The 57,671-nt window shown below is 48.0% G+C and carries 59 protein-coding genes and 1 tRNA gene (1 of these 60 only partly in view); 22 read left to right on the forward strand and 38 right to left on the reverse strand.

Annotated elements, in window-relative coordinates; genetic code table 11:
* The 4 genes from tenA to thiE form a co-directional block, all read left to right on the forward strand.
* Nucleotides 1-116, forward strand: partial view of a thiaminase II gene (gene tenA / locus KAI36_RS20715; protein ID WP_220025889.1) — the 3' end only. 574 nt of this gene lie to the left of the window's left edge; only the last 116 of its 690 coding nucleotides appear in the window; the start codon falls outside the window, past its left edge; the stop codon is at nt 114-116.
* A gap of 74 nt (nt 117-190) precedes the next feature.
* A complete protein-coding gene (gene thiM / locus KAI36_RS20720) occupies nt 191-1,033 on the forward strand; it encodes a hydroxyethylthiazole kinase (protein ID WP_220025890.1) in 843 nt (280 codons plus the stop codon).
* Nucleotides 1,030-1,860 (forward strand): bifunctional hydroxymethylpyrimidine kinase/phosphomethylpyrimidine kinase, encoded by an 831-nt coding sequence (gene thiD, locus KAI36_RS20725; protein WP_220025891.1) that lies wholly within the window; start codon nt 1,030-1,032, stop codon nt 1,858-1,860. The genes thiM and thiD overlap by 4 nt, the downstream gene beginning before the upstream one ends.
* A complete protein-coding gene (gene thiE, locus KAI36_RS20730) occupies nt 1,857-2,570 on the forward strand; it encodes a thiamine phosphate synthase (RefSeq protein ID WP_220025892.1) in 714 nt (237 codons plus the stop codon). Before thiD ends, thiE begins: the two co-directional genes overlap by 4 nt.
* On the opposite strand, the gene KAI36_RS20735 is transcribed toward thiE, so the two are convergent.
* The 3 genes from KAI36_RS20735 to KAI36_RS20745 form a co-directional block, all read right to left on the reverse strand.
* Entirely contained in the window at nt 2,515-2,682 is a 168-nt protein-coding gene (locus tag KAI36_RS20735) for an aspartyl-phosphate phosphatase Spo0E family protein (RefSeq protein ID WP_071558335.1), read from the reverse strand. The two genes, thiE and KAI36_RS20735, sit on opposite strands and share 56 nt — an antisense overlap.
* Before the next feature lie 393 nt (nt 2,683-3,075).
* Nucleotides 3,076-4,494 carry a helix-turn-helix domain-containing protein gene (locus KAI36_RS20740; RefSeq protein WP_220025893.1) on the reverse strand — a complete coding sequence of 473 codons (1,419 nt, stop codon included), beginning with the start codon at nt 4,492-4,494 and terminating at the stop codon, nt 3,076-3,078.
* 158 nt (nt 4,495-4,652) lie between these two features.
* Nucleotides 4,653-5,627 carry a LacI family DNA-binding transcriptional regulator gene (locus KAI36_RS20745; protein ID WP_220025894.1) on the reverse strand — a complete coding sequence of 325 codons (975 nt, stop codon included), beginning with the start codon at nt 5,625-5,627 and terminating at the stop codon, nt 4,653-4,655.
* Between the two features lie 185 nt (nt 5,628-5,812).
* On the opposite strand from KAI36_RS20745, the gene KAI36_RS20750 reads away from it, so the two are divergent.
* Nucleotides 5,813-7,156: a 6-phospho-beta-glucosidase gene (locus tag KAI36_RS20750; RefSeq protein WP_220025895.1), complete on the forward strand. Its 1,344-nt coding sequence runs from the start codon at nt 5,813-5,815 to the stop codon at nt 7,154-7,156.
* Between the two features lie 95 nt (nt 7,157-7,251).
* On the opposite strand, the gene KAI36_RS20755 is transcribed toward KAI36_RS20750, so the two are convergent.
* Nucleotides 7,252-8,226, reverse strand: coding sequence for a nitronate monooxygenase (locus KAI36_RS20755; RefSeq protein ID WP_023990023.1), 975 nt, complete (start codon nt 8,224-8,226; stop codon nt 7,252-7,254).
* A 191-nt stretch (nt 8,227-8,417) separates the two neighbouring features.
* Here KAI36_RS20755 and KAI36_RS20760 point away from each other — a divergent pair, with 191 nt between their 5' ends.
* On the forward strand, nt 8,418-9,026 hold the full coding sequence (locus KAI36_RS20760) for a TetR/AcrR family transcriptional regulator (protein WP_053325995.1): 609 nt from the start codon (nt 8,418-8,420) through the stop codon (nt 9,024-9,026).
* A 127-nt stretch (nt 9,027-9,153) separates the two neighbouring features.
* Here the strand turns inward: KAI36_RS20760 and KAI36_RS20765 are convergent.
* A tRNA-Arg gene (locus KAI36_RS20765) sits at nt 9,154-9,227 on the reverse strand.
* Nucleotides 9,228-9,401: 174 nt separating this feature from the next.
* Here KAI36_RS20765 and KAI36_RS20770 point away from each other — a divergent pair.
* On the forward strand, nt 9,402-9,695 hold the full coding sequence (locus KAI36_RS20770; protein WP_016324668.1) for a magnetosome magnetite crystal formation protein family: 294 nt from the start codon (nt 9,402-9,404) through the stop codon (nt 9,693-9,695).
* Nucleotides 9,696-10,014: 319 nt separating this feature from the next.
* On the opposite strand, the gene KAI36_RS20775 is transcribed toward KAI36_RS20770, so the two are convergent.
* Nucleotides 10,015-10,374 (reverse strand): hypothetical protein, encoded by a 360-nt coding sequence (locus tag KAI36_RS20775; protein ID WP_013311672.1) that lies wholly within the window; start codon nt 10,372-10,374, stop codon nt 10,015-10,017.
* Between the two features lie 163 nt (nt 10,375-10,537).
* Between KAI36_RS20775 and asnB the strand changes: the two genes are divergently transcribed.
* A complete protein-coding gene (gene asnB / locus KAI36_RS20780; protein WP_220025896.1) occupies nt 10,538-12,382 on the forward strand; it encodes an asparagine synthase (glutamine-hydrolyzing) in 1,845 nt (614 codons plus the stop codon).
* Nucleotides 12,383-12,552: 170 nt separating this feature from the next.
* Here asnB and KAI36_RS20785 read toward each other — a convergent pair whose 3' ends face one another.
* The 3 genes from KAI36_RS20785 to KAI36_RS20795 form a co-directional block, all read right to left on the reverse strand.
* Nucleotides 12,553-13,185: an XTP/dITP diphosphatase gene (locus tag KAI36_RS20785; protein WP_013311674.1), complete on the reverse strand. Its 633-nt coding sequence runs from the start codon at nt 13,183-13,185 to the stop codon at nt 12,553-12,555.
* Nucleotides 13,185-13,946 (reverse strand): ribonuclease PH, encoded by a 762-nt coding sequence (rph, locus tag KAI36_RS20790; RefSeq protein WP_013311675.1) that lies wholly within the window; start codon nt 13,944-13,946, stop codon nt 13,185-13,187. The genes KAI36_RS20785 and rph overlap by 1 nt, the downstream gene beginning before the upstream one ends.
* Nucleotides 13,947-14,039: 93 nt before the next feature.
* Complete coding sequence (locus tag KAI36_RS20795; RefSeq protein ID WP_220025897.1) at nt 14,040-15,098, reverse strand: GerMN domain-containing protein; 1,059 nt, start codon at nt 15,096-15,098, stop codon at nt 14,040-14,042.
* A gap of 152 nt (nt 15,099-15,250) precedes the next feature.
* Here KAI36_RS20795 and KAI36_RS20800 point away from each other — a divergent pair, with 152 nt between their 5' ends.
* The gene (locus tag KAI36_RS20800; protein ID WP_069080429.1) at nt 15,251-15,808 is read left to right on the forward strand and encodes a phosphatidylglycerophosphatase A family protein; all 558 of its coding nucleotides are present in this window, start codon (nt 15,251-15,253) and stop codon (nt 15,806-15,808) included.
* 57 nt (nt 15,809-15,865) lie between these two features.
* Nucleotides 15,866-16,303: a GNAT family N-acetyltransferase gene (locus tag KAI36_RS20805; protein WP_220025898.1), complete on the forward strand. Its 438-nt coding sequence runs from the start codon at nt 15,866-15,868 to the stop codon at nt 16,301-16,303.
* 143 nt (nt 16,304-16,446) lie between these two features.
* Here the strand turns inward: KAI36_RS20805 and KAI36_RS20810 are convergent, their stop codons facing one another.
* The 5 genes from KAI36_RS20810 to KAI36_RS20830 form a co-directional block, all read right to left on the reverse strand.
* Nucleotides 16,447-17,238 (reverse strand): SDR family NAD(P)-dependent oxidoreductase, encoded by a 792-nt coding sequence (locus KAI36_RS20810; RefSeq protein WP_220025899.1) that lies wholly within the window; start codon nt 17,236-17,238, stop codon nt 16,447-16,449.
* A 105-nt stretch (nt 17,239-17,343) separates the two neighbouring features.
* Nucleotides 17,344-17,982 (reverse strand): TetR/AcrR family transcriptional regulator, encoded by a 639-nt coding sequence (locus KAI36_RS20815; protein ID WP_076294436.1) that lies wholly within the window; start codon nt 17,980-17,982, stop codon nt 17,344-17,346.
* A 218-nt stretch (nt 17,983-18,200) separates the two neighbouring features.
* A complete protein-coding gene (locus tag KAI36_RS20820; protein ID WP_220028177.1) occupies nt 18,201-18,836 on the reverse strand; it encodes an NAD(P)-dependent oxidoreductase in 636 nt (211 codons plus the stop codon).
* Nucleotides 18,837-18,911: 75 nt separating this feature from the next.
* The gene (locus KAI36_RS20825) at nt 18,912-19,922 is read right to left on the reverse strand and encodes an MBL fold metallo-hydrolase (RefSeq protein WP_220025900.1); all 1,011 of its coding nucleotides are present in this window, start codon (nt 19,920-19,922) and stop codon (nt 18,912-18,914) included.
* Between the two features lie 23 nt (nt 19,923-19,945).
* The gene (locus tag KAI36_RS20830; RefSeq protein ID WP_220025901.1) at nt 19,946-20,731 is read right to left on the reverse strand and encodes a class I SAM-dependent methyltransferase; all 786 of its coding nucleotides are present in this window, start codon (nt 20,729-20,731) and stop codon (nt 19,946-19,948) included.
* 259 nt (nt 20,732-20,990) lie between these two features.
* On the opposite strand from KAI36_RS20830, the gene KAI36_RS20835 reads away from it, so the two are divergent.
* Nucleotides 20,991-21,869, forward strand: a complete 879-nt coding sequence (locus tag KAI36_RS20835) for a DUF72 domain-containing protein (RefSeq protein WP_220025902.1) — start codon at nt 20,991-20,993, stop codon at nt 21,867-21,869.
* On the opposite strand, the gene KAI36_RS20840 is transcribed toward KAI36_RS20835, so the two are convergent.
* The 5 genes from KAI36_RS20840 to KAI36_RS20860 are packed head-to-tail and all read right to left on the reverse strand — an operon-like array spanning nt 21,861 to nt 26,901.
* Nucleotides 21,861-22,976, reverse strand: a complete 1,116-nt coding sequence (locus KAI36_RS20840; RefSeq protein WP_220025903.1) for a glycosyltransferase family 2 protein — start codon at nt 22,974-22,976, stop codon at nt 21,861-21,863. The two genes, KAI36_RS20835 and KAI36_RS20840, sit on opposite strands and share 9 nt — an antisense overlap.
* A 9-nt stretch (nt 22,977-22,985) precedes the next feature.
* Nucleotides 22,986-23,849, reverse strand: a complete 864-nt coding sequence (locus KAI36_RS20845) for a class I SAM-dependent methyltransferase (protein ID WP_220025904.1) — start codon at nt 23,847-23,849, stop codon at nt 22,986-22,988.
* Nucleotides 23,842-25,191, reverse strand: a complete 1,350-nt coding sequence (locus tag KAI36_RS20850; RefSeq protein ID WP_076294439.1) for a nucleotide sugar dehydrogenase — start codon at nt 25,189-25,191, stop codon at nt 23,842-23,844. Before KAI36_RS20850 ends, KAI36_RS20845 begins: the two co-directional genes overlap by 8 nt.
* Nucleotides 25,192-25,193: 2 nt before the next feature.
* Nucleotides 25,194-26,174, reverse strand: coding sequence for a polysaccharide biosynthesis protein (locus KAI36_RS20855; protein ID WP_220025905.1), 981 nt, complete (start codon nt 26,172-26,174; stop codon nt 25,194-25,196).
* Between the two features lie 19 nt (nt 26,175-26,193).
* Nucleotides 26,194-26,901 (reverse strand): glycosyltransferase family A protein, encoded by a 708-nt coding sequence (locus KAI36_RS20860; protein WP_076294441.1) that lies wholly within the window; start codon nt 26,899-26,901, stop codon nt 26,194-26,196.
* Nucleotides 26,902-27,116: 215 nt separating this feature from the next.
* Here KAI36_RS20860 and KAI36_RS20865 point away from each other — a divergent pair, with 215 nt between their 5' ends.
* Together KAI36_RS20865 and KAI36_RS20870 are read left to right on the forward strand one after the other, a co-directional pair.
* Entirely contained in the window at nt 27,117-27,830 is a 714-nt protein-coding gene (locus KAI36_RS20865) for a GT-D fold domain-containing glycosyltransferase (protein ID WP_220025906.1), read from the forward strand.
* 257 nt (nt 27,831-28,087) lie between these two features.
* Nucleotides 28,088-29,215 carry an SGNH/GDSL hydrolase family protein gene (locus KAI36_RS20870; protein WP_220025907.1) on the forward strand — a complete coding sequence of 376 codons (1,128 nt, stop codon included), beginning with the start codon at nt 28,088-28,090 and terminating at the stop codon, nt 29,213-29,215.
* A 221-nt stretch (nt 29,216-29,436) separates the two neighbouring features.
* Here KAI36_RS20870 and KAI36_RS20875 read toward each other — a convergent pair whose 3' ends face one another.
* Nucleotides 29,437-29,853 (reverse strand): hypothetical protein, encoded by a 417-nt coding sequence (locus KAI36_RS20875; RefSeq protein ID WP_220025908.1) that lies wholly within the window; start codon nt 29,851-29,853, stop codon nt 29,437-29,439.
* A 164-nt stretch (nt 29,854-30,017) separates the two neighbouring features.
* On the opposite strand from KAI36_RS20875, the gene KAI36_RS20880 reads away from it, so the two are divergent.
* From KAI36_RS20880 to KAI36_RS20890, 3 genes are all read left to right on the forward strand, one after another.
* A complete protein-coding gene (locus tag KAI36_RS20880) occupies nt 30,018-31,997 on the forward strand; it encodes a methyl-accepting chemotaxis protein (protein ID WP_220025909.1) in 1,980 nt (659 codons plus the stop codon).
* Nucleotides 31,998-32,053: 56 nt separating this feature from the next.
* Entirely contained in the window at nt 32,054-32,230 is a 177-nt protein-coding gene (locus KAI36_RS20885; protein ID WP_013372767.1) for a YjfB family protein, read from the forward strand.
* A gap of 190 nt (nt 32,231-32,420) precedes the next feature.
* Nucleotides 32,421-33,776, forward strand: a complete 1,356-nt coding sequence (locus KAI36_RS20890) for a dipeptidase (protein ID WP_220025910.1) — start codon at nt 32,421-32,423, stop codon at nt 33,774-33,776.
* Nucleotides 33,777-33,850: 74 nt separating this feature from the next.
* Here the strand turns inward: KAI36_RS20890 and KAI36_RS20895 are convergent, their stop codons facing one another.
* The 5 genes from KAI36_RS20895 to KAI36_RS20915 form a co-directional block, all read right to left on the reverse strand.
* Nucleotides 33,851-34,237, reverse strand: a complete 387-nt coding sequence (locus tag KAI36_RS20895) for a hypothetical protein (RefSeq protein ID WP_220028178.1) — start codon at nt 34,235-34,237, stop codon at nt 33,851-33,853.
* Between the two features lie 63 nt (nt 34,238-34,300).
* Nucleotides 34,301-34,564: a hypothetical protein gene (locus tag KAI36_RS20900; RefSeq protein WP_025721873.1), complete on the reverse strand. Its 264-nt coding sequence runs from the start codon at nt 34,562-34,564 to the stop codon at nt 34,301-34,303.
* Nucleotides 34,565-34,651: 87 nt separating this feature from the next.
* Nucleotides 34,652-35,143: a hypothetical protein gene (locus KAI36_RS20905; RefSeq protein ID WP_013311697.1), complete on the reverse strand. Its 492-nt coding sequence runs from the start codon at nt 35,141-35,143 to the stop codon at nt 34,652-34,654.
* A gap of 141 nt (nt 35,144-35,284) precedes the next feature.
* Nucleotides 35,285-35,767, reverse strand: a complete 483-nt coding sequence (locus KAI36_RS20910) for a hypothetical protein (RefSeq protein WP_023990049.1) — start codon at nt 35,765-35,767, stop codon at nt 35,285-35,287.
* A 462-nt stretch (nt 35,768-36,229) separates the two neighbouring features.
* Nucleotides 36,230-36,457 (reverse strand): helix-turn-helix domain-containing protein, encoded by a 228-nt coding sequence (locus tag KAI36_RS20915; RefSeq protein ID WP_007431813.1) that lies wholly within the window; start codon nt 36,455-36,457, stop codon nt 36,230-36,232.
* Between the two features lie 305 nt (nt 36,458-36,762).
* Between KAI36_RS20915 and efeO the strand changes: the two genes are divergently transcribed.
* From efeO to KAI36_RS20930, 3 genes are read left to right on the forward strand one after another with little or no spacing between them, the layout of a single operon-like run.
* Complete coding sequence (efeO, locus tag KAI36_RS20920; RefSeq protein WP_220025911.1) at nt 36,763-37,641, forward strand: iron uptake system protein EfeO; 879 nt, start codon at nt 36,763-36,765, stop codon at nt 37,639-37,641.
* 4 nt (nt 37,642-37,645) lie between these two features.
* The gene (gene efeB / locus KAI36_RS20925) at nt 37,646-39,010 is read left to right on the forward strand and encodes an iron uptake transporter deferrochelatase/peroxidase subunit (RefSeq protein ID WP_220025912.1); all 1,365 of its coding nucleotides are present in this window, start codon (nt 37,646-37,648) and stop codon (nt 39,008-39,010) included.
* A 24-nt stretch (nt 39,011-39,034) separates the two neighbouring features.
* A complete protein-coding gene (locus KAI36_RS20930; RefSeq protein ID WP_220025913.1) occupies nt 39,035-40,864 on the forward strand; it encodes an FTR1 family iron permease in 1,830 nt (609 codons plus the stop codon).
* Between the two features lie 89 nt (nt 40,865-40,953).
* Here the strand turns inward: KAI36_RS20930 and KAI36_RS20935 are convergent, their stop codons facing one another.
* The 12 genes from KAI36_RS20935 to KAI36_RS20990 form a co-directional block, all read right to left on the reverse strand.
* Nucleotides 40,954-42,366, reverse strand: a complete 1,413-nt coding sequence (locus tag KAI36_RS20935; protein ID WP_220025914.1) for a type III PLP-dependent enzyme domain-containing protein — start codon at nt 42,364-42,366, stop codon at nt 40,954-40,956.
* Nucleotides 42,367-42,450: 84 nt separating this feature from the next.
* Complete coding sequence (locus KAI36_RS20940; RefSeq protein WP_220025915.1) at nt 42,451-43,539, reverse strand: Gfo/Idh/MocA family protein; 1,089 nt, start codon at nt 43,537-43,539, stop codon at nt 42,451-42,453.
* Nucleotides 43,536-44,696: a UDP-glucuronosyltransferase gene (locus tag KAI36_RS20945; protein ID WP_071558331.1), complete on the reverse strand. Its 1,161-nt coding sequence runs from the start codon at nt 44,694-44,696 to the stop codon at nt 43,536-43,538. The genes KAI36_RS20940 and KAI36_RS20945 overlap by 4 nt, the downstream gene beginning before the upstream one ends.
* Before the next feature lie 17 nt (nt 44,697-44,713).
* Entirely contained in the window at nt 44,714-46,246 is a 1,533-nt protein-coding gene (locus tag KAI36_RS20950) for a hypothetical protein (protein WP_220025916.1), read from the reverse strand.
* 49 nt (nt 46,247-46,295) lie between these two features.
* Nucleotides 46,296-47,108 carry an ABC transporter permease gene (locus KAI36_RS20955; protein WP_071558329.1) on the reverse strand — a complete coding sequence of 271 codons (813 nt, stop codon included), beginning with the start codon at nt 47,106-47,108 and terminating at the stop codon, nt 46,296-46,298.
* Between the two features lies 1 nt (nt 47,109).
* Nucleotides 47,110-47,916, reverse strand: a complete 807-nt coding sequence (locus KAI36_RS20960) for an ABC transporter permease (RefSeq protein WP_071558328.1) — start codon at nt 47,914-47,916, stop codon at nt 47,110-47,112.
* Nucleotides 47,906-48,898: an ABC transporter ATP-binding protein gene (locus KAI36_RS20965; RefSeq protein WP_071558327.1), complete on the reverse strand. Its 993-nt coding sequence runs from the start codon at nt 48,896-48,898 to the stop codon at nt 47,906-47,908. Before KAI36_RS20965 ends, KAI36_RS20960 begins: the two co-directional genes overlap by 11 nt.
* 69 nt (nt 48,899-48,967) lie before the next feature.
* Complete coding sequence (locus tag KAI36_RS20970; protein WP_071558326.1) at nt 48,968-50,098, reverse strand: hypothetical protein; 1,131 nt, start codon at nt 50,096-50,098, stop codon at nt 48,968-48,970.
* On the reverse strand, nt 50,091-50,339 hold the full coding sequence (locus KAI36_RS20975) for an acyl carrier protein (RefSeq protein ID WP_025719468.1): 249 nt from the start codon (nt 50,337-50,339) through the stop codon (nt 50,091-50,093). Before KAI36_RS20975 ends, KAI36_RS20970 begins: the two co-directional genes overlap by 8 nt.
* Before the next feature lie 17 nt (nt 50,340-50,356).
* Entirely contained in the window at nt 50,357-51,733 is a 1,377-nt protein-coding gene (locus KAI36_RS20980; protein ID WP_220025917.1) for a preATP grasp domain-containing protein, read from the reverse strand.
* A gap of 55 nt (nt 51,734-51,788) precedes the next feature.
* Entirely contained in the window at nt 51,789-52,982 is a 1,194-nt protein-coding gene (locus KAI36_RS20985) for a radical SAM/SPASM domain-containing protein (RefSeq protein ID WP_023990063.1), read from the reverse strand.
* 49 nt (nt 52,983-53,031) lie between these two features.
* On the reverse strand, nt 53,032-53,310 hold the full coding sequence (locus KAI36_RS20990; RefSeq protein WP_013311713.1) for an acyl carrier protein: 279 nt from the start codon (nt 53,308-53,310) through the stop codon (nt 53,032-53,034).
* A 353-nt stretch (nt 53,311-53,663) separates the two neighbouring features.
* On the opposite strand from KAI36_RS20990, the gene KAI36_RS20995 reads away from it, so the two are divergent.
* Genes KAI36_RS20995 through nagA form a run of 3 tightly spaced genes read left to right on the forward strand, consistent with a single transcriptional unit; the run spans nt 53,664 to nt 56,477 of the window.
* Entirely contained in the window at nt 53,664-54,530 is an 867-nt protein-coding gene (locus tag KAI36_RS20995; RefSeq protein ID WP_071642672.1) for a MurR/RpiR family transcriptional regulator, read from the forward strand.
* A gap of 1 nt (nt 54,531) precedes the next feature.
* Nucleotides 54,532-55,260, forward strand: a complete 729-nt coding sequence (nagB, locus tag KAI36_RS21000) for a glucosamine-6-phosphate deaminase (RefSeq protein ID WP_220025918.1) — start codon at nt 54,532-54,534, stop codon at nt 55,258-55,260.
* Nucleotides 55,257-56,477 (forward strand): N-acetylglucosamine-6-phosphate deacetylase, encoded by a 1,221-nt coding sequence (nagA, locus tag KAI36_RS21005; protein ID WP_220025919.1) that lies wholly within the window; start codon nt 55,257-55,259, stop codon nt 56,475-56,477. Before nagB ends, nagA begins: the two co-directional genes overlap by 4 nt.
* A gap of 105 nt (nt 56,478-56,582) precedes the next feature.
* Here the strand turns inward: nagA and KAI36_RS21010 are convergent, their stop codons facing one another.
* A complete protein-coding gene (locus KAI36_RS21010; RefSeq protein ID WP_220025920.1) occupies nt 56,583-57,545 on the reverse strand; it encodes a YhcN/YlaJ family sporulation lipoprotein in 963 nt (320 codons plus the stop codon).
* Between the last annotated feature and the right edge of the window lie 126 nt (nt 57,546-57,671).

Below are 57,671 nucleotides of genomic sequence, written 5' to 3' on the forward strand. Positions count from 1 at the left end.
GAGAGCAGATGATTGAGCATTTTATACTGAGCTGCCAGCTGGAATATAAGTTCTGGGACATGGCTTATAACCAGGAAGAATGGCCGGTCCAGATGCAGGCAGCGGTCTTGGAATAGTCAGCCTGGCGATTCGATGCGTGAAGTACGGTTAATGCCCTGTTGAACCACCAACTATAGAGAGGATAATCATTATGAGTACATGGGAAAAAAGTTATTCAGATCTCCTGACGAAGGTACAAAACAGCAAACCCCTCGTTCACAATATGACCAATGTGGTAGTCACTAACTTTACGGCCAACGGCCTGTATGCATTGGGCGCCTCCCCAGTGATGGCCTATGCACCCGAGGAAGTAGCAGACATGGCAAAAATAGCGGGAGCCGTCGTGTTAAACATCGGTACGCTGAACCGCGAACTGGTGGATGCCATGATCATTGCTGGACAATCGGCGAATGCACACGGTGTTCCGGTCCTGCTAGATCCGGTCGGTGCGGGAGCAACGAGCTTTAGAACTGAGTCGGCACTGCGAATCCTGAGAGAAGTCAAAATCTCATTGGTGCGAGGCAATGCAGCCGAAGTCGCGCATCTTGTTGGAGAAGCGCGTGAGATTAAAGGCGTAGATGCAGGTGACAGTGCTGACAGCGGCCATGTCGATCTGGCAATTCGGGCTGCTCAAACGCTCAATTCAATGGTTGTCATCACTGGAAAAGAGGACGTCATCACCGATGGGGCCGAAGCACGAATGATTAGCGGCGGAGACGCGCTGCTCACGAAGGTAACCGGAGCAGGCTGCCTACTGACCTCTGTGTTAGGTGCCTTTGCGGCTGTTGAACCCAACCTGCTGCTCGCAGGTACAGCAGGCTTGGCATTTTACGGTGCAGCAGCTTCCCGAGCCGCAGCACGTACCGCAGAGCTGGGGCCCGGTAGCTTCCAGATTGCCTTTCTCGACGAGCTCGCCAAACTACATACAGGTTCGCTGGAGGGGCATGTCACTGTCCGTGAAGCCGGAACAACCACAGCAGGTGGTGCGCGATGACAGACGTTCGTGTACCCAGAGCACTGACGATTGCCGGTTCGGACAGTGGCGGCGGGGCCGGAATTCAAGCCGATCTCAAAACCTTTCAGGAGCTTGGCGTTTACGGCATGTCGGCTATTACGGCCGTTACCGTACAGAATACCTTAGGGGTTCACGGCGTATATCCGCTGCCACAGGAAGCAACAGCGGAACAGATCGAAGCTGTAGGATTAGACCTTGGAGTGGATGCCCTAAAGACTGGCATGCTGTTTAATGCGGGTATCATCCGTCTTGTGAGCGAGCAGATCCGAAAGTTCGACTGGAAAAAGGTCGTCGTCGATCCCGTGATGATTGCCAAGGGAGGTGCTGAACTGCTGCAACTGGAAGCGGTGCAGGCTTTGAAGGACGACCTGCTTCCCTTGGCCCTAGTCGTTACACCGAATATCCCGGAGGCGGAAGCCCTGACAGGGATCAGCATCCGTACAATGGAGGATCGCCGCGAGGCTGCGAGACATATTAGCAGTATGGGACCAAAATTCGTTGTGATCAAGGGCGGCCACGCTGACGAGAGTGAGAACAGCAGACAAATTATTGACCTGCTCTTTGACGGAACCGCCTTTACAGAGCTGAGCGGCAAACGAGTACGGACTGTTCATACACACGGAACAGGATGTACCTTCTCGGCAGCGATAACTGCTGAATTAGGGAAAGGAATGTCTGTGCTGGAGGCTATCTCGAATGGTAGAGCCTTCATTCAGGCAGCGATTGAGGAACCTTTACATCTTGGACAGGGACATGGCCCAACCAATCATTGGGCCTACCGCCGTCGTCAGGAGATGCTGCTATGAGCGGCAGAATGTTGTCAGAGGTGGTGCGCCGCCAGCTACAGATGTACCTGGTGCTTGGAAGCGTGAATTGCCTCGCGGAACCACGCTGGGTCGTGCAGGAGGCTCTGGCTGGCGGGGCAACCATGGTCCAGTTCCGGGAAAAGGGTCTTGGCGCGTTAACGGGCGTCCCTATGTTCGAACTTGCGCGCCAGCTACAAGACCTGTGCCGCCACGCTGGTGTTCCCTTCATCATCAATGACGATGTGGAGCTGGCTCTTGAACTCGACGCCGACGGCGTTCACATCGGTCAGGACGATGAATCGGCCGATTCCGTCCGCGAGCGAATCGGAAATCGAATTCTCGGCGTCTCCGCCCATACTATTGAGGAAGCACGTCGAGCCATCCTGCAAGGTGCGGATTATCTCGGTGTCGGGCCAATCTATCCCACCATCTCGAAGGATGATGCCCATGCCGTACAGGGACCGGCAATTTTATATGAGATGCGTAAAGCGGGAATTGATGTGCCGATTGTTGGGATCGGAGGTATTACAGTGGACCGTGTTGGGGAAGTCGCACGTGCAGGTGCAGATGGTGTGGCGGTGATTTCAGCCGTGACACAGTCAGAACAGGTTAGAGGTGTGGTCAAGGAATTAAAGAAAAATATGGTCTCATTTCTCAATGATCCGATCTACATGTTTGATAATGATTCAACAGATCATCCAGCTTTTTAGATTGTTCTATTACTTTGGGATGTGTTAAAAATCCATACTTTTTCTGGACCTGGTACAGTTTCTTCCTAGCTCGTTCGACACAAAGTAAAGTCACACCTTGGTTCATTAGCATGATCCCTCCTATATGTCATATTTTATGACAAAAAGACGTTTTTTGGATTTTCAAATAATGCGCCTAACAAAAAAAGAACATCCCAAAAGTTTGCATAAACAAAGATGCCCCTAAATCCACGTAAAAAAGCCTCCGTCTCCACTAATAAAAGTGGGACCGAGGCTCTTTTTCATAAAAAGATCCAATGAATATAGAGCATACCAATCAAATCTGACTTAGAGATTTACCTTATGTTGTTTGATCTCTAATAGCCGCTGAACTCCCCAAACTTGAACTAGTCGGTGAGAATTGTCTTTGTTTCTAGCCGTTTAAGCACCTCCAATTTGTACGTGAGGCGTTATTCTTTGATTTTGGTTATGCGACTGTACAGGCATTGCTAAAATAAACAAGAAGCTAGCTGCGATGACCAGCAGAATCATTTTTTTCAACATTGTCTAACCACACCTTTTCTAATAGTTTGAAATACGCTTCCCTTGTTTCGGGAAGCGCATGTGCTTGGAAATGTGCAAAAAGCCCTGTACAGTTTATAAAATAAGTCTCATTGTTTAGTAGGTGGGCTTTTACCAATGCATATATTAAGTGTTTAAAGCCATCATTGTACATTCCCCGCCTTAAATAGTAATAAGCCAGTTCGTAACCAAACCATGCAAAATAATCCGGCATCACTTGTTGGGTGTACATATCAGTAGATTGTGATAGCAGAGCAAAAGAATTAATCTCCACTTCAAAACGTGAAAGGACATCATTGATATCTATTGCATATCGGTTAGCAGCAATCATAACGTTCAGCAACTTGGATAGCTTTTCATTCTCGGTAGTGATTGATGTGGATGCAATATATTCAACATAATGAGGAAGCACATTGGTATCTCCAGATAGGAGTCTATTTACAAAAGTATTACCTTCTGCCCAATGCTTGAACAAGTTGACCCAGTGTTGGGTTTCCTGGTCTGTCTCGATCACCCAATCTAAATCAGAGTAGGCATTTGTAAATTGTAGTGCTTGCTGATAATCGCCTTGCGCTTCACAGACACTCGCACACAGTAAATCAGCATAGGTAATGTACACAAACATCGGGCGACTCAGCCTCTGTTCAGACTCCTCCCACTCTCGCTTTTTCTGTTGATGTTTCAAAGAATATTGGATCTCCGCTTTGGCTCTCATTTTTCGAGCAGTTGCATCAAGCTTGTCCCATTCACGCAGAGAACGATACACATTCGCCAAATCTTTTAACGCATCAAGTTGATCTATTTCATTCAGACGTTCGACAAAGGGTTCAAATCGTGTAGCCGCCTTGAGATTTCGGATCTGATTGTTCCCCACCTGAATGGTAAACAGACGATACTGACAGATAGCCAAGCGTTCAGAGTGCTGGTACTTCTCGCCTTCCGCAATCCCTTCGTAGAGCAACAATGCAGCATTGTGCTGACCTTGTGCGAATAATTTTTCTGCTGCATCAAATAACTTTGGGGAATATAGAAGATTGTCCATAATATGTCCCACTACAAGCTGGATAGCATCCAACTTGTCCAGTTCCGCACAGCGAAACAACAACGGCTCAATTCGCCTCCAATCCGGGGAGCGCTCAATGATGTAGTTATCTATGTATAGTTCGTAAAAAAAACCCTCTGGTAGTCCCATAGCCCAAGTGATTCGATCTAGCTGATGTATCGCAACAGGACGATGCTTGGCAATCCAATTATTAAGTGTTCTTTGATGAACACCTGAATGTTCGGCAAATTGTGCCAGCGTCAAATTATTTTCCCCTAAATAATCCTCTAACTTCGCCAAAATCGTAGGTGTATGTCCCAAGTCATAACCACCCTTCATACAAAAAATCCAAATTTTATACTTTCACCTCAAATTATTCACCAATTATTAACATGTGTCAACATTTTTCTTCCATTATTCCTACTATATAAACTTGAATATGGTAATTAATAACCGCTAACATGAAGTCCCTTTTGGAATTAGGTGGTCGCTCGCTCTACTAATTTGAATTCCAGATGATGTATCGTTTCATCCAGCCCTTCAAGGGCATTGCAAATCATAATGAACGCATTCTCGGCTTGCTTGTCTATCGGGTAATGAATCGTTGTTAAATCAAGCAAATGCGAGATTTCAGTATTATCAAAGCCTACTACTGCAAAATCGCTTGGTACAGAAACACCGAGTCTCCGTGCTTCAGTCAAAAGACCTGCTGCCAAATAATCGGTAGAACAGGCAAAGGCTTCCGGTCTATCTGTTTGTTCTCGTTCTGCCCACCAATGAGCTATTTGTTCACCAGCTTCTATTGAATTTAAATCATAAAAATGCGGGAAGGCCTCAGCATCCAAATCATATTTTTCGCAAAAGTCATGATAAGCTCGAATGCGTTCTTTTGTATTCAACCCCCGCATGCTGCCGTACACATTCACAATTTTCCGATATCCTCGGGCGTACAAATGTTCCAACGCCAATGTATAGCCCTGATACTGATCCATAAATACAGACGGGATTGCCTCAATGTTTACACGCTGCCAGGTCACAATCGGACCATATTTTGTATAATGCTCAATCACACTCCACTCATTAACACGAATCATACAGACCAAGGCGTCCAGTTGCTTTCTCCGCAACATTTCCAGCGCCTCAAGTTCTCGCCCCTTCTCCCCATTCGTAATAAACAGCGCTATATTAAAGCCATGCTCCTGGGCATACATTGTAAATCCACGCACAAATAAACCCAATGAGTCATTAAAAGAAAGTGAAATAATCCCTATGAGCTTAGTCATGCCTTTTTTTAAAGATACCGCATTTAGATTAGGAACATAATCCAGTCGGTCTATGACCTCCTGCACACGCTGTCTTGTCGGTTCACTTACATACGGATGATTGTTAATGACACGGGACACCGTAGCCGAGGATACGCCTGCCAGCTTTGCAATTTCATGAATATTCGCCATTTTTCTCACCTCGTTCTTTCTATTTTAGCATGTTCGTGTTTAGCATGTTCGTAGTACCTGCCCTATAATTGTCACCTTCCCAAAATAAGTTTTTTAAAAGCGCTTGACCTGTAATGCATTACAGGGATTACAGTGAATTTGTGCTTAAGAAAGCGGTTAAAAAACATACTTAGGAGGCACTAACCATGAAAAAAGGCATAAAGATTGCAACCATTGGCGGAGGTTCCAGTTATACACCAGAATTAGTAGAAGGCTTCATCAAACGTTATGCAGAGCTTCCCATTCGGGAATTGTGGCTGGTAGATATTGAGGCAGGACGTGAAAAACTGGAGATCGTAGGCGCCATGGCCAAACGGATGGTGAAGGCCGCAGGCATTGATTGTGAGGTACATTTGACACTGGATCGTCGGGAAGCGTTGAAGGACGCCGATTTTGTAACGACCCAATTTCGGGTAGGCTTGCTGGAAGCCCGGATTAAGGATGAAAGTATTCCGTTAAAACATGGCATGATCGGTCAGGAGACCAATGGTGCCGGAGGAATGTTCAAAGCGTTTCGCACCATACCCGTTATCCTCAGTATCGTCGAAGATATGAAAGAACTGTGTCCGAATGCATGGTTGATTAATTTTACCAACCCTGCGGGTATGGTCACCGAAGCTGTGCTTCGTTATGGTCAGTGGGATAAAGTCATTGGATTATGTAATGTTCCAATCGGTGCGATCAAGAGTGCATCGGCTGTGCTAGACAAACCGGAAGAAGAGTTGTTCTTTAAATTTGCAGGGATTAACCACCTTCATTGGCACAAAGTTTATGACAAAACAGGGGCCGAATTAACAGAGCAAGTCATTGAAGGACTGTACGCTCCGGGCGCAAAGCCAGAGAAAGTCGTTGAAAATATTAAGAACATGCGCTTCCTGTATGATCAAGTTCGTCAATTGAAAATGCTGCCTTGTCCTTACCATCGGTATTACTATATGACGGATAACATGCTCAAGGAAGAATTAGAGGAAGCCAAAAACGAAGGAACTCGGGGCCAAGTGGTCAAACGTCTGGAAGAAAGTCTGTTTGAATTGTATAAAGATCCGAATCTGGATTACAAACCAGAGGAACTATCCAAACGCGGCGGTGCGCATTACAGCGATGCAGCCTGTGAGATCATTAATTCCATTTATAACAACAAAGGCACATTGATGGTGGTTAGTACACGTAACAATGGTGCGATTGATGATGTTCCTTATGATAGCGCCATCGAAGTGACCAGTGTCATACGCGCCCATGGTGCCGAACCTGTCAACTTTGGCAAATTCCCACCTGCACAGCGGGGCTTGTTGCAAGTGATGAAGGCAATGGAAGAGCTGACGATTGAAGCGGCGGTCACCGGTGACTATGCAACAGCACTGCAAGCCTTCACCCTGAATCCGCTCGTACCAAGCGGGGACATTGCTCAAACCGTACTGGATGAATTGCTGGAAGCACATAAAGAGCATTTACCGCAATTTTTTGCCAATAAGGCGAAGGCGACAGTGTAAATTTATAAAACAGATTGTTCATGCTGGACGTATGAAAAAACGGTCGTCTCCCTCATTTCGGTTGGGATCACGGCCGTTTATAATGACATTAACTTTTAAACTTCAAACTTAGTCATCTTAGATATTGTTTCATGGTATCCTTCTAATACATCATTTATGATATCTTTTACACTCTTAATCTCAGTTATTAGTGGTACTATTTGTCCCACCATAACAGCGCCCTTCTCTTCAACGTCGCCTTCCAGCATCGCCTTTTTCAAAGAACTTTCAGCAACTTCTTTTAGTTTTACTGCTGCTTCTTTTTTGCTGTAATTGTTTTCAATTTCCGTCATTTCCTCTGAAAGCTTGTTCTTCAATTGTCTGCATGGCTCATCAGTAGAATATCCTGTTATCACAGTCTCCATGTCACCAGCTTTTAACATGGCATCTTTTACATTTGCATGTACTACTGTTTCCTCTGCGCACATAAAAATGGTTCCCATTTCAATGCCTTCAGCACCAAGAGCGATAGCTGCTGCCATTCCTCTTCCATCTGCAATACCGCCAGAGGCTATCACTGGTACAGATAAGCAGTTCGCTGCTTGTGGAACAAGAACCGTTGTTGCTTCATAAGTAGTATGTCCGCCACCTTCCCAGCCTTTTACAATAACTGCATCAGCCCCCGCTTTCTCCGCAGTCATTGCATCTTGAATTGTACTTGCTTTTACGATTACTTTTATTCCTAATTCATGCCATATAGAAAAGTATTTTCGGGATAACTCAAAATCCAGTCCCACTAGCGTATCTGCATAAATTACTGGTGGTTTTTCCTCCGAAGCAACTTTAGTTACATGATCTAATAATTCAGAGTTCATAATTACATTGATTCCAAAGGGTTTACTCGTAAGATTTCTTGTAGCAATAATCTGGTCCCTAATAAAATCTAAAGGAGCAAATCCTACTCCTAATACACCAAGACCTCCACTTTCAGAAACTGCTGCAACTAATGGTGCTGTTGAAACCCAAGCCATAGGTCCTTGAATAATTGGTTTTTCAATTCCCAAAACTTTACATAAACGATTGTTAGACATAAAAGATTCTCCTTTTCATATTGAACAAGATGGATACCATTTATATAAATATTCTTTTATATTAAGATTATAATAAAGAAAAAAGATCCAGAATATCAGTAAGGCTTACCCTGAATGTTGCTTAAACAACAGTTCTGATCGCTTTTGTTGTTTTTAATATGTAGAATTAGTGAATTGGAGTGTGACACATATTGAATGAGATAACAGACTTACGTGTTGTGAAAACACTTGAAAATATAAAACATGGGTTTGCTAAATGTATTAGTCAAAAAAACTTTTCATCTGTTTCCGTAAAAGATATTACTACAACTGCAAGAATTAATCGTTCTACATTCTACAAATATTATGAAGATAAATATCAGCTAAGAGAATCATTGGTAAAATCAACATTAGAAGAACTTTCAAACAATATTAATCTAGCATCTTTTAATCTGGAGAATAATGACATCGAATCCTTGAACGCTTTAAGAAAACAACTCCAATTTATGTATGATCATAAAGATTGGTACCTTATATTGTGGAATAAAAATATGGAGTTATATGTCTATGAAGATATGACACGCATATTTGAAAGGAGAACCGGGGAATGTCTTCGTGAAAATAGCAATGGAACAGAAATTACGAAGAAGGAACTTTCAGAAAAGCAGGAGTTATTAACTCGTTTGTTTGCAGCATCTGCAATGACAACGGTTAAATGGTGGTATGAATATTCACCAAATATGACTCCAAAGGATGTGGCAAATATTATTATGGATAATATCAAATTTGGAATGCATCATACCTTTTTTCAAGCTCCATGAACATGGAATACCCTCTCCATTAGCTTCACCGGATAAAATCCACCATGTGCGCAGGTATCGTAGCGCAGCGCTTTGGCAGCACTGAAAAACAAAAAAGCTTCCTACATGTAGGAAGCTTTTTGCTATACGTCCCAGGAGGGATTCGAACCCCCGACCGACGGCTTAGAAGGCCGTTGCTCTATCCAGCTGAGCTACTGGGACAAGATGGCGATCAATAAAACCTTATGTATTCAGCGCATTGATTATTATATCACATTTCGGGCAACTGTCAAAATCATTTTTTTATGATATAGGGAAGCTGGCTGCAAAAGGAATCATTTGGACGCTAACGGGGTATTATGTACAAAGAACCATGCATAAAGGAGGGGTTAATCCGTGAGAGGTCTTTTGTCGTCACTTTGTTATTTCAGCATTTTCTTCGCACCTTTTCTAGTGCCTGTCATTGTGTGGATTGCAGTACGGGACGAATATGTTCAGGGACATGCAAAAAAGGCTATTTTATCGCATATTTTCCCCATTATTGCGGCAATTCCGCTAGTGTATTTTATTATTACGGCAAATCATGCAGGTTCAGTGATCGGGTTTGTACTGCTATTCGTAGTGGTCTATCTCGGGGTTTTTGTTTATAACATCTACAAAGGGATTATGACGCTGCGTGAAGCGGCTTAGTTCAAAAAGAAGCCTCCTGCATTCCGCAAATTTGGCGGGATACGGAGGCTTCTTTAGGGTCATTTTTGATGAGTTGCTGTTGCTATTTAGTTCAATGGCTGCTTATTTATTTCCAAAGCGTTTAGGGCTTTTCCGTACTTCATGTCTTACGTTTTTCTCCAGCACTTCTTCCGCGAACTCATTGTTATGAATATAACTGCTGCCTTTGTTTTTCTTATACTTCGCTTTGCCGTCTATGATTTCCCCCTCCTTTCACGCTGATCCGGCGATGGCGCCGGGGCCCAAATCAACAAAAGCCGAGGCATAGCACACCATATCCTCATGCCCCGAACTCCTTGGCGAACTCTGTGCTGAGCTGCCCGTAGGAGAGCAATTCTTTTTTAAACTTCTCTCGCTCCTCACCAGCAGTAATGTGTGTAGAGTCGGTAAAAGCCTTGTCTGTCACTTCCTCAAATGCCGAATGCAGATTATTGTCGTACCAATCCAGCTCCAGATCGGCGTCATTGCGGATGATCCGTACCATGTCATAGTCATGCTGACCATCCGTCTGATCCTTGGCCGTGATATAGACCAGCAGTTCCGGGTCATCTGCGGCACCGGGCCGCACCTCTACCTCAGCGCAGCGCACTCCGTCAAGTTCAGTGAAGCGGCGTATTTTGGCATCCTTGATGTAGTACACGGTCTCCCTCCTTCCTTGCGAGTAGACGGGTTTCCCCATCTGTAGTTTTCGGAACGGACAGACATTTTATGCTTCTTTTCGGCATATATACTGATGAACTGGGGATTTAGTTTTTGATTCATTCCAACACTGGATGAACACGACAAAGAGAGGATGAACAGACATGTGCGGAATTACAGGTTTCATACAGTGGAACGGAGACTTAATGCATCAATCTGAGCTGCTGCTGAATATGACACAAACGCTCTCCGATCGCGGACCGGATGCTGCGGGTACCTGGATATCCAACCCGTGTGCTTTCGGACACCGAAGACTGAGCGTTATGGACCCGGAAAATGGCGCTCAGCCCATGATCCGGCAGCTTGAGGATATCACTTATACGATTGTATATAACGGGGAAATATATAACGCGCCTGAGCTGAAAAAAGAGCTGCAACAGCGCGGGCATTTTTTCCGTACACAATGCGACACGGAGGTGCTGCTCGAATCCTATATCGAATGGGGCCCCGAATGTGTGGATCGGTTAAACGGCATTTTTGCATTTGCGGTCTGGGATAGTGAGCGGGAACAGGTATTTCTGGCACGGGATCGGCTGGGAGTAAAGCCGTTATTTTATAGCCAGACCGAAGAAGTATTCGTATTTGGCTCAGAACCCAAAGCACTGCTTCAGCATCCAGCGGTAGAAGCAGCAGTGGACGCCGAGGGATTGGCCGAAATTTTTATCATCGGACCTGCGCGTACCCCCGGACATGGCGTCTATTCGTCCATGAAGGAGCTACGCCCCGGGCATACGCTAACCTACAGTCGCGACGGCGTGCGCATTCAAGCCTACTGGACACTGGAAAGCATTGCGCATGAGGATAACACCGAAGAAACGGCACTTAAGGTACGAGAACTGTTGCTGGATACGGTGGAGCGGCAGCTCATTTCGGATGTTCCAGTCTGCACCTTATTGTCTGGCGGGCTGGATTCAAGCGCTCTATCCGCATTAGCTGTCGATTATTACAAACGTACCGGGCAGGGACAAGTTCATACGTATTCGGTCGATTATGTGGATAACGACAAGCATTTTAAAGCCCATGCGTTTCAACCCGGAGCCGATGCCCCCTGGATTCAGCGGATGGTGGATGAATTAGGGACAAATCATCACTGGATTGAATTCGATACGCCAGAAGTCGTAGCAGCTCTGAACAACTCCACACTAACGCGGGATTTACCCGGAATGGCGGACGTGGATTCGTCGCTATATCTCTTTTGCCGGGAGATTAAAAAAAGAGCTACGGTCGCTATTTCCGGCGAGGCTGCGGATGAAGTTTTTGGCGGATATCCATGGTTCCACCGGGAGGATATGCTGAATTCGGGTACATTCCCGTGGGCAGTTGCACCCGATATGAGAGCCAGTCTGTTGTCTCCTGAGGTACGGGACTGGATCAAGCCGCTGGAGTATTTGAACGATCGCTACTCAGAAGCGGTAGGAGAAGTGCCGAAGCTACCAGGGGAAACAGGAAAAGCTGCGCAAATGCGCGTCATGTCCTATCTGAACATCACCCGCTTTATGCCTACTCTGCTGGATCGCAAGGATCGGATGAGTATGGGAGCCGGACTCGAAGTGCGGGTGCCGTATTGCGATCATCGACTGGTACAATATGTATGGAACATTCCGTGGAGTATCAAGATGACAGGCGGACGTGAAAAAGGTATTTTGCGCAAGGCGCTGGAGGGCGTATTGCCGGATGATGTGCTGTATCGCAAAAAAAGCCCATATCCCAAAACGCATAACCCTTCCTATCTTGAGGCTGTGAAAAAGCAAGCGCTGCAGCTGCTGGATGATTCCTCTTCCCCACTGCTCAAGCTGATCGATGCGCAAAAGGTACGCGATATTGCCGCCTCACCGGAGGCATCCACCAATCTGCCTTGGTTTGGTCAGCTGATGTCCGGTCCCCAGTTGTTTGCCTATTTGGCTCAAGTGGATAACTGGTTGCGCACTTACAAGGTAGCTATTCGATAAGCTACACTGAATGCTGAAGCAATAGAGCTTCTAAGCGGCAGCGGCAATTTTTCGCTGTGTACTATATGGGGAACAGAAAGTACCAAAAAGGCTATCCGCAGCTCATGACTGACGGATAGCCTTTTTTTTCGTTATGTGAATGGGGGGATGATTTCGCCCCTGTTACCAAGCTATGCCTGTGGATTACCCAGCTTTGTTGCCAAATCACGCAGAGCTATCCCTCGGTGACTGATAGCCTGCTTTTGTTCCAACGTCAGCTCGGCCATTGTCTTTTCAAACTCTGGCAAATAAAACAGTGGATCATACCCAAACCCGCCGCTGCCGGCGGTTTCAGTAGTAATCCAGCCCTCCACGGACCCTGTCGATTCCAACGTCTCGCCAGTCTGCGGATTATATAGAATCAAGGTACAGACGAATTGAGCCGGGCTTAGCAAAGGCTGTCCCGTATCATCACCCAGCTGCTTCGATTCCAGAACGTCGAGCAGCTTAATATTGTTTTCGTGATCGCTGGCACCTTCTCCAGCATAACGGGCAGAGTATACCCCCGGCGCACCGTCCAGCAAGTCCACGCAGAGGCCGGAATCATCGGCCAGCACGGGCAATCCGAGCACATCTCCAACCGCTTTAGCTTTTTTCAGTGCATTTTCGGCAAAGGTTTTGCCATCTTCAACGACATCAGGAATGTCGGGATAATCGTACATGCTTCTGACTTCCTTGCCAAACGGCGCAAAGGCATGCGCAAATTCCCGCACCTTTCCTTTATTTTTCGTAGCGACAATGACGACCGGGCCATCCAGCCGCATTAGGCGCCAGCTCCTGTACGTCCAGCACCGATCTTATCAGCAATCGGTCCAAGCACTTCTTTTTGGCGCTCAATCATTTGCAGAATCCCTTGTTCGCCCAAGCTAAGCAGTTGATCCAATTCGTTACGGTCAAATGGGCTTTCTTCACCTGTACCTTGCAGCTCAACATATTTCCCGCTGCCAGTCATGACAAGATTCATGTCCACTTTGGCCTTGGAATCCTCTTCATAGTTCAAATCCAGCAATGCTTTTTCACCAACAACCCCTACGCTGACGGAAGCCAGGAAATCGGTAATTGGAAAAACAGGCAGCTTGTGCTGGGTGGCAATTTTATTGACCGCAATCGCCAACGCTACGAAAGAACCAGTAATTGAGGTTGTGCGTGTTCCGCCGTCCGCCTGAATGACGTCACAATCCAACGTAATCGTCCGTTCACCAAGCGCCTGCAAATTGACCACCGAACGCAACGCTCTTCCAATCAGACGCTGAATTTCCATGGTACGGCCTGTCAGCTTGCCACGCGCAGCTTCACGCTGATTACGGCTATGAGTCGCACGCGGAAGCATGGAATACTCTGCGGTCACCCAGCCTTTTCCTTGTCCCTTCATAAAGGGTGGTACGCGTTCTTCTACAGTAGCCGTGCAAATGACTTTCGTCTCGCCAACCTCTATAAAAACAGAGCCCTCCGCGTATTTATTTACTCCTGCTGTCAATTTCATCGGGCGCAGCTCATCACCGTTTCGTCCGTTAGATCTACTCATGCTTTTTCCTCCTACGTCGTATGCAACCTGTTCTTATATGTTTATTTTACCAAAGTGTGCAGGCAAAAGCACCCCAAGGACGATTCCCCGTCCTTAAAGAGGAATTTCGTTAATGTGCTGCGGCTTGGCTACAGGCTCTCCGTAATTTTGATTATTTTGTCCAATCACGCTTTTTTCACCATTCAGTTCAATCCGAATTTTCGTTTTGACCGCATCATCTGAATTGTCTGCCGCTGTCAGCACAACCGATTCCAAAAATTCAGCAGGCACGGCTTCTCCTTTAGCAAACATATCATCTGAAAGAGATACCGTAATGACGTTGTCTTTGGAGCGTTCTACCGATTTCAGCGCCGTCTCCCCTGTCATCACTTCTTGTAGCCCATCTTTGGTCTGCGGTCCTTGAATCAATTGATGCAGTGCTGACTGGACACGATCTTTTTCAGGGCTGACCAACCGTGTTACAGGTACATAATATTGAACTCCAGCAGGAGAAGATGAAGAGAAATACACGGTGACTGGACTGGAATCCAGTGGTGTTACGCCATGACCAATCTCCAAATTAATACCTACTGCACGCGTCAACGGATGATCCAGCGGTGTGCCGCCCACAGGCATTTCTTTCAGCTTTTTGCCATCCACCCAGATCTGTACACTCTCAATATCGGGACGGTCGGTCAGGGTCCAGGTCAAACTCTCCATTAATTTTCGTTCTTCCTGTGGCTTATAGTTGGCGAAAGATTTGTTGAATTCGACAACAGCCAGCTTGTTGTTCTTGTCCACCGTCACACTTTTCACTTCCGTACCCTGGGGGATTACACCTTTAAATCCCTCTGGTAATAATCCGGCATATGGCCCGCCCTCAACTAATGTTTCCAGCGCTGACTTGGCATCTGCCTGCACATCACCTGTAGCAATCGGTAAAGATACCGGGGCCAGCAAACCGTTATGATCTTGCAAAAAAACAGCCCTCAGTTGCCCCGTACTGGCGGGTGCTTTTCCGGTTACAGCCTTAATCATGGACTGCTCTGTCGTGGACGGCGGGGGGTCAATGGATGCCGATTCGTTGCCGAAAAGGCTGCAGCCTGACAACAACAGGGGTAGGGATAGCAGTCCAGCTACAGAGGTCATACGCCATGGGTGTTTTATATTCATAAGTGAAGTTCCTCCCTAACAATTTTGTACAGATTGTACTAATATGTATACGAGCCTCGCGTAAAAAATAACTACTTTTTCAGCAGACTGGACACACTGGTCATAATTGCAGTAGAAATCAGGAGCTATACGAGGAGGGGAATTTCAACTTTATGGACAAGAAAAAAGCACCATACAGCCTGAATAGTAAAAAGGTAGCCGATGCCACCCGCGAGTGGCTGCACAAGCGTGGTGTACACATGACTGAAATCGCAGAACTGGTCATGCTTTTACAGAAAAAATATTACCCGACCCTAACGATGGAAGAATGTATGGAGAATGTGGACAAGGTACTGATGAAGCGCGAGGTTCAAAATGCCGTGCTCACGGGCATCCAACTGGATATCCTTGCTGAACAGGGCGCTCTTCTTCCCCCATTGCAGGACATGATTGAGAATGATGAGGGATTATACGGGGTGGATGAAATTCTGGCCTTCTCCATTGTAAATGTGTACGGAAGCATTGGATTTACCAATTACGGTTATGTCGATAAGCTCAAACCAGGTGTGCTGGAACGCTTGAATGATAAAAGCCTCGGGCCGATCCATACGTTCCTGGACGACATTGTGGGCGCTATCGCAGCTTCCGCCAGCAGCCGTATCGCCCATCGCAAACAGGCAGAGCGTGAGCAGGAGCTTGGGGAAGAAAGTGCACCGAATACAACACGTTAAATAACAAACAACGCTTGGAATACAACAGATATATATAGGGTTAGAGGAGAACTAGACATGGTAAACGTAACTGAAGGATATACATTCCGTACGATGCAGGCTGAAGATTATGATCAGGCCATTGACCTTTGGAATGGCTTAGACGGATTGGGATTAAGCGAGGCCGACTCACCGGAGCGGATTGCACGCTTTTTACAGCGGAACGAAGGACTTAGCTTTGTCTGTGAGCATGATGGAAGCATCATAGGCACGATTTTGGCGGGTCACGATAGTCGCAGGGGGTTTCTGTATCATCTGGGTGTAGCCACAGCACATCGTGGTCAAGGGATCGCGCCCAGGCTGGTGAATAAAGCGTTATCTGCTTTGCTGAGAGAAGGCATTGATAAATGTCATCTGTTTGTGATGGAGCATAACGCAGGGGGTCAACGCTTCTGGTCAGCTAATGGCTGGGAGAAACGGGATGGAATTTTACTATATTCCCGAGGACTAGAATAGGATCTAAGTGCTTGATCTATACAAAATAGGAACGCCGAGTCTGATTCAAGTCGAGCTATAAACGATCAGACCCGGTGCATAAAACTCACAGCTTATTCATTGGTATTCTAACATTTCAAGCTCAGATTACCTTTATTCATAAATTACAATCCATTTTGTGGACGCAGTGCACGTTCTACAATTCCCAGCGTGGATTGACGAGAGAAGAACCGGGACACCTGAGCTACCCAATAGTTTTGGCGACCGGAAATGATGTGACTACGCCCCTTTTCAAATGCTCTCAATGCGTTCTTCACAACGGTTTGGGGAGTTTCCCTAGTTCCAATTGACGCTTCACTTGCGCCAACAATATCAAAAAAAGGCGTTTCTGTTGATCCTGGACAAAGGGCCAGAACTTTAAGCCCCCGTTTCCGATTTTCGGCCCATAGCGCTTCAGTAAAAGAAAGCACAAATGCTTTGGTTGCTCCATACACCGCCATATAAGGATCGGGCTGAAATGCAGCTGTGGAAGAAACATTGATTAATCCACCCTCCCGCTTACGCAATAAATCAGGCATAAATGCATGTGTGATGTCGACTAAAGCAGCCACATTGAGCATCACTTCCTCATGCTGTCGTTCTCCTGAAACCTGCTCAAAGTATCCATAGGTGGCAAAACCTGCGTTGTTAATCAAGAGATCTACCTTTAGCTGTTGCTTTTGAACCTCCTGATGCAATGTTTGGGGTGCTCCTGGTGTGGAAAGATCCAACGCAATCACCGTTGCTTTTACGTTATATTTAGCTGAGAGTTCTTTAGCCAGTGTCTTTAATTTGGTTTCATTGCGTGCTACCAAAATGAGATTACATTTCTTAGCTGCGAGCGAGTAGGCAAAGGCCTCGCCAATACCGGATGAAGCCCCTGTGATCAGAGCTATTTTGTTTGCGTACATAAACATGATGACAACCTCCATAGTATCGTTGTTTTATTTTAGAAACATTGTTACCACTACTCTATAATGAACTGAAGTCATCTACTATGACGACCTCAGTACACTTCATATTTACGATGGAGATGAGGATGTTTTAAATGCTACGAGCGCATTCTTTAGTGTAAATGCATACACTCCTTGAGCCATATCTACATCTGAAAAATGACCTGCAAACTGAAGATGTATGACTCCATGTAAAGCAGACCAAAACATCCGGACAACCAGCAGCGGATCATGTTCTTTCAATGCTCCCAGCTCCATAGCGTGTATGACGGTTTGCAGGATTTGAGACAGGGCCGTTGTGGTACCCTCCAAGCTCTGTTCATCCGGCTTGAAATCAGATAATGCCCCGCCAAACATCATTTTGTAATAGGCTGAATGAAGCTGCGCAAATTCCCAGTACGCCCAGCATAGAGCTTCAAGATCAGCGAGTACGCTTTCGGTAACAGGTACTTGCTGGAAGGATTCAGCCAATAGCCGACATCCATCCAGGTACATCTCATTGGCAAGACCATCCTTGCTGCCGAAAATACTGTAAATAATTTTGGTGGAACAGCTTAATTTCTGGGCAACTCGTCGCACGGTCACGGCCTCTGGCCCTTCCTCCGCAAGAAGGATACATGCGGCATCAATGACATTTTTACGTAGCAATTGCTGCTGCTGTAGCTTCACTTCCGAATAGGTTTTATAGGGATGCGATGGCTCGGACATGATTCAATACACTTCCTTTTGCTTATTAAAAACTGTTGCTTGATGCTACAATAATAAATTAAAGATCTACACAAGATTTCAAGAAACATTGTTTCCGTTAAGAATCATAGTATTCTAAGCCTGAGTGTTTGTCAAATAAAAAAGAACGCAATGAGTAGGTACACTTACCACGCTCTGGTTGAATGCTTAAAAATGAAGCTATGTTTGGCGTTCCACGATCAGTAGGCAATGCCTACCCGTGTACGGATAAATTCGTAACTCTTCCATTGCCGATAAGTAAAATCAGCCGTATCCGCGGTGGTAATTTGTGAGCCACCTTCAGGCAAAAAATCTTTTTCCACGCGATAAATCCCTGTCCGCGCTCCATCTGGCAGATAGGTTGGACATACAATTGTCCAGTCTAGTACCGATTCACGCAGCAATTCGTACACTCGCCGATGTTCCTCGGCTGCACGAGTGCTGCGTCGCCGGGTCTCGGAGGACTCATATCGATACAGGTCCGGTTCGGTCCGGCTTTGCAAAATCCCTGCCGTTCCTACCGTAATGAGCCGGGAAATAGACTGCTCCTGCATGAGCCGGATCAGCAGGCCTATACTAATGGATAAGGTAGTCGTTCCATCTGTATTCAGCGCACTGATCACAGCCGTCGCCCCACCCTTCAGTGCTTGCGCTACGTCCTCTGCATTAGTGGCATCGCCTTGTACGATTTGCAGCTGATTCCCGTATCCGGGTGCGTAATCCTCCAGCTTGTCCGGTGAACGAACAAGGACAGTAACGGCATGACCGTCCGCTAATGCATAATCTAATATATACCGTCCTACGCGTCCGGTAGCTCCCAGCAGCAGCAAATTCATAAAATCCTCTTTTCCGGCATGAATGCCGCTTGTCATGTTGCTTCGTCATGTCACTTGTTGGATAACTTTCCGCGACTATTGACGGCAAAGCGGATAGAAGCGCGTGATTGGGTCCGTCTCGCTCATAGAGACCCGTTCACGGCGCACCAGCTCCACCAGATGAGCCAGCGTCTCGGACATGGCAAACCTTAGCTGGTGAATACCCAGCTTGCCACCGAACATGGCAATGCACAGCTCATAGGCTGTGCTGCCCCCCAGTTGGATCAGCTGCTGGAATTTATCCAGCCGTTCTTCATGATGCGCCAACAACGCTTGCGTCCGCTCCCGAAAATAACCAAACGGATTGCGGTGCCCCGGATATGCCCACGCTACCTCCAGCTCGCCTAGACGCTGCAAGCCGTCTACATAAGACTTTAACGGCTGGGCATCACTGCCTGGAAGCAGACTGATGTTAGGAGAAATCTGCGGCAAAACTGCGTCACCGCAGAGGATAACGCCGCTAATCGGGTCATATAAGGACACATGTCCGGGCGCATGCCCTCCTGTCTCTACGGGCAGCCAACTGCGTCCACCCCATTCCAGACGAGCGTCCATTCCGGTAGGAATAACGGTAATCTCAGGCTGTGGATTCACTTGCAAATAAGCCTGCCGTATATGTAATTCCAAGGCCGATACTTGCTCCAAAGGAAAGCCATGCTGGACAAAAAAACTAGGAAGCCTGTTCTCCATTGCGACCGTCGATTCTGGAGCGTCCCACATCATCATCGCTTCCTTATGGCTTCGAGCTGACATATGTACACGAGCCTGACTTTGCTGTTGCATCCAGCCCGCCAATCCGTAATGATCGGGGTGATGATGAGTCACCACAATGTCCGAGATATCCCCAAAGGTCATCCCCAGCTGTTGGAAGACATGCGCCCATTCTGCCTCGGTATCCATATTGCGCGGACCAGGGTCTACAATCGTAAAACCATGCTGCCCCTTGAGCACATAGCTATTTACCCAACGCAGCGGAAAGGACATGGATATTTTGACCTGAAAGCCTCCGTCTATTCGCTCACACGGTGTAAGCTCTGGCATTTTCATGGCTTCCCATCCGCCTTTCTGTTTCAAGCCCGCACGCCGACAAAAATCATTCGAGGCGAAGCATCTTCGATATATTGATCTTCATTATAGCTTCCGTGTACCTGCTCTACGGATAGTCCGGCTTGCTCTAGCAATCCACGGAACTTTTCATACGGATATAGCTTCACTCGTTCATGATACACGCGCGCGGGTTCTCCCTCAGTAGGAGTCGTACCCATAGCAGAGGCTGCCTCAGTGGCCGTAACGGATGCGGCTGACCGAATCGCAATTTGCTTTTTCACAAAGCCATCTTCAATGATCCGATGCTCCTCAATCCAATTTCCTTCATCCTCCCTTGACGAATGCGGTACCAAATGAGCGGTTACGTAAGCAGGGTTCAAATAATCTATAATAAAACGTCCTCCCGGCTTCAACAGCCGATAAATTTCCTTTAATACTTTTAGCTGCTCCTCATCCTTCTCAAAATAACCGAAGGAGGTGAACAAATTCATCACCGCGTCAAAGCTTTCGTCCAGCGGCACCTCTCTCATATCCCCTTGATGCCAACTTACCCGCCCTTCGGAATCTGCTGCACGAGCCTCTCTCAGCAACACATTGGAAAGGTCCACACCTGTCACCTTATAACCTGCATCTGCCAGCGCAAGCGAATGACGTCCCATCCCACAGCATAAATCCAATACGCTGGAGCCTTGCGGTAATTTGAGCCAGGAGATCATTTTTTGCACTTCCTGATAGGCTCCCTGAAAGTCGCGATGCTTGTATACCAATAAATAATCTTCCCCAAAGCTTTGCTCGTACCATTCTGCCATATCGATTCTCCTCCATGAACTCATTTCGCTCTATTACATACTATATTAGCTTTTTCAAACTGGAAACTCAAAAGCATAACGAATAAGAGTTTTGCAAAATCCTGAACAACAAACATGTTACAATAACCGTTATTTGAATCCATTTCATAATACCTTCAGTAGCTTTAATAAAGAGTACATGATTCACCCCATTTTATCATTAAAATGATTCATGGGAACGCCTTTAGAAGTATTCATAAGAGAAAGGAGCGGGGAAGTTATGATTCAAATTGGACTTACGGGTTGGGGCGATCATGATCACTTGTATCCAACCGGCACCAAAGCTAACCAAAAACTAAGCGTTTATGGAAGCCATTTTCCGGTAGTAGAGATGGATAGTTCTTTCTATGCGGTGCAGCCTACAGATCGTATGGCACGCTGGGCGGCGGAAACCCCTGACTCTTTTTCATTTCTAGTCAAAGCCTATCAAGGCATGACTGGACATACCCGCGGCAAGCAGCCTTACTTCAAAACAATAGATGCCATGTACGAAGCACTGCATGCATCCATACAGCCTCTTCGCGAAGCGGGTAAGCTCAAAGCCGTACTGTTTCAGTACCCACCCTGGTTCGACTGTACACGTGAGAATGTCGCTGTACTGCGAGACACGAAAAAAAGGATGGGAGAGGTCCCATCCGTACTTGAATTCAGACATCAAAGCTGGTTCACACCCGATTTTCGGAAACAAACGCTGGCATTCATGCGTGAAGAAGGTTGGATACACAGCGTATGCGACGAGCCGCAGGCAGGACCAGGGTCGGTTCCCATTGTGCCGTTGGCTACAGACGGTAATCTGACAATCGTACGTCTCCACGGGCGAAACATATCGGGTTGGAATCAAAGCTCCGCGCCTAATTGGCGGGAGGTTCGTTATCTGTATCGGTACAATGAACAAGAGTTGACCGAATGGAGAGACAGATTGCTGGAGCTGGAGCAGCAAAGCCGTGAGGTGTGCGTTATTTTCAACAACAACTCAGGTGGAGACGCCGCTGCTAACGCCAAGCAGCTCATGTCCATGCTTGGGATGGACCCTAAACCTTTTCCACCTCGCAAGCCACCTGAAGAGGATAACGGGCCGGAACAGCTTGAACTATTTTGAGGAACAGGCTGAGGATGAGGAGTTGGAGATAGCCTCCTTGAGCTTGCGTGCATTATCCAGTAAATACGGGTCGTCAGGTAAATAGCGTAAAGCGATTTGGTTATGCTCATACGAAGCGCCCAGCTTACCTGCATGGGCATAGCAATGGCTGAGCCGCACATGAGGTAACCAGGAGTAGCATGGTAGTGGAACAGGTCGCATACCCGGAAGGTGATGCTGTTGCTCCAATGCCTTTTCATACCAGTATGCGGCAGTGCTCCATTCGTTTCGTGTGAAAAACCAGTCACCGATCATGCAGCACAAGTCTGATTGCGGTACACCGTATCGAAAGGAACGTAACAGACTATCCAGCTGTTGCTCCGGCTTCCCGAGGTGAAGATAGCATTCCGCCGACCGCGCACAAGCGGTAATCCGATCCTCACGGTAGCCGCTCGGCTCCTCCAACAGATGGTTGAACGCCTCTGCCGCCTCGGCATATTCTTTACGGTCAAAACATTCATTGGCATGCAAATACAGCAGACGCCCCTCCAGCTTGCCGATTTCGCTGATCCACCGAGCGAGAATACGTTGGTTACGGAGCGTGTGGTCTTGCATTCGGCGGTGAGTTACTGCCACATCCGAATGCAAGATTTGCCCCTGAGGTATCACCAGATCCTCATGCAGACGCCCTTCCCAGCGGTATTGTCGCTCACGCTTCACGAGACGGATACGACGTGAGGTGAACAACAGTTCACCCTGCTCCCCCTCTGCCAAATGAAGTGGCATTACCACTGCGTCGATATCCATAGACAAACGCTGCTTCAAGGCACGCAGGCGCTCACGGTCCGGCTCCAGCAGCACATCGTCCGCATCCAGCCACATGATGTAGGAACACGTCGCCTTGTCAAACGATTCATTACGGGCGGCTGCAAAATCATCCTTCCATTCAAACGTATATAGCCGATCCGTATAGCGGGATGCTATCGTCTTCGTTTGATCCGTCGATCCCGTGTCCACCATGATGATTTCATCCATCAGGTCTGCGACCGAATCCAGACAGCGTGCAAGTGTCTGCTCCTCGTTCTTTACGATCATGCACAAGCTGATGGTCATTGGATGATCAGTCATGACTTCACGTCATCCCCCTTTACCTTTGGCTGAATCTGCCATCGTTTTTCTGGTAGACTCACCATCAGTATATGCACCTCTCCTTTCAGCCTGCGTCTTGTCTAGCTGTTCGACACGTGCATACCTTTCCAACGGCAAAAGTTGTTCCTCCATATGCCGGATTCGCTGTACCGCCTTGTCGAGTGCGGCCTTTCGCTGATTCATTTTTCGAACATGCTGCTGCTCCACCAGTCGAAACTGCTCCTCGTCCAGTTTCATCCACTCATTCAGACGCTCTGCCTCTGGTTTGATCTCACGCAGTTCTTTCGACTTCTTGCGGCCTGCAAAGCACAAATATTTGTGATGGACCTCAAGCGCTTTTTCATCAAAATAAGGATACAACACACGGGAGAGGCTCCCAGCATAGTAAGTCCGCTTGTGATCATGAAACGGATGGTATCCATAAGGTACAGACAAGACGAGCGTTCCTTTTTTATTCAACAAGCGATAAGCATGAGCCAGCAGGGTGTCGGGATGCGCAAAATGTTCCAAAATCTCCCCTAAAATAATGGTGTCAAATCCACCGGGAGGACGCTCAAATTGTGAAATGTCCTTTAACTGAAAGTGGACTCTTCCCCGGACGGGTGCGGATTCCTGTCGAAGTTCTTTTTTTGCATAAGAAATGCTGCCCTCTTCCAAATCAATAGCCGTTACCTCAAAGCCTTCCCGTCCAAGCAAAATGGACGTTATCCCCTGACTGCACCCAACATCCAGCACGGTACGCCCCTGTACATGGCGGCAAATCCAGTGAATTCTATTGCGGGTGGCTTCATGAGACTCCTCCGAATTAATTTGCCCATAATAACGTTCGTTTACCTGATCACGGTTAGCCAACAGCGGCGCCTCCTCCATCACCAGGATGCCCCAAGATCACGACATGTCCACCTGTGCAATGTGCAGTCGCATTACGTGTATCAAAGACCAGCGGGGCATGGTCGACCAGCTGTTGGTAATCCACCACAGAATGGTCTGTCGTGATGACTACGATATCTGCACTTTCCCATAGCTGAGCATTTGCCGTTCGAGATGGGATTGCTTCACCGTTCAGCTTAAAGCTCGATACATATGGGTCGGTGAAGCTCACCGAAGCTCCCATTTTTATTAGATGTTCAAACAGGACAAGAGCTGGGGATTCCCGAACATCATCAATGTCCTTTTTGTAGGCCACACCTGCCAGAATGATTTTGGCCTTGTTTATGGCTTTACCTTTCTGAGCGAGCATGGCTTCAATTCGCTCCGCGATATACAGCGGCATACGTCGGTTCATGCGATCTGCCAAGTCCACGAATTCCAGTGGAAAACCATGCTGCTCGGATTTCCATGACAAGTATAGCGGATCAACCGGGATACAGTGCCCCCCGATGCCAGGTCCCGGATAAAAAGGCATATAGCCGAATGGCTTGGTTGCCGCTGCATCCAGTACCTCCCATATATTGATGCCAATTTTCTCACAGGCGGCTGTCAGCTCGTTGACCATTCCAATGTTGACACTGCGGAACGTATTCTCGAACAGCTTGGCGGCTTCCGCCACGGTTGTCGAGCTGACCGGAACAATCTGGTCCAAAAAGGACCCATAAAAACCTACTCCCGCTGCCAGACAATCCGGCGTGCAACCGCCGATCACCTTGGGTGTGTTGCGAATGTTAAAATGAACGCTGCCCGGATCCACACGTTCCGGTGAAAAGCACACATAAAAATCCTTACCTACTGTCCATCCCCTGCGCTGCTCTATCACCGGCCGAATCAGTTCCTCGGTCGTTCCCGGATAGGTGGTGCTTTCCAGAATCAACAGTGTTTGTCTACGCAAATGAGGTATGGCCTGATCAATAGCCGTTTCAATATAGGACGTATCCGGCTGGTGTCCGTCCGTCAGCGGCGTAGGCACACAGATCACGACGATATCCGCATGCTCCAGTACCTTGATATCCGTAACCGGATGCAATTGCTGCCCGATCAGACCTTCCAATGCATCATCCCCAATGTCTATGATGTACGACTTTCCTTGAAGCAGCTTGGCTACTTTGACAGGATCGGAATCTACACCATATACATCATAACCAGCCTGTGCCATTTCCACTGCCATGGGCAGCCCTACATAACCGAGGCCGATCACAGCCACCTTTACAGTTCCTTTTGTTATTTTTTCCATAAGCTGCAAAATACCCACCTCTTTCATCGTTACTCCATGCCTCGCAGTAGCTCAGCAATTCCAGCACGATCCATTAACTCGTCGTCCGAGCGATATTGTTCGAAGTTCACCCGCTCCAATCCACCATATTGACTCAACAAACGCTTGTCTGCTTGCTGGGGAAGAATAACAAAATAACGATCATCATAGCGATACGTGTGCGGCACCTCATAGGGCGAAATCAGCACCTCATGCAGCTTTTCCCCACCACGTATACCAATTTCCTTCACTTTCAACGCAGGCTGTCCCGCCTGTTCTTTCATCACTTCTGCCAAATCCGCAATATTGCAACCCTTCATTTTCATTACTAGCGTCTCTCCACCAATCGCCGTAACAGAAGCCTTCAGCAGCAAGCCAATCGCCTCTCCGAGCGTGAGGAAGAAACGTGTCATATCTGGGCTCGTCAGCGTTAAATCCTGACCTTCCGCAATCTGGCGTTTGAACAGGGGCACGACACTTCCACTCGTCCCTAGCACATTGCCGCCGCGAATACACACAAAGCGAGTACGCTCACTTAAGGCGTTGGCGCGGATCATCAATCTTTCGCCAATCGCCTTCGTCATCCCATATACATTCACTGGGTCTACCGCCTTGTCTGTAGAGACATCAATTACCTTAGCGACTCCTTGCTCAATGCTGGCCCGGATCACATTTTCAGTACCGTGTACGTTCGTCTTGAATGCCTCCTCGGGCTGTCTCTCACACACGGGGACATGCTTTAATGCTGCCAAATGGAATATATAGTCCACTCCGCGACATGCCTCCTGCAATGCCTGAAGATCTCGAATATCTCCAATCATGAAATTCAGGCGAGGATCAGATTGAAATTGCCGCTGCATGGCAATCTGTGCAAATTCACCGCGTGAGAAAATACGAATTTCCGCTGGTCCCTCCTTCAGCAATTCAGCCGTTAGGCGTTGCCCCCAAGATCCCGTTCCTCCGGTCACCAGCAGTTTTTTTCCTTTGAACAATATAATCTCCTCCTGACCGTTACGAATTGGCAATGCCTGTTCCCAGAAATTCAGCCAGCACGGCATTCATTTCATTCTCTGACAGCCGATCCTTCGCCGGCACTTTTTTCACCGAAGTATTTGCGGCATGAATGACGTTCACATAGTTGCGAAGTGGAATGACCTCATGCGGCAGCTCCGTTACATATCCGTGCGTACCCTTCCCAGGAATGACGACACGGTAATCATTTAGAAAATCCTCCACTTGATAGCGAAACACATAAAAAGAAGGCGAACGGTGAAACACCGGTGCCATCTGCCCCTCAACCGCATCCCACAGGTAACCCATCTGGTTCACCAGCGCAACCGTCTCCGGTTGAAACTTGTAATCATGTAACTGTTGTACAAACGACTGGTGGTACAAATCGTCGGAATCTATTCGAGCAATGAGCAGTTCGTCCGCGCCTTCGATGTACGCATGAATTCGACGTTTACTTTCGATGCTCGTACCAAAACGGATGTGGTCAGGAATGGGCTCATGTCGGGCTAGTTCCTCTTCCACAATGTCACTGCATCCGCCCGCCAGCTTGACGACAGATAAGAAATCCGTATTTGTCTGACTGAGTAAACTACGTAGCGTAAAGGTTCTGAATATATCCAGTCGCTCACTGATCCACTCACGTGTCAGGCGGTTGGGATTCATCCCATAGTTATTAAAATTAATTTCAATTACAATCTTGCGATTCATTGATCTTCCTCCCTTTCAACCGTCTTCTCTCAAGTTATGAAGACGCTTCTGAAACGGCACGTACAGATGCAACGAATCTTGTAAAAATAGGTAGAATCCAAAAAGAATAGCCGTTCATACAAAAACCTTTTTGCTTTCGACATATGATAGAATACAAAGTTTTTTGCTCCATCTAAAAAGTTGAACAAGCAGGAACGACAGGGAGGTAACATGTTATGACGAATCCAAGGTATCTGGAGATTGACGAGGTACTGAAACGATTGAAGCTGGCACTCGATCAGCACCAGTCCTTTTCGCTCATTCGTATCGGGGATGGTGAAAATTTGGTGTTGTCGCAGGACACCGTCTGGCCGATGGAAAAGGTATTACAGGAACGTTGGGCGGTTAAAGCCAATCTCGGTCAAAAGGGACTGTTTCTACCGAATACGGAACTACGGGACGCGGTGGCTGAGGCAGTGAGCAAAGCCAGCATTGTTGGCATTTTGCCATATGATGACGAATCTATTAAAGCACCATCCTATATGAAGCGGGAGCTGACCGATCAGGTCTTTGCTCACTATGCTCTTTCCCCCGCGCTGACCTGCCACGCCTGCCTGAATCGGTATTTGGCTGAGACACCCGCTTTCTGGGACATACTGAAAAATCGACGCATTCTGCTGGTCACCCGGACGGCCGTTGAAGTGAAGCCTGTTCTTGAGGCCGAACCATACGGGCTGCATATCGCACACACGCTCGCATTTCATCAATATGAACAAATGCCTGAAACACTCCAATGGATCGCAGCACACAAAGATGACTTTGATATTGCGCTGTTCTCTTGTGGTGTCAATGCAGTCGTGTTAGCACAAAAAACAGCAGAGTTAACTGGCAAAGTAGGTATAGACTTCGGCAAGGCGATTAATATCGTCATGTTTGGCAAAGCTAATTAATAGATAAAATAATATGTGTGAAAAAATACACTTAGTAAGTAATCTTTGCTCCGTATATCAAAAAGCACCAGCAAATTTCAGTTGGCTGGTGCTTTTTGATATCATATGTTGTTCTAAAGTCCGTGATCAAAAAGAATAATCCATATAAAGCTTTGGGCCCTTGCTTGTTTAGAAATAGAATTTGAGATTCCCTGTCACTTCTTTTACAATATTACAGAAACTAGCATTCATTAAGAGATCATGAGGAGGATGTTGAAATGTCACATAACAAGAGATTGAAGACATACCCACTTACAAAAGCAAGGCATGTAAAGGTTCATGGTCGAACTACGCAAACACGTAAACCTCTTACTCTATTTTGGACAGGCAGTGGCATTGAATTGAATATCAAAGGCTCAGAGCTGTGGATTGAAATTGAAGCCGATTACCAGGTGTATGAGCCCTGGATCAGTATTGTCATCAATGGGGTTCCGATGAGTCGCCTGATGGTGACCGCAGGACGGCATTGGATCTGTCTTTTGAGAGGGTTGAACCCTGACACGGTCAAAAATGTCCGTGTGGTCAAGGATGTCCAGCCTATGAGTTCGGACTCGCGCTGCTTGTTGCAAATTCATGCCCTGAAGGTTGACGGGGAATTGCTGCCAGTCACTGATAAGCCCCTCAAGGTGGAATTTATCGGTGACAGCATTACCTCGGGAGAAGGAACGATTGGAGCGAAGGAGGAGACAGACTGGGTTCCCATGCTGTTCACAGCACTACGCAATTATACAGCCATAACAGCCGAAGCACTGAATGCGGACTACCGAGTGTTATCACAAAGCGGATGGGGTGTCCTAACAAGCTGGGATAATAATCCGCATGCGAACATACCGGCATATTATGAACAGATATGTGGTGTGCTGACTGGTGAGAGAAATGAAGCATTAGGGGCATTTTCAGATCATGATTTTACCTCATGGCAGCCGGACGTGGTCGTAGTGAATTTGGGTACTAATGACGGGGGAGCCTTTTATTCTCCTGCATGGACGGACCCAGCAAGCGGGAAAGTGTACAAGCAACGCTTGAACGAGGACGGCACATTCAATGAAGAAGATTTACAATCTTTTGAAAGCGCTATCGAACATTTTCTTGTCAAGCTTCGGACCTGCAATCCTGCTGCCCATATTGTGTGGGCCTATGGGATGCTGGGTACTCCGATGATGCCCTCAATCTACCGAGCGGTAGACGTGTACAAGAAAAGAACGAGGGATCGGAATGTGTCGGTATTCCAACTGCCTAACACGACGGAAGAAACGATAGGATCTCGCAGCCATCCCGGGCTCTCCGCCCATGCCAAAGCAGCAGATGAGTTGACAGTGTATTTGCGAGAGATTCTAAAGAGATAGAATCCGAGAAGCACAATCAACTCGTAGAACACGCTCATAAAGGAAATTACAACAACTAGGTCATTTGTGCTCTGGGTGTTGTTGTTGAGAATTATAGCCACGAGTCTGCAGCAGATGTCTGTCTATGCTCGTGGCTAGTTAAGCTTGGGCGCAGCGGACTATCCTAGGAGAACCACGAACAGGCAGCGAGCATTTACTATAGAAATAATCACCTGATATATTTACAAAAACGGAGTCGAGGCGATGCCCGTGAATACCTCTGGACCATTACGAACAGTGGTCGATACACCAGAAATATAAGAAGAATATACTGTTTGTATTGCCCAGGGAGCAGACAGATCCTGTGCATTAAAAGCTTGCGTTTCATTAGATCCAGTCACGCCCAGTACCCCCTCGGCGCGGTAGACTACCTCACTCGGATCATAGTCGGCTCCACGCACGATTTCAACCGCATACGTATCGCCAAGCTCACCGAGCAGACCAATGGAACCACTAAAAGTTACAATCGGACCCGGCACAAGAAAGGTCCGCAGGGTAATCAAACCGAAGCGCTCCGGCATAGGACCCAGCTGTATATCGGGACCCTCACCTGTTTTTGATGAATTGGTGGAGCTTCTCATATCCAGAAAAAAACCCATACCCTATCCCTCCAAATTGCAAGATACTCCATGCTATGCAAGAAATTCTTTAGCGTATTGGACAAATTAGTAATAAATCTATCAATTCAGCTCAAAATAACCGATAGTAAATACATATGATATAAATTTTAGAAATGAATATGTAGATAGAAAGCAGGGGTTTGATGAAACAACTGAGACGACTCAAAACATTAACACTACGCAAGAAATTGACAGCAGCATTTCTACTGGTCATGCTTGTTCCAAGCATTATTGTAAGTTCTTTTTCTTATCAAGCAGCATATAACCAGACGGACCGACAATTACTCGATAGTGCGACAACTAGCGTTACCGCATCCGACCGTGCAGTTACTCAAACGATTCAAGCCAAAATCGCTGATCTCGAATATTACTCTACGACGATGACGGCTAGTGATAACAGTGCCGAAGCAGATGAAGACATCCTGAAAAGGTTACAAGTGTATTTGAAAATGCATGCGGAAGCTGTTGATATGTTTGTAGGAACTCCCGAAGGAAAACTCATTATTGGCAAAGCCGTAGGCTCCACAAACGACCCTCGTGAACGTCCGTGGTACAAACAGGCCATGGAGAAACCCGGACAAACCGTAATCAGCCCTGTCGGACTCAATACGGCTAAGGTCCCCGTTGTATATATTTCACGTACACTTCCTGACAACAGTGGTGTTCTCGGTCTTTCCCTGAACCTAAATAATTTAAAAGAAATCACAAATTTAAAAATCGGACAAAATGGCTATATTATGATATTAGATGGTACCAAACGTATCGTTACCCACCCGACAGAAGTCAGCGGAAGTACCAAATTGGGGGAAACGATACCCAAATTGTTTGCCTCCAAAGAAGGCAGCTTTAGTTACGATATTAATGGCGTAGATAAACACCTGATTTTCAAAACCAATACGCTGACAGGCTGGAGAATTGCTGGAACGATGGACAAAGCAGAAACCAGTGCCTCCGCCCAACCGATTCTTATCACAACGATCGTAGTGTTGGTGATTGCAGCCATCATCATCGGTGTGCTCGCAATGTGGCTAATCAGCAGTATACTTAAGCCCATCCAAAGATTACGTAATTCTATGGATGCCATCAGCCAAGGTAATCTTTCGATTAACGTAGCTACGACCAGCACAGATGAAATTGGTGAATTATCAAGATATTTTCAACAAATGGTAGATAACCTGCGTAACATGATTAAAGAAATTCAAGCGATGACAGGCAATTTGTCGGCATCCTCGCAAGAGCTTGCAGCAGGTGCAGAACAAACGACCCGGGCTATCGAGCATGTGACCATAGCCATTCAAGATGTGGCTGCAGGCAGCGAACGCCAAGTGGGCAGCGCTAAAGCTAATCAGACACGGGTTAGCGACATGGCAACAGACATCACCGCGATGACTGAAACTATGGCTGAAATGACCACTTACTCCACACAGGCCATTCAGGCGTCGGATGCAGGCAGTGAGCATATCGGCAACAGCGTCGTCTCCATTGACGGCATTCGTACTACCGTGGAAGAACTGGATACCATCATCGGTGCTTTGAGTGACCGATCTGGACGAATCGGAACGATCGTCACTGTCATTACGGAAATCGCCAGCCAGACTAATCTGCTCGCATTAAACGCTTCTATTGAAGCAGCACGTGCAGGGGAGCATGGCAAAGGTTTTGCTGTCGTGGCGACAGAGGTCCGCAAGCTGGCTGAAAACTCAGCTTATTCCGCACAACAAATTCGTGAACAGATTCAAGGGATACAGAGCGGTGTATATGAAGCCCTGATCGCTATGGAATCCGCCAAGGAACGCGTAAGTGATGGTATTAATTCCATTGACCTATCCGGTCGCTCCTTCTCTCGCATCCGTAGAGCGGTAGCCAAATCAGCGAAGCAGCTCGATAACGTCGCAGCTTCTACCGCTGGAGTTGCAGATGGAACGAGTTCAGTCGTCAGCAGCATGGAGGAAATTACACGCATCGCTGAAGAAGCGGCATCCCATACGGAGACCGTATCCGCAGCCGCAGAGGAGCAGCTCGCCTCCATGGAAGAGATCGGTTCGTCTGCCGCAGATTTGACCCGTCTGGCAGAGCAACTTCAAGATTTACTGACACAATTCCAATTAGATGAAACAAAATAACCGTTCCAACCGATAAATACAGAGAAAGAGTCTTCACAATGAAGGAGGGTTGGAACATGGATATCGCAGCATTATCAACAGGTATGAGTCAGGCCAGCTTGGCTCAAGCCGTAAGTGTGAAGGTATTAGGTATGGCTAAGGATCAGGCCAGTGAACAAGGTCAGGCTTTAGTGCAGATGATGGAAAAAAGCGTACAGCCTCATCTTGGCGGTCAACTGGACATTCGCGCATAAGTGCATCCATATGCTTGGTTAAGGGCGATTCTGCTCAGGTCTGGACAGACCCGGGTAGAATCGTTTTTTTATCTCCCTATTTTTCGTTCAGCACAAAACGTAGTAAACTAGACATATCGTCCACGACCTCGGTTCGGAGGATGGCGCAACATTCACACGATTTACATTGAAAAAGGAGGATACATAGTTTATGAGTTATTCTGATTATTTTGAAAAAGCCAGAGAGCAACAACTGAGCGAGTTACAGGAGTGGTTGTCCATTCCGAGTATCTCAGCATTATCGGAGCACAAAAAAGACATTAACCAAGCAGCTGATTGGCTGGCTACCAAACTGACTGCTGCCGGTCTGGAAAACGTTGAAATCATTCCAACCAAAGGGCACCCGCTGGTATATGCGGATCATTTGCACGCACCTGGTAAACCAACGATCCTCGTGTATGGACACTATGATGTACAACCCGTAGACCCGCTTCACCTGTGGGAAACGCCACCGTTTGAGCCATCCATCCGTGATGGAAAATTGTATGCGCGCGGAGCGACAGATGATAAAGGGCAGGTTTTCTTGCACATTAAGGCAGTTGAGGCCATTTTGAAGCAGGAAGGCACATTGCCGCTGAACATCAAATTCTGCATTGAAGGCGAGGAAGAAGTATCCAGTCCGAACTTGCTTGAGTTTTTGCAAACTGGAGCTGAACGTCTAGCTGCCGATGCTGTACTGGTGTCCGACACTTCCTTGATCGAAAAAGGGAAGCCTGCCATTTGCACAGGTTTGCGTGGACTATGTTCACTGGAAGTCGCCATTCACACGGCGAACACAGATCTACACTCCGGCTCTTTCGGTGGCGGCGTGCCGAATGCCCTGCACGCTCTGGTGTCCTTGCTGGCAACCCTGCATGACGACAAAGGCGGCGTAAGCGTCGAAGGATTCTACGACGATGTTGCTCCATTATCGGCAGAGATGAGAGAAGAATTCGTGAAGCAAGGCTTCAATGAGAGCAAGCTGCAACAAGATCTTGCACTTGATTCCCTCTATGGCGAAGAAGGATTCAGCTTCGTTGAGCGTGTTGGGGCGCGTCCGACACTGGAGCTGAACGGCGTATACGGCGGCTTCCAAGGGGAAGGCACGAAAACGGTCATTCCAAAAGAAGCTCATGCTAAAATCACGTGCCGCTTGGTAGCTAACCAGAATCCGCAAGACATTCTGGACAAAATCGAGCGCCATTTGCGTGCCCATGTTCAGGCAGGAGCTACCCTGGATATTCAACAGGGTGAAAAAGCGAACGCCTTTAACATCGACCCGTCACACGCGTTTCTGCAAGCGGCAGCCGATGCTTTTGAGAAGGTATACGGTGTGCGTGCCCTCTTTACCAAGGATGGAGGTTCTATCCCAATCGTGGAAACCTTCTCCCGTGTGCTGACTGCCCCAGTCGTGCTGATGGGCTTCGGCTTGCCAGATGAGAACCTGCATGCGCCAAACGAGCATTTTAACTTGGACAATTTTGACAAGGGTCTGCTGACGATTGTAGAGTTTTTGAAATCGGTGTAAGTAAACTAAAAAGCATTCACAGCATGGAACCATCCATGCTTCGTGAATGCTTTTTTTTACGTTAGTCCCGTCGCTTAAGAAAAACGGGTGTAGCGCAACAGGTGAGCTAGCCGATTGAGCCGTTCTATCTCCCGATCCAACTCATTCAGCGGCTGTCCAGCCAAAGCAGCGTTTGCTCTCAGATCCCGTAGCGGGTTCATTTTCCGACCAATGAGTTTGAGCACCGTTGCCTTCCCCATGTTATTCACCACCACATATTGCGTTAGCGGGTCAAGCTCAATCCACAATACATGATGCTGTTGAAAAAACGATAATAGTTGCTTTTTTAACGCCTCCAGCTCTTCAATCTCACCTGTGATTTGCGGATGATGATGAAAAGCCACATAGCCCATCACCCGCAGGTCACTTATGATTTGTTCCAAATGAAGCGTTTCGTTTATGTACACATTGTTCGTGCTCATGCGGTTTCTTGCACCATTCGTATGATCTTCCCGGATGACGTTCACCACCTGACTATCGTTATATCAAGATTTATCTTTCCCCTTTTCCAAAAGCTGCACAAGCCAGTAACCTCCAAACAACAATGCTCCTACTGCAAAAATAACGGTATACACCGTATATAACGTTGTCAGTTCAAACAAACTATTGTACCGATTAAGCAAGGTCCCCCACAAGCATAGCAGAAAATTGCTACCATTTTGCTGATGAAAGCGATGCTTGTATATCCGTTGAATCAAAACAGCCAGGAATCCTATCAACAAAACGTGATTCAGCAAAATACTCCACATTTCCATAAGCCCCCTTTTTCACTATAGCGCAATCGGCTTTGAAAAGTCAGGACATGTACAAACCTTACGAACAAAAAAACAACCGGCTTATACGCCAGTTGTTTCCCGTTCCACAAAATACTTATTGGTCATATAATGGGCCTTGCCTCTGGAGGTATCCACCATTCCCTTTTTGTTGTCGAGAAAAACAATCTCCCGGCATTTGGTGCAGTACCACTTGGTCCGCTTAAAGGGAGATTCTGTTACATACGATGTACCACATTTGCAATCTACTTTAATTAGGGTTTCTGTTGATTTGTAAGCCTGGGACAACTCTTTTAGGCCAGTATCCGGCTGTTGAATCGGGATAATAACCTCCTGATAGCTTGAATACTGATTATGCACTTTAAAATCAGCCACCAGTTCCGCATGTAGTCCAAAGTACTCTTTGCCGATCTCAGTTACAAATTTTTTGCCAATTCTGTAACACTCAAGCCATTCCTGTATCTGTTGATTAGACAAAGGCACTGTGCCCTTGATACCACTATTTAATGTGTAAGTCATGATGTATAAAGTATCATCTTGTCTATGTCCGTACATGAGAAGCCTCCTTATAATACACTTGATAATGTACTACAAAGCGCAAAAAACATCAATTTTATTATTTGGCAAAAGACTTAATATATCTCGGTAAGCACATAAGAGGTGTGAGTGTATAGTTAGAAAGCAACTGACAATCTGTCAGTTGCTTTGTCTTTCCACATAGTATTTGTTGGTCATGTACCACGCCTTGCCTTTATCCGTATCCACCATGCCCTTTTTACGATCCAGGAACACAATGTTATTACACTCCTTGCATGACCACTTGGTTCTTTTATGCGGTGACTCTTCTATATAGGAGGCACCACATTTACATTCTACCTGAATTAATGTTTTATACTGGCTGTACGCCTCTACCAGTGGGTCCAGTTCTACAGCTTTGCGTTCCATTACAGGCTGTATTATGGATATGTGTTCTCTCTGCTCCGAGTATTCATTATGTACCTTGAAATCTGCTACCAACTCAGGGTTTAAACCAAAATACTGTTTCCCCACAACCGTTACAAACTTGCTGCCAATTCGATATGCTTTGATCCATTCCTGCACCTGCTTACTGGTTAGGTCGACAGTTCCCTTTATACCGCTGTTCAGCGTATAAGTCATCAAGTGTTGGTTGGGTGTCATATGTCTTAACATTCACCTCCGATCAAGAATATACCACGGGTAGCTCTAGGCAAAAGCTACTTCCTACTACCTGAAGCAATGAGCTTTTTCTGCCTTGTAATTCTTCTTCAACACCTATATAAAAGTATAGCTCAAAACCTGATCCATCTTCCATCCTGTCGTCATGCTGAATACTGCTTTTGTAGGGATTTATATTCTTAGACTACCACCAGATGCATTTCTATCTTAGTATAACTTTGTGGTACAGCCTTATGTTTTGATCACTCCTGTTAGTTGCACTATGATCTCTAATGGTAGTTTCTTCCTTCTATATATAGTACATCATTTACACGCAAATTCCCACATATTTCAGCGGTTTAATCGTTTTACTTTTTTACATACCACAAAACAAAAGCCTTCCCGACCACCCTTCACTGTCGAAGGATCATCGAGAAGACTTTGTACCCCGCAAGGAACGAGAGGTCAGATTTTTAATTCGCCAAGCCTGATTAATTCCACGACCGCCTGTGAACGACCTTTTACGTTCAATTTTTGCATCACATTGGAAATATGGTTTCGGACCGTTTTTTCGCTAATAAATAGCTGTCCGGCGATGTCACGTGTTGTTTTGTCCTGCACGAGCAGTTCAAATACTTCACGTTCACGGTGAGTTAACAAAAACTTGTTTTTGTGGTCGTTACCCTTCGTCAATTTCACCCCTCCTTGCTCGGGTTTTGTGTGGTGTAACAAGGTTAAGGGATACAGTCAACACATTTTATGTCATGTGCTCGGGTATGGTTCAATATGCGGATAAAAATGGGCATAGGCACCTTACTTGCTGCTTTAATGATGGGTTGGACTTTGTGTCTAAATTATGTATTGACAGGCATATGGGCCAGCCTTATGATAAGAAAAACCGCGACTGATAATCATTATCAAAATAATAATTCGATATAGATATCGCGCAACAGACTATGGTTCAGGGCCAGTTTGGCCAGAAAGGGTGTTCATTGATTATGAAACTACGTTATGCCGTACCGGCCGGAGTGCTGGTCTCTTCTATTCTGTTCGCAGGTTGCGGGCAAACCGGAACTGCTACTCAGCAGCCTGCCGCAACGACCAAAGATGCAGGAGCCACAACACAGACAACGACTCCTGCCGCTTCTGCTCCCAATTTTGATCAAGCGGTAGCAGCTTACCGCACCTATGCCATCGAGCAATGCGATACGTTTGTGAAGAAGACAGAAGAATTCACGAACGCGGTCAAAGCTGGCGAGCTGGATAAAGCCAAGGCGCTATATGCCCCTGCACGTATGTACTATGAACGGATTGAACCGATTGCAGAAGCGCTGGGTGATCTTGACCCGAATATTGATGCACGTGACGGTGATGTGGATGCAGCGGATTGGCGCGGCTTTCACCGTATTGAAAAAACATTATGGGAAGAAAACACAACCAAAGAAATGGACGAGTTTTCCGACCGACTGCTGAGTGATGCCAAGCTGCTGCGTGCCAAAGTAGAAACAGTTAATATTGACGCCAGCCTGATGGTAACGGGTGCAGTCGAGTTGTTGAATGAAGTATCTACCTCGAAGGTGACGGGTGAAGAGGAGCGATATTCTCATACGGATTTGTACGATTTTGCTGCCAATGTAGAAGGCGCGCAAAAGATATATGACATTTTGAAAACAGATCTGAACCAAAAAGATGCCGCGTTGGAAAAACAAATCGGTGAGCGCTTTACGGCCTTACAGCAGGAGTTGGCTCCTTTTAAGGACGGAGAAGGCTATGTATCGTATACAAAACTGAAACCGGAAGAAGTTAAAAAGCTGAGCCAAAACCTCGATGCCTTGGCAGAACCGTTGTCCCAAATGGGGAAATTGTTAGGAGTGTAATGATATGAAAGGCTTTAAGCGGCAAAAAGGGCAAGAAAAGCCGCAGTATGCGGAATCCCATAATGAACAGGCTGATCTGGTAAAAAAGGATGCGAAGCTAGTGGAAGATGAGGCGTCAGGAAAAAGCAAATCCGTATCACGCCGAGACCTATTGAAGCTGGCCGGGGTAGGTGGGCTAGGCCTCCTGCTTGGCGGCGGGGGCGTGGGAGCCGTGCTGTCAGCAGGTCAACGCCTCGAAAGCATGATGACGGATGCGGATACCAAAGATGTAATCCCTTTTTACGGTAAGCATCAGGCAGGTATTGTGACTCCGGCGCAGGATTTCATCTGCTTCGCCGCTTTCGATCTAACAACCAGCGACAAGGAACAGGTGCGTAGACTCTTCAAAGCCTGGACGGAAGCAAGCGCTACAATGACTTCTGGCGTGCTCCTTGGCAACGATAATGAAAACCTCAACCTCCCTCCTTCCGATACGGGCGAGGCGGCAGGATTGTCGCCATCCCGCACGACGATCACCTTTGGTGTGGGCCCATCCTTTTTTGATGGACGATACGGCCTGGCAGGGCTTAAACCTGCCGAGTTCCGTGAACTGCCCCGTTTTCAAGGGGATGCCCTGGAGGAGCAATGGTGCGGCGGCGATATCGGAGTGCAGGTATGTGCCAATGACTTGCAGGTAGCTTTCCATGCCCTACGTAATTTGGCGCGTATCGCCAGAGGAACGGCGGTGCTTCGCTGGACGCAGGAAGGCTTCCAGCGAACAGCACAGGCCGATCCTGCGGGAAGCACACCACGCAATTTGCTGGGCTTCAAGGACGGTACGGGGAACCCGGACACCTCCAAGGCAGACGAGATGAATCGGCTGGTGTGGACACAGACCAGTGACGGACCAGCATGGATGGGTAACGGCAGCTATATGGCTGTACGCCGTGTACGCATGCGGGTAGAGGTGTGGGATCGCTCAACATTGGGCGACCAGGAGGATACTTTTGGACGTCATCGCAGCAGCGGGGCCCCACTCGGCAAGGTCAAGGAGTTCGACAAGCTTGATCTGGCAGCCAAAAATCCGGAAGGCAAGCCGGTTACACCTCCCACCTCTCATGTGGCTTTGGCTCATGGGGACGGGAGCATTAATATTTTGCGGAGGTCTTATTCGTATTCAAGCGGATTGGACAAGCAAACAGGACAGCTGGATGCCGGGCTGCTGTTCATCAGCTACCAGCGTGATCTGTTCAAGCAGTTCGTTCATATTCAGGAGAAGCTTGCACGCAATGACAAGCTGAACGAATACATTGTACACAAAGGCAGTGCGGTGTTCGCCTGCTTCCCGGGTGTATCGCAAGGCGGCTACATCGGGGATACGTTATTTTAGCAGCAGGCAAGGAAGGGGATTTATATGAATCGGCGCAATAAAAGCTTGGGATGGGTGTTTGTGCTGGTGGCAGCTCTTCTGCTGACCGTCACTCCGTTCATGTCCGGCTCCGGGTCGGTCGCTTTTGCACAAACGGATGCCAAAGCTGTCACCAATGATCAGCTAATGCCTGTGGTGGGCGGAGCGCTGGTGGAGGCGGGACAAGCTCAATGGACGGAAGCCTCCAAGGATCTGAAAGAATTCCGCACGCTGTGGGAGGCCGCCAAAACGAATGGCGGAGATTCAACTCACATCGCGGCTGTAGATCAAGCACTCACCGATGCGGAACAGACACTCGCCAGTGGCGGCGGGGAACCAGCGAAAGCTGCCTTATCCGTGCTGGCGCGCTCGGTCAATGAGTACGTCACTGCGGCCGAAGGGGACAAACCAGCCCCTGCTGGAGCCAAAGCATCGGAAAAACTGCTTCCCATGGCGAAGGGCAGTCTAGCCGCCATGCAAAAAGGCGATTGGGCAGCCGCACGGGTGGATTACGATCGAATCGTCAAAGCCTGGTATCAGGTAGAAACACCGATTCGTTTGGACAATTTTCCGGTATACAGTTCGCTCGAAACTAAAATCAGTCTCATTCGCATCTCCATGCAAGCTGAGCCCATTCGCCAAGAACAGGCTCTTAAGGAAATGCAGGAATTAACGACTCTGCTGTCTGATTATAGTCAGGGCAAGTCTGTGAACACAGGCCAAGGAACAGATGCAGGCAATACGGCTACGGGAACGGCGAATGGTTCGGCAGCTTCTCTGACCGATGCAGTCACCTTGCTCGAATCCGCACGCCAAGATGCTGTAGCTAATCAATCAGAGCAAGCGGCTGATAAGGTAGTGCAGTTTATCGCTCTGTGGCCTTCCGTCGAAGGACATGTACAAATTTCCGATCCGACGTCTTACACTGGGATTGAAAATGAAATGACCGAAACTTCCGGATATCTGCTGTCTTCTCCACCGAATACGGACAAAGCCATTCAGACTCTTGATCAGATGCTGGACAGGCTCCGTCCGTTGACGGAAGAACGTTCTTATACTGCGTGGGATGCCGCGCTGATTTTGCTGCGTGAGGGCCTGGAGGCCATCCTCGTGCTCGCAGCTCTGCTGGCGTATGCCAAAAAAAGCGGCGAAGCCGTGGCTGGACGTTGGATATGGGCAGGAGCCGGAACGGGGCTGGTGCTGAGCGGAATTCTGGCGGTACTGTTCACCACGCTGGTGGCAGCAGCCGCATCGGGCAGCATGCGTGAGCTGCTGGAGGGTGTCACCGGGCTGGTGGCGGTCGTGCTGATGCTGACCGTTGGTAGCTGGTTGCATAGCAAATCCAACGCTGCCGCATGGAACCGCTTTGTGGAAAACAGCGTGGGCAACGCGCTGGCACGAGGAAGCCTGTGGTCGTTATTTGCGGTTTCTGCGCTCGCAATTCTGCGTGAAGGAGCCGAGACAGCTATCTTTTATGTCGGTATGGCTCCAGCCATCGAAACCTCGCAATTGCTGATCGGCATTGGCTCAGCGACGGTTATTCTGGTCATTCTGGCGTTTGCGATCATTAAGTTCAGTGTACGATTGCCAATTCGCGCCTTTTTCCTGACTGCCACTGTACTGATTTACTATCTCGTATTCCGATTCCTGGGTGAAAGTATTCATTCGCTTCAGGTGGCCGGTAAGCTATCGGGGCACACTGCCTCCTCGCTTCCGTCCATTAGCTGGCTGGGAATGTATCCAAATTGGGAAACATTTGTCCCACAAATCGCTGTACTGATCTTTATGGTATGGCAGCTTGTGCGTCAGGAAATGCGCAGCTCCAAGCAACAATAAGTCGATACTACCCTACTCATCATGTAAAAAACGCCAAATCACAGGTCCGATTTGTATCGGTTCCCATGAGTTTGGCGTTTTTTTACATACTACTGCACATCCTCAGGCAACGGAATCATGCGCTGATGATGCAGCAGGTCTGTGCGGTCACCGTGTTCACGAATGACATGCACCTCCCCACGAAAATCGAGCAGCTCCGCCGGGGTAGCATGTCCCAGAAATTGTAGTGGACTATAGCTCAATCCATAGGCACCCGCATTCGGAAAAGCAATATAATCACCCTCGTGAATCGGAGGAAGCTGCGCTTTTTTCACAATACAATCCTCGGGTGTACAAAGCGGACCGACAATGCTTACCGTCTCAAGCTCCATGGATGCCTCTTCCAGAGGCCCTCCTATTCGGTTTGCAACCTCTTCTAATGATTGTTCGACAGCAACAGCCGTTTGAGCAGAAGCGTCTCTCTGCCCCATCCATAGGGTTGCTTCCACTTCTCGTTCTTTGGGCTCTTTCAATTCTCTTGCTTGCCTGCGCATAATTCGCACCGGGTAGTTGTCCCTAATGCGGCGTCCTCGAAAAGTAGCTGCGGCGTAGTGATTCATGCCACCATCAGCCACGACAAACTTCTCCCCCTTGGATTCCTTTGTATACAATGCTCGGCAGACATACATGCCCGATTGAGCGACCAGATACCTGCCGCTTTCGATGATTAGCTTAACCCCGGGCATGCGGGTTCGGGTCTGCTCCGCGAGTGCGTTCAGTCCGTCAATGACGTGATCCATATCGAGCGGTTGCTCATGAGCAAAATAAGGTACACCAAACCCGCCGCCCAAATTGACCGTATGCATTGCCACACCATACTGAGCCTGTACCCGTTCTGCCAACTGTAGCGTATTCGCAAATGAAGCTAAAATCTGATCCGATTTCAACATTTGCGTACCTGTATATACCTGAATACCTTGAAAATTGACGTGCGGGCAATCTTCCAGCACCTTAAAAAAGTGATCCAGCTGCCCTTCATCTACTCCAAAGGGGCGCGGAACACCACCCATTTTAATCGTTGCTCCAGACAGATCGTTATCGGGATTGATGCGAACCGCAGCCCTGACAAGCTGGCCCGCTTGGGCAGCAATGTCCTCCAGCAGACGCAGCTCCCTCACCGATTCGACATGAATACAGCCGATTCCACAGGCTACCGCCTCGTTCAGCTCGGCTACTGTTTTTCCCGGTCCGGCGTACAGCACGTCTTCCGCAGCATACCCGGCTTCCATAGCGACGAACATTTCTCCAGTCGAAGCAATCTCAACACCACAACCTAACGAGCGCAGCAGCCCAGCCAAGGCTACGTTACCATTAGCCTTGAGCGCGTAATGTACACGCACGGCCGGGTGCAATCGGGATAGCAACGAGCTGACATGAGCATGCAGCGCGTCCCCGTCATAATAGTAAAATGGCGTCGGATGCTTGCCGAAACGCTCTAGTAAGGCTTCGTCCTTTTTATCCATCTACTGAATTCCCCTCCTCTCTTTGCCTTAATACTCAGTATTTTGCATCATTCGGCTTCCCACCGCTCGAAAACACAATCATACTCATACTGCATAGATCGTCTCGCCCGAGCGTGCTGCTTCATGAATGGCTGCCAGCAGTCTGACGCGTTCAGCAGCCTCGCGAAATGGAATGGGCTCCGCTTCCCCCCGGATGATGCTGCAAAAGGTATTCAACTGATTGACATAATAGTTCATAGGCTCGAAAACCGTTTTGGTATGCGAGGATGTCTGTGATAACACAGGCAGTGCGTCCGCATCCGTTATATTCGGCATGATATCCTTCTTTATTTCCGTCTTGAGTGTCATTTTATAAAAGCCTAAATTTGCCCGAAAGCAGTCCTTCAAGGTGACCACTGCCGAATCAAAGGTCAGTACATGAGCGCAGTGATAAGGGCGCTCAAATGAAAAGAGGGCAGATGCCTTCAATCCGCTCGGATAACGGGCTTGCGTACGAAATGTCCAGTCACAGCCATGAGGACCATCGAAATCCGATTGACTGTGGAATTCAGCCTGCTCCAATCCAACGACGGCTTGAAGCAGCTGTAGCCAGTACACGCCCAGATCCCAAAAACATCCCCCACCCTGCTCCGGACGAGATCTGTAATTATCCGCATGTCCTTCTTTTGCCGGAATGCATAGACTCGTCTCTATGGAGCATAAGCGACCATAACGCCCCGATTCTACGATCCTCCGCAGCTCATGCTGCCAAGGATGGTGCTGCACCATGACTCCCTCCAGCAGGTAAGCGCTACTCTGTTCGACTGTCGCTGCCAAGGGAGCCAGATCAGCCGTATTCAGGCATAACGGTTTTTCCACCAGCACATGCTTATGAGCCCGTAATGCTTTGTTAATCCACTCGGCATGTAAGTCGTTGCTGAGCGCAATATATACAGCATCGATCTCCGGATCCTTTAGCATATCCTCAGCATGCCGATAAACGACACTGACGCCAAAACGATCTGCCATTTCTCCTGCCTTAGCAACCGTGCGGTTCGCAAGCGCGGTCACGCGTGCCCCTGCAACATGTCGGATCGGTTCCAGCAACGCACGGGGAGCAATGGCAGAACAGCCAATGATCCCAAAGCGAATATCTCGCATTGCAGGCTCTTGCGCAGCCGCAGCAGCGTTCATAATCCCTGCTCCATTCCCGATGCTCTTGCCTGCATTTGTATGCTATTCACATACGACTCTATATAACGCGGCGTCCGACTGCGCAACTCTACGATCCTACGATGCATATCCTCCAGTATCTGAGCACTACCGTCATAGGTTTGTATCCACGTATCGTACCGCATACCGAGCCCCAGTCGTTCCCATAGATCCGCATTATGCTTTTCATGCACACCAAATGGCTCCAGCATAATAAGCGGAGTAGCTGTAGCGAACGAATCGGTTAGGCTGCCACCACCTGGCTTGCTGACAATGGCCTGGACACGACATGCTTGGTCCAGCATGCTATGGTAATCCGGTCCGACCTGATACACTGTCTTCTCGCCCTTTTTCACCTCTCCGAAAGGCGGAAATGTATGCTCCCCGACTTCATTTCGCTGCCATGTCCTCCACTGCGGATCCATCTGAAAATAGCGTATACTGTCCCGCTGTTCATCCGGTTGATCCTGATCATACAACAGCAAATCCAGCTCCCAGCCCGCTTCTTCCAACCGTCCAACCTTATCACGGTAGGTGCCCATGCCCCAGCCGCCGCCATGTACGAATAAGCGGGATTGCCGCTCTTCAAACGGAACATACTCCACAGCCGGGACATCAATATAGTGGCTGACTCTATTGTTATCATTTTCAAAAAAGGTCGTTTCTCCACAGCCATCCGCAAAACGCGGGTTATGCTTGGCTAGATTTTTCCAGGAAGGAGAAGGTGTCGAATCCATATACACAATGTCCACATGCACCAACTCCGGTTCTCTGCGCTTGCGATACTCCTCCAGTACATACATCCAATGACCGGATAAGCATATAAAATACCGCCGATCTTCCTCCATCCATTGGTTCAGCAGCACTTCCATCGCAGCAAGATCCAGTGAATTACGCATATCCTGTGGAACTTTCTGTGACATTAAGGCCACCGCAAAATTGTCATGGTAAGCTTTGCGGCTTTTGTCGACCTTGAGACGGGCCGATTCTGGCAGCACATTTTCAAATACATGAATCGCCGTATCCACGCCCAGCCTGCGAAGACCTGCTTGCAACAACAAGCCAGGGGTATAAAAGCCCAATCCGAAACCGGAACACAAAATCGTTACCTTCATAAGCTTAGCCGCATTCTTACGCATGCTCATACGCCTCCCGTTTAATTCAGCACTGTAAAATGATGCTCTGCCAAAAAACGCTCCAGCTTTGTAGTCAATCGCATTTTTTCCTCATCGCTCGCAGCAACCAGTTCCAAATAAAGACGACCCTTGCCTCGTGCCCGTTCGCTTCCAGCGGTTTCTTTTTCACCAATTAAGTCCGGCTTAGCCATGCCGTTCCCTTCTGATCCGCCATCGCTGGCCCCAATCCCGCTCACACGAACCTGCTTGGCAGATGATCTGCCTCCGCGCCCGATTGCATTTCTGCTTGGCGTGCTTATATGGCCCACAATCTTGTTCTCGCCATCTCGTCCACCTGTGTTCACATATAGCGTATTGGCACCCAGAGGCATGACACCTTCTTCACGTTCACCTGTGAACAACAATCCTTCACCTTTCAGCCCTTCCAGCAGTTCTTCATAGGATAGACTGCCATCATGGGACAGCGAATAATTCGTCAGCGTGCCACGCATATTTTTCCCGGCCAGAAAGGTATCGAGCTGATGCTTGATCAAACTCATCGACTTTCTGGCATTAATTTCGATAATAGGCTCCAGCTTCCCACCACGAAGTGTCATGGAATCAATGCAAACATCGCCATAATAACCGTCTTGATACAATTGCCGTCCCACATCCTGCATCAAGCTAAAATAGCCCTCGCGCTCCAGCCGCTCCAAAAATGCCCCGTCCGGGGACAAGGATTCCCGATAGGAGAATTGAGTGTTAGCCAGCCATTGTACAGATAAGATATCGACACTCCCATCATCACCAATCGTAAATTGGCATGAAAAATCCTGTTCTTTCTCCAGAAAAGGCTCCAAAAGGAAAAGCACCTGTTTGCCTTTACGCTCCTGTCCACGCAAATACGATACGATCCGGTCCAGCATTTGTGTCGAGGTAATGTGCAGGTTTCCTTTGCCCGATACGCCAAAATCATCCTTGATTAAAAAGCTTCCATCCCGTAGCAGCTTACGCCCCGCCTCAGCAACATCTGCAAACGAAGTCACAATATAGCCCGGGTTGCGCAGACCAAGACTGCGTTTCAGATCAGAGGAATACGTTTTGGCATTTACCTTGCGAATCGTTTCCAGCGGCGGCTGATGCAGGGTTATTCCCCAAGCACGTGCAGCCTCCTCCACATGCGGTAAACCCGCAAACGGGCTAAGCACACAGCCTTCCAGTTGAGGAAACCCCTCTCCGGCATCGGCCTTGCGATTGCCCAGCAGTTCAAATACTGATGCGGTCGACACGTTGCCTGCACGCTCCATGCCATCGGTCAAGTCCCGTTCGTTGACAGCCGGATGAAAGCCCAACTGCGCGATATACTGACGATGTACGGGCGAAATGGCATAACGGGTCAATAACGCATCTCCCGGCTGGCAAAAGCTGAACAGCAGTTCATCCATGGCTGCTACAATCGCAGAAGAAGCCCGGTCAGGCAGGGCTGGCAAGGAAGCTAACTGAGCATCCCGCCAGTAAACCTCCGCTTCGAACGTTCCCATATACAAATGACGCTGATTCGGTATCGCATTCATATGATTCGCTTCCTTTCCTGCTTCATTATTGGCCTACTACACGGTAGCGCTACTGGCTCGCGCTCGTATAATCACGTAGAGCAAACTGCCATATCAGGCGGATGATCGCCAGCAGCCAGAGAGGTGCGAGAAATGCCCATACCACTAACCCGGTTTCCATTTTGCCGAGAATGAACATGGGCGGAAAATTACAAATGACAAACACCGGAAGCACGAACAAACCGATACGTTGAATCAGATTACTGTACACGGCCATCGGCACATAGTTTGTTTCGAAAATGCTGTTGGACAGCTCCGTAACGCCGTTCGTGCGGATAATCCAGAAGGCCAGTAGTTGGGGGAGCAAAAATACGGAGTATGCCGTAAGCACTCCGCATGCGAGCAGCACAGAGAACCCTCCTACAGTTTCAAAATTAAACGGCAATCCGAGTCGATACCAGCCGATCCCCGTCATAATTCCGCCGCCAATTACATTCGGCACGGTATAGCCCAGTTCAAATTGACGCAGTGTTACCATAAATTGCAGCGATACTGGTTTGGTCATGAGCACGTCCAGTGAGCCGGTACGAATTTTGTCAGGCAGGCTTGTAAAATTACTGTAGAACAATCCACTATAAAATCCGCTCATCATCGTAAATACGCCGATATATAACAATATGGCGTCAGGAGACCAACCATTAATATCCGTCCCAGCGCGGTATGGAACCGATGCGTACAGCAGTTTGATGAGCAAATAAGCCGTTTCAACCAGAAATGCCGTTATAAAATTAATACGGTATTCCATCTGCGACATGACGGAAAACTGGACAAACTTCCAGTACAGTCTGATGTAGCGCCTAACGTTTCGGAAAACATTTTTCATGTTAACCCCCCACCGAGACAAAGCGTTTGACCCCGGCTTGCCACACCCAGCGTGATACGGCCGCCAGCACTACAATCCAGAGCCATTGCACGCCAATGCCTTTAGCGGCTTCCAGCACAGTCAGCTTGCCTGTCAACGCATTCACCGGAAAAAATACGGTGTAGCTGAACGGTAGCAGACTGAACAGACGGGCCAAAACATCTCCAAAAATCGTCAGCGGAAACACGGTACCGCTAGCTACGTAAATGACAAGCGACAGCGTATAAAATAGTCCCGCCGATTCCGTCACCCAAAAGGCTATGCCGCTCAGCGCATAATAGACCACAAAATTAAGCACAAGCGCTCCCGGCAACGCCAATATGTAAAGCAAGATGTACGATAGCCCGAAGCTGATTTGTCCTTCCAGGCTAAGACATAACAGCAAAATAGCAGCCGCCAGCAGCACGACCGCGGACTGTATGACTTTGCCTCCGATAAACCGGCAAAAACGGTAAGCAAAATAATGCACAGGCTGTACCATGAATTTTGCCAGTCCACCTTCTTTGATATCTGTAGCAATTTCGTATTCAAAGCCCGCAGCAATCAGTTTTCCAGTTACTCCCGCCATGACCACATACACCAGCATTTCTGGCAGAGAGTAGCCCAGCACTCTTGCTTGTCCCGAAGAACCGAATACAGCTAGCCAGAGAAAAATTTGCGTCATGATCGGCAGCATAAATCCCGCCATTTGGAGCCAATAATTAGCCCGATACTCCATTTCGTTTTGCATACCAAGCTGGAGTACCTTCACATATTTGTTATTTCGCATCGGCCAGCCTGCCCCCATCGTACAAATTGGCTATCCCCTCTTCCAGCGGGACGTCCTCAATCGTAAAATCAACGACAGGTAGTGCGTCCAAAATCTTTTTGGACCAAGCCAAGGTATCTTCTGCGTCCAGCTCAAATACCGCCTCCAGCTCCGAGTTGGAGCGAAGTTTGGCGAGGCTCGCCAACGTTAGGCTGGATACGGGGGTCTCCAGTCGAACCTTGAGTAATTTACGGGCACCGATGACCTCATTCACCTTGTGTAAGTCTCCGTCATAGACCAATCTGCCCCCGCTGATAATGATGGATCTACTGCACAAATCCTCAATATCCTTCATGTAGTGGCTTGTCAGCAGGATGGTCGTCCGGTGCGTGCGGTTATAGGCTTTGAAAAACTCTCGAATCCGCCGCTGAGAAACAAGGTCCAGTCCGATAGTCGGCTCATCCAGCAAAATGACCCGTGGACGATGCAGCAGCGCGGCGATCAGTTCCATTTTCATACGCTCGCCGAGCGACAGCCGCCGAACCTGCACATGAAGCTGCTCCTCTACCCCAAGCAGAGTGACCAGTTCATCTAGTGCCTCTTTATAACGGTTTTCATCGATTTCATAGATAAGCTTGTTCAGCTCGAATGACTCGCTTGCAGGTAAATCCCACCAGAGCTGGTTTTTCTGTCCCATTACAATGGAAAACTGACGTTTAAACTCTTTTTGTCGTTTCCACGGGGTAAAGCCGAGTACCAATGCTTCCCCGTCCGTGGGATGAAGAATGCCAGACAGCATTTTGAGTGTCGTTGTTTTGCCCGCCCCGTTTGGACCGAGAAATCCGACAATTTCGCCTTCCTCAATGCTAAAGCTGACATTTTGCACAGCCTCTTTGGTCAGCTGCTCACGTCTGAACAAGTTTTGTAACGATTTGCGCACGCCCGGCTCCTTTTTGTAGTACGTAAATGTTTTCGACAATTGGTTTAATGTAATGGACGGCAATCAATTCCCCTCCTCTTTCCTCTGTGCAGGACACCTGATGAACGTTACTTATACGGCCGAATGCTTGGACTACTCGGCTGCTTTCTCTGCTAAAATCATCAGTTCCTCCAGCATATGCCGCTGTCTTTCAATTAAATGCAAAGCTCGTTCCGTAATTTCAGGCATCCGATGCTTGCGCAATTGAAGCCCTGTTTTGTAAATATGCAGATTAAGCTTGTGCCAATCTGCGTACAGCGCCTGTGCCAATTCAATTACATGCTGTGTTTGTGGTCCCAGCGTGGCTTGATGCAGCAGGCAATAATCAGCTGTATAATCCGTCAAATGAAGGGCACTGCCCAATCGCAGATTGTAATAGATTTCATGACAGTACGTCCGAAAATCCTGATCCTCCATGTCTGCCAACAGATGGAAGTCACCGACAAATGCCCGGTACCCCTCATCTCCCCGCTTGACCTGCTTGCCTGTCACAGCTTTCCCCGTTTGATTTTCCGACTCATTAGACGTAGGTACGCCTCTCCAGATGGCTTCGTGTCCAGTCAAATACTGTCGAATATGATGAGCACACGCAGCATGCATCTCACTTGGCGAAAGCGGGGCAGGCTGCTCCACCAGCCATGCATACTCAATAATGCCCTGCATCAGATCGTCGAGCCGGGCTGAGCCCACATAAGTCATGGCATGTCCCGAGGAATCGAGCAGGAAGCTATCATTGACCTGTGCTGTCCGTTCTTGCAAGTCCAACCCGCACAACTCAATCACGTGGCCCCTTGGGTAATTTTTCACATATACATCGTGATAGGTTAAAGCGGTGCTCGACGTATGCAGCATGGTACCGTAGCCCGATGTGAGTACCTGCAACAGGTTGGTTTCATCGCTGACACCAGCGACCCACGGTTCCACGCGAATAACAGGTCCGCCACTGGCTGCCATTTCTTGAAGCTGCTCCGGATATTTCTCAGGTCCGAAGCGCTTCAAATCTCCACCATACTCTGCGCACATACTCCCACACAGCATGAATAGCTCGGATTCGGCCATGTTCACCCCGTACCTCCGCAATGAGGTACGCAGGGAAGAATATACACAATGTTTCCCTGGAAGAGCGTTTGCCACTTCTTCTGCACCATAGTCCACAACAGAATCTTGACGAGTCTCCATATCGGATTCCTGCATCAACCTTGTCTTTTCAGCGCCCTTATGCATATTTTCCCAGCAGACGCTCAATGCCTTGCAGTGTAGATAGATGCTCCAGCACTAGATCGTCGTCCTCCATCGTAATATCGAGCTCATTTTCCAACTCTACAATTAATTCCACAGCGGATAAAGAATTCAGCCCCAAGGTTCGCAGATCCTGATCCGGAGTCAACTGTTCCAGCTCTCCCGAATCCAGCTTCAAAATCTTTTCCAGCAAGGGTACTACATGGTATACATCTGTTGTTTTCATTCTTGATTCCCTCCAATTTATGAGCATCCTAATCCAGCAATGATACCTTCCAATTTGTGCGCATAAGCATCAGCTTCCGGCCAGCTGTCTGCCAAAATAAGTGTGAAAATCCGGTTCACATAGCCCCGCTTCACAGGAATACCAGACAATGTACCCGCCGTATACACAAACACCCCTTCTGGACGTTCGGGCGTATAGAGCAAGCCCTCCTCCGCGAGCAACCCGCACAAGCGGCTGTAGGTGAGAGGTGTAGCGGTAACGTTGCGGTAATAACGGGATAATGTTTTATGCTGTTCTCCCAGGACGGATGACAGGAACGAAATATAGGTAGACAACGTAAATCTACCATTTATCTCAATGACTGGAACCAGCAAACCTTCTTCGTCAACAAAACCGTCAATAGAGGCCATTCCCGTATACCCAATGGAATAAAGATGTGTACCCAGCTGATAGGCGCAGCGTCTCACTTCTTCCTCCAGCGCATCGCCAATCTCAGCTGGCACTTGAGATCCGATATATACGGTGCCATCCACGTTTTGCCTTTTTAGCGAAAACATCGTCACACCACCGCCCTCGTCAATGCAGAGCTGGTAGTTCAGATCCATCTGCTTATTGTGCCAGCGCTCCACCAGCCAGCCGCCGGAAGATGGCGATGAGCCGCCAAAACGCTTCATCACACTCAGCAGCGTGTCCAGCTTGGACAGCTCGTCCAGCATATACATGCCTTGTCCTGAGGCACCGTGCGGCTGCTTGATAATCAGCTTCACAGGTCCATCCGATAAGTCAGCCAGTCTGGCACACTCCCTGCGGATCGCCGATTCGTCTGCACATACAGCGCCTTCGCTGACAGCAAAACCAAGCTTTTGCGCGGTCAGGCGGCTGAATATTTTATCATTCACCTGAGCACTGACCGCGGATGGAGCACCGATCAGCTCTAGCCCGCAAAGCTCCGCAATCGCTTCCTCCTGCGGTGTGACTGCATAGGGGACGAGCCACGCTTTGGCTCCGCCGCTGCTATGGCCTGCATCTGCAACCGTGCGCAGTCGTGCCAAAAGCGCCTCATCCGCCAGTACCAGCTCTGAAATCGGCGTTAGCGGATCAGAAGGCTCCGGCACCTCAATACGCGGCAGGCTAAAGCCCAACCGCTGAAGCATGTCCAGAAACGCCTCATCCGGCTGTTCCCGAAGTACAATGACATCCTGACTTCGACATAGCAGGAGATTCATTTCCTCCATCCGGTTTACGACTTGCTGTTCATCCCGGTCTACCATGCCCCCCTTGCGGGGGGATGGATGCCACACCTGCTCTGCGCCGATATTAAACAGCCAAATCAGGACTCCATGGTCCCGTTCATGCGCAAGCGCTTCCACAAGGTTAATAGTTTTAGTCGTCACGTCTTGTCATCATCCCTCTCTCTTCCATCCAGTAACAAACAACATCCTTAGAAAACTAAATGTATTTCAGAGAGCCTGCCCCGTGCAGATACAATACGCTGCATTTGGAGCACACCGGAGTCAATCCTTCATGATTAATCTTTTGACGAGTTTTCTCATACGCATCCGAGTTCCATATCTCCTTCAGACTGTGCTCACGCATGCTTCCAATCGTGAACTCACTGAAAAATTTGCAAGGCATGACCTTCCCATCTGGTAAAATATCTGTTCTAGAGGTGAGCGCCAAACAATGATTGGAACAACGGCTGACCATTTCCTCGCCATGTATAAATTTATCAATTTCCTCATAATCCAAACCGGGCTGATAGCGCACGCGAATGTTCCATACTCGCTCATTGATCCGCTGTAGTTCCTGCATCAGAGGATCGATGTTATCCGGGTTGATTTTATATTTGAAAGCATGCCAGCTACTAATATTTTTTTCTTCAAGTTGTCGGAGCCAGGAGAAATTATGTGTGAAATATTCATCCATTTTGAGGGAGGTCTCTTTGGAAATGTACCAGGGGAACGTCAGCAGCACCAGATCCAGCCTTTTGTCCTCCAGCATTTGCAGAAATTCGTACATCCGTCCGATCATGTTATCGTTAATGACCGCATGGACAGTTACCCGTCCTTTGTACAATCCCTGGTCGCGCAGTTCAATCAGCTTATCCATCTGCCGCATTGTTTTTTGAAAGGTGCCTTTACCGCGAATTAGATCGTGTTCTCTTTCAAAACCTTCAATCGCTATTAATAATTCCAGATTTTCGGACAAATCCAAAATCCGGTCCAAATATTTATCAATAAGTAATCCATTTGTACAAAAGGTCATTTCGCGCCGATCTTCCGCCAGCACGTCCAAAATTTCATCAAAACGCCGGTGAAACATCGGTTCGCCGCCCCACATGTACAGTCTGGACTTGGCTTCCTTGGTTTCGCTCAAAATCTGCCGGAGCATGTCCGGAGCAAGATCCATGTTTTGTTCTTCTTTATCCATTTGGTGATGGTAGCCTTCCTCGTTCCATTCAAAGCAGTGTGTACATCTCAGGTTGCAGCGGTTGGTCAGCTTAATGCCGATCGTCTGGGGCATGTCCGTTTTGAAAGTAGGGTCCTGTGTGGCGTTACGGTAAGATACAGAAGCGTTTTTCAGGTTACGCTTGATGAGCTTGAACGCTTTCTCATCAATCAGCACATTGCTTTTGGGCTGCATGCTAACACCTCGTTTAATGGATTTTCAGGCACATGTACCAAGCTGTACGTCAGACCGTCTCCATTCCTTCCAGGTGCGGCGCTTGTTCCGCATCGCTGATCCCCTGAATGTAGCTGCAAAACGCATCTACCGAGCTCAAATGCTCTAGCTCAAAGGAATCAAAATCAATCTCCACATCAAACGCATCCTCCACTTGCAGCATGAAATGAACCAACTGCAACGAATCCAGTCCGGCATCATGAATAATGTCCGAATGTCCATCCAGCTTAGCGACCAGTTCAGGATCTTCCTTGACCGCGCTGATCATTTCAATCACTTGGCTTTGCATAGCAAACTCCTCCTTGTGAATGAGATTCTATTCGTTCCGCCCAACGATGTACTCTGCAAAGCTCCTAGATAAATTCCTTCACTGGAACTTTATTCAATTATACTCCTCCAATGAAGAGACAAGTCAATAGGTTGTTTTGTAAATAAAACTCGCAATATGTAAATTAATGTATGATAACTTCTACAATTTTCGCTGGCTATTTTTTCGCAAAATCTAATAAAAATTCTCCTCACATCTCTTGCATGAGCGGCAGAATTATTTTACAATACATATGAAAATGTTTTTCTTTATATTATTATTATATACGATACTTATTTTCACCCAAACACTCTACAGCCAAAGGAGCACAGCTCATGACCCCCATTCTTCATACATTAGCCCATAGACTGGAGCAGCTTCCCGTACAGGAGCGCAAGCTGGCGGAATCCATCCTGCAATCCCCGGAAGATGTGCTGCATCTGGGTATTCGGGAGCTGTCAGAGCGTTGTGGTGTGAGTGCGGCGACCGTTACGCGGTTTTGCAAATCACTACATTTTAAAGGCTATCCCGATTTCAAAATGAAGCTGGCCGCCGAGTTGTCCCATTCCAACCGTAATGGTGAAGAATCCTATCAGGATATTGTCGCCGGAAATTCACTTTCCCGAATCGTGCAGGCTATTCAGGCGAACCATACCGCATCCATTGCGGACACGACCCGACTGCTGGATTACGACAAGCTGGAGCAGGCCATTGCATGGCTGTCAGCCACGAGCCGCATTGATCTCTATGGGATGGCGACATCGTCGATTGTGGCACAGGATTTTTACCAGAAGCTCATCCGTATTGGCAAGAACAGCACTGCCTTTGCAGATTCGCATATGCAGATTACCTCTGCCTCCTCGCTCGGAGCAGGAGATGTCGCCTTTGCCGTCTCTTATTCAGGAGAAACCCAGGAGACCATTGCGGCTCTACGTTGTGCAAAGGAACAGGGGGCTAAGACATTATCCCTGACCTCCTTCGGAAACAATACGCTGGCAGGTCTTGCGGATATTGCGCTATTTTCCTCTTCATTGGAGGAAGGAATGCGACGTGGGGATATGGCCTCCCGCATCGCCCAGCTTCATATCATAGATATTCTGTTTACAGGTATGGTGAGCGCAGATTTTGACAAATATATTCCGAGATTGGAAGGTTCATATCAACAAGTGAGCAAGCTCAAAAAACAACCAGGGGGTCACTAAGATGAACATACGCATTTTGAACAGCCGTGAGGACCTGAACGCTACTGCCGCCGCTGTGATCGCCAGCTTGCTGCTATCCAAACCACAGGCCATGCTTGGCCTGGCCACCGGTAGTACGCCGATTGGCATTTACCAACATCTTGTAGATATGTACCGCAAGGGACAGGTCAGTTTTGCACGAGCCTATTCCGTGAATCTTGATGAGTATGTTGGTCTTCCCCCAGAACATCCGCAGAGCTATCGAAGCTTTATGAATGAGCACTTGTTCCAGCATATCGATATTCCCATATCCCATACACGTGTCCCTGACGGAAATGCACTGGATCTGGCAGCAGAATGTGCAGCGCACGAGCAGGCCATTCTGGACCATGGACCCGTGGATCTGCAACTGCTTGGCATTGGTCATAATGGTCATATCGGCTTTAACGAACCTGGTCACCGCTTGACTGGAGCCACACATGTTGTAGATTTGAAAGAAAGTACGCGCTCGGCGAATGCTCGATTTTTTGGCGATATAGATGCTGTACCCAGGCAAGCAGTTACGATGGGAGTAGGCACGATTCTTAAGGCGAAGCAAATTATACTGGTGGCTTTTGGTGCGGATAAGGCTGATATTATAAAGCAGGCTTTAACTGGACCCGTCACGACTGAGTGTCCGGCTTCTCTGCTGCAATGTCACCCTAACGTACTTATCTTACTGGATCAGAAAGCAGGAGGATGGTTCAATTGAAGTCAAATGAAATGAGTGGTAACGTACCCCAGCTACTGTATGGGCAAGTTGTCGTTGGAAATGACATCATTGAAAAAGGGGTTGTCGTCATTGAGGGGCAATCCATTGTATACACTGGTTCAGAAGAGCATTTACCCGCCGATTGGACAGCGGTAGTCTTGGCAAATCAGGAAGAAACCGCAGCGAAAACCGCAAACATTGTGCGTTTGGAAGAAGGCTATCTGCTGCCAGGCTTTATTGATATTCATGTTCACGGCGGTAACGGTGAGGACTTTATGGACTCTAGTCCAAGGGTGCTGGATACGATCACCTCCTTTCACGGTTCACAAGGAACGACGGCTATGCTGGCTACCACCATGACCGCGCCCAAGGAACAGATTGACCGGGTATTGAGTGAAGTTCACGCATACATGGCACTACCTATGCCCTATGCTCAGTTGGAGGGCGTACATCTGGAAGGGCCGTTCATCAGTCCGAACTGGCCTGGAGCGCAAAACCCAGAACATATCGTGCCACCGAATCTCTCATGGGTGGCAGAATGGGAGCAGCTCTATCCAGGCCTTGTTCGCCAGCTCACGCTTGCGCCCGAACGGGAAGGAGCGCTGGAACTGATTGCATGGCTGCGCAGCCATGGCATTACCGCGGCTCTCGGTCATACAGATGCTACGTATGAAGAGGTTGAACAGGCAGCGACGGCGGGGCTGAATCATGCGGTGCATGCATTTAATGCTATGACTCCGCTGCATCATCGCAAGCCGGGAGCCGCCGGAGCCGTACTCGCTGATCCGCGCATTGAAGCAGAAATCATCGCGGACGGCATTCATGTGCATCCCGCCGCCATTTCCCTGCTCGCTAGATTAAAGCAGGATCATAATCTCATTCTCATCACAGATGCCATGTCTGCTACTGGTCTGGAAGACGGTCATTATACGCTCGGCGATTTGCCGGTGATCGTGCAGGGCGGTGTAGCGCGACTGGAGGATGGGGTCACTTTGGCAGGAAGCACACTAACGATGATTGAAGGCTTCCGCTATTTGGTTCAACATGTGGGTATAAGTATTCCCACAGCATCACAAATGGCCAGCCTGAATCCAGCTCGATCCTTGTACATTGCTGATCGTACAGGTTCGCTTGAAGCAGGTAAACAAGCAGACATCCTGTTACTGGATGGAGACTTAAAGCTGCAAGGCGTATGGATTAAAGGATTGCGCAAATAATTCAGTTATAGTTATCATTCCCCAAAACTAAAGAGCTATCCACCAGCGTATTCGCTGAGATGGATAGCTCTTTCTTTGGCATTGCACACACTTATAGGGTTTGAATTAGCGATGATTCATCGGCGCGGGCGTATGATTTTGTGGGCGTGTGGGTGCTGTATTTTCCATTGGACGGTTTGTACCAGCCGCCGGGGTCGGGAATACACGTTCAATCACATCCACCATTTCATTGCTCAAGCCTCTGATCGGATGACCATTTTGCACACTGTGTGTAAAGTCAGTGGCTTGTTTGACAAAATCCGGGTTAGCCGATACATACACCTGTTCAATCGAAGGTGCAAATTGCTTAACTTTATTCGCGATTCGGCTCTTGACTGCATCACTTGGTTCATATGCAGTTCTTGCTCCCTCGATTGTGGTGTTTCTGTTATCTGTGCCATTGTTGTTCGCCAAGCCACGCAACATACCATACGAGCCTGTACCCATCGTACCGAATAAACCATCATCACGACGCGCAGGTGTTCCATTCCCGGTAACTCCATTGTCTGTCATTCCAGGCGTTGTAGTATCCGTAGTACGGTTTCCTCTAGTGCCATTAACGCCATTCACACTCGGTACATTACCGTTACGTCCAATACTATTAGCACTTGGAGTACCGTCAACACTTGGAGCACCCACACCTGTTCCGTTGGCTTGGTCTTTCAAGGAAACGGCTACATAGGCATGTCGTTCACCGACCAGCACTGTCGCAGACTTTACATCCGGCATCTCGGATATACGTTTCGACAAATTGCGATCGACTTGCAGATTACGGACTGGATGTCCAGTTCGGTTGGCATTTTCATTCAACACCATCCCGTCCATACCATTGGACTTAACCCCATAACGATTCACACCATCCATACCATAACGGTTCACACCATCCATGTGATGTGTGCTTTGCGCGTTATAGCGTGTACTGTTCGTACGAACGTTATGATCGGCATTTCCGCACCCGGTCAAAGCAGCCATACTGGCGAGTAAAGCAGCAGAAATCGTAAAACTGATGACCTTCTTAGTTCCTGGCATGAACTCATCCTCCATACATTATAAAATGTGTGACGAGATTATCATGCGCTATGAATCATAGGGATATCCTGACTAAAAATTGACTAAAAAAATAAAATTTTAATGTAAATATGAAATACAATTGAT

Source organism: Paenibacillus sp. S02, from assembly GCF_019454065.1.
GTDB classification, from domain to species: Bacteria; Bacillota; Bacilli; order Paenibacillales; family Paenibacillaceae; genus Paenibacillus; species Paenibacillus polymyxa_B.

Coding starts and splice junctions, on each gene's coding strand:
- KAI36_RS20795 (WP_220025897.1), bottom strand. CDS start 15,098: ATGAATATAAAACACCCATGGCGTATGACCTCTGTAGCTGGACTGCTA.
- KAI36_RS20840 (WP_220025903.1), bottom strand. CDS start 22,976: ATGACTGATCATCCAATGACCATCAGCTTGTGCATGATCGTAAAGAAC.
- KAI36_RS20880 (WP_220025909.1), top strand. CDS start 30,018: ATGAAACAACTGAGACGACTCAAAACATTAACACTACGCAAGAAATTG.
- KAI36_RS20755 (WP_023990023.1), bottom strand. CDS start 8,226: ATGTCTAACAATCGTTTATGTAAAGTTTTGGGAATTGAAAAACCAATT.
- KAI36_RS20935 (WP_220025914.1), bottom strand. CDS start 42,366: ATGGATAAAAAGGACGAAGCCTTACTAGAGCGTTTCGGCAAGCATCCG.
- thiM (WP_220025890.1), top strand. CDS start 191: ATGAGTACATGGGAAAAAAGTTATTCAGATCTCCTGACGAAGGTACAA.
- KAI36_RS20785 (WP_013311674.1), bottom strand. CDS start 13,185: ATGCGGCTGGATGGCCCGGTCGTCATTGTCGCTACGAAAAATAAAGGA.
- asnB (WP_220025896.1), top strand. CDS start 10,538: ATGTGCGGAATTACAGGTTTCATACAGTGGAACGGAGACTTAATGCAT.
- KAI36_RS20745 (WP_220025894.1), bottom strand. CDS start 5,627: ATGGCGAATATTCATGAAATTGCAAAGCTGGCAGGCGTATCCTCGGCT.
- KAI36_RS20825 (WP_220025900.1), bottom strand. CDS start 19,922: ATGAAAATGCCAGAGCTTACACCGTGTGAGCGAATAGACGGAGGCTTT.
- KAI36_RS20820 (WP_220028177.1), bottom strand. CDS start 18,836: ATGAATTTGCTGCTGCTGGGAGCTACCGGACGCGTAGGACGGTATATA.
- KAI36_RS20960 (WP_071558328.1), bottom strand. CDS start 47,916: ATGCGAAATAACAAATATGTGAAGGTACTCCAGCTTGGTATGCAAAAC.
- KAI36_RS20830 (WP_220025901.1), bottom strand. CDS start 20,731: ATGGCAGAATGGTACGAGCAAAGCTTTGGGGAAGATTATTTATTGGTA.
- KAI36_RS20885 (WP_013372767.1), top strand. CDS start 32,054: ATGGATATCGCAGCATTATCAACAGGTATGAGTCAGGCCAGCTTGGCT.
- KAI36_RS20800 (WP_069080429.1), top strand. CDS start 15,251: ATGGACAAGAAAAAAGCACCATACAGCCTGAATAGTAAAAAGGTAGCC.
- KAI36_RS20835 (WP_220025902.1), top strand. CDS start 20,991: ATGATTCAAATTGGACTTACGGGTTGGGGCGATCATGATCACTTGTAT.
- KAI36_RS20895 (WP_220028178.1), bottom strand. CDS start 34,237: ATGAGCACGAACAATGTGTACATAAACGAAACGCTTCATTTGGAACAA.
- KAI36_RS20815 (WP_076294436.1), bottom strand. CDS start 17,982: ATGTCCGAGCCATCGCATCCCTATAAAACCTATTCGGAAGTGAAGCTA.
- KAI36_RS20870 (WP_220025907.1), top strand. CDS start 28,088: ATGTCACATAACAAGAGATTGAAGACATACCCACTTACAAAAGCAAGG.
- KAI36_RS20735 (WP_071558335.1), bottom strand. CDS start 2,682: ATGCTAATGAACCAAGGTGTGACTTTACTTTGTGTCGAACGAGCTAGG.
- KAI36_RS20950 (WP_220025916.1), bottom strand. CDS start 46,246: ATGAATGCGATACCGAATCAGCGTCATTTGTATATGGGAACGTTCGAA.
- KAI36_RS20940 (WP_220025915.1), bottom strand. CDS start 43,539: ATGAACGCTGCTGCGGCTGCGCAAGAGCCTGCAATGCGAGATATTCGC.
- efeB (WP_220025912.1), top strand. CDS start 37,646: ATGAAAGGCTTTAAGCGGCAAAAAGGGCAAGAAAAGCCGCAGTATGCG.
- KAI36_RS20930 (WP_220025913.1), top strand. CDS start 39,035: ATGAATCGGCGCAATAAAAGCTTGGGATGGGTGTTTGTGCTGGTGGCA.
- KAI36_RS20995 (WP_071642672.1), top strand. CDS start 53,664: ATGACCCCCATTCTTCATACATTAGCCCATAGACTGGAGCAGCTTCCC.
- rph (WP_013311675.1), bottom strand. CDS start 13,946: ATGAGTAGATCTAACGGACGAAACGGTGATGAGCTGCGCCCGATGAAA.
- KAI36_RS20910 (WP_023990049.1), bottom strand. CDS start 35,767: ATGACACCCAACCAACACTTGATGACTTATACGCTGAACAGCGGTATA.
- KAI36_RS20970 (WP_071558326.1), bottom strand. CDS start 50,098: ATGCATAAGGGCGCTGAAAAGACAAGGTTGATGCAGGAATCCGATATG.
- KAI36_RS20850 (WP_076294439.1), bottom strand. CDS start 25,191: ATGAAAGAGGTGGGTATTTTGCAGCTTATGGAAAAAATAACAAAAGGA.
- thiD (WP_220025891.1), top strand. CDS start 1,030: ATGACAGACGTTCGTGTACCCAGAGCACTGACGATTGCCGGTTCGGAC.
- KAI36_RS20975 (WP_025719468.1), bottom strand. CDS start 50,339: ATGAAAACAACAGATGTATACCATGTAGTACCCTTGCTGGAAAAGATT.
- KAI36_RS20860 (WP_076294441.1), bottom strand. CDS start 26,901: ATGAATCGCAAGATTGTAATTGAAATTAATTTTAATAACTATGGGATG.
- KAI36_RS20905 (WP_013311697.1), bottom strand. CDS start 35,143: ATGTACGGACATAGACAAGATGATACTTTATACATCATGACTTACACA.
- KAI36_RS20900 (WP_025721873.1), bottom strand. CDS start 34,564: ATGTGGAGTATTTTGCTGAATCACGTTTTGTTGATAGGATTCCTGGCT.
- KAI36_RS20955 (WP_071558329.1), bottom strand. CDS start 47,108: ATGAAAAATGTTTTCCGAAACGTTAGGCGCTACATCAGACTGTACTGG.
- KAI36_RS20890 (WP_220025910.1), top strand. CDS start 32,421: ATGAGTTATTCTGATTATTTTGAAAAAGCCAGAGAGCAACAACTGAGC.
- KAI36_RS20990 (WP_013311713.1), bottom strand. CDS start 53,310: ATGCAAAGCCAAGTGATTGAAATGATCAGCGCGGTCAAGGAAGATCCT.
- nagB (WP_220025918.1), top strand. CDS start 54,532: ATGAACATACGCATTTTGAACAGCCGTGAGGACCTGAACGCTACTGCC.
- KAI36_RS20945 (WP_071558331.1), bottom strand. CDS start 44,696: ATGCGTAAGAATGCGGCTAAGCTTATGAAGGTAACGATTTTGTGTTCC.
- KAI36_RS20805 (WP_220025898.1), top strand. CDS start 15,866: ATGGTAAACGTAACTGAAGGATATACATTCCGTACGATGCAGGCTGAA.
- efeO (WP_220025911.1), top strand. CDS start 36,763: ATGAAACTACGTTATGCCGTACCGGCCGGAGTGCTGGTCTCTTCTATT.
- KAI36_RS20865 (WP_220025906.1), top strand. CDS start 27,117: ATGACGAATCCAAGGTATCTGGAGATTGACGAGGTACTGAAACGATTG.
- KAI36_RS20810 (WP_220025899.1), bottom strand. CDS start 17,238: ATGTTTATGTACGCAAACAAAATAGCTCTGATCACAGGGGCTTCATCC.
- KAI36_RS20985 (WP_023990063.1), bottom strand. CDS start 52,982: ATGCAGCCCAAAAGCAATGTGCTGATTGATGAGAAAGCGTTCAAGCTC.
- KAI36_RS20875 (WP_220025908.1), bottom strand. CDS start 29,853: ATGGGTTTTTTTCTGGATATGAGAAGCTCCACCAATTCATCAAAAACA.
- KAI36_RS20750 (WP_220025895.1), top strand. CDS start 5,813: ATGAAAAAAGGCATAAAGATTGCAACCATTGGCGGAGGTTCCAGTTAT.
- thiE (WP_220025892.1), top strand. CDS start 1,857: ATGAGCGGCAGAATGTTGTCAGAGGTGGTGCGCCGCCAGCTACAGATG.
- KAI36_RS21010 (WP_220025920.1), bottom strand. CDS start 57,545: ATGCCAGGAACTAAGAAGGTCATCAGTTTTACGATTTCTGCTGCTTTA.